This window comes from Dactylosporangium sp. NPDC049742 (genome assembly GCF_040674675.1).
GTDB classification, from domain to species: domain Bacteria; phylum Actinomycetota; class Actinomycetes; order Mycobacteriales; family Micromonosporaceae; genus Dactylosporangium; species Dactylosporangium maewongense.
Genome location: NZ_JBFANF010000004.1, coordinates 1 through 56347, shown reverse-complemented (window position 1 = coordinate 56347; position 56347 = coordinate 1). Strand labels below are relative to the sequence as shown.

Below are 56347 nucleotides of genomic sequence, written 5' to 3'. Positions count from 1 at the left end.
GACGCCACCGGCCCGGACGGCCCCACCCGGTACCTCATCCACCGCTCCCCACAGGGGGACGTCGACGGCGTCGCGAACTTCCGGCTGCCGTGGACGCCGCTCGCCGAGCACACCGGCACCCTCGTCGTCGACGCCCTGCAGGCGGCTTCCGCGGACGCGTACCGGGCGATGTGGATGCTGCTGACCGACTTCGACCTCACCCGGCGCGTCACCGCCCCGACCCGGCCCGCCGACGAGCCGCTGCGGTGGATGCTGCGCAACCCGCGCGCCCTACGGGTCACCCGCCAGTCCGACAACCTGTGGCTGCGCGTCCTCGACCTGCCGGCGGCGCTCACCGCACGGTCGTACGACGCCACCGCCGACCTGACGATCGCCGTCGACGCCGACCCGATGTGCCCCCGCAACACCGGCACGTGGCGGCTGTCGGCGACCCCCGACGGCGCGACCTGCACCCCCACCCGGACCCGGCCGGACCTGACCTTGACCCTCCAGGCGCTCGGTTCCCTGTACCTCGGCGGCATGTCCGCGGCGCTGCTGGCCGCCGCCGGCCACATCCGCCCGCACCACGACGCCGCCGTCCCCGCCCTCGGCCGCCTCTTCCGCACCGACCCGGAGCCGTTCAACTCCTTCGCCTTCTGCCCCCGCCCGCCCGGCTGCCCCCGCCTTACCGCCGGGTAGCAGCCGCCCGGCGCGTGCTGCACGACGCGGATGCCGGCGCCCCACGTGCTGCGGGCGTCGCTGGTGTGGGGCAGGGCGACTACCGCGTGCCGGGCCGCGGTAGCAGCCGCCCGGCACGCGGAAACGGGATTGCAGCCAACCCCCTGCCACTATCTCCAACACCGTTTCCTGACCGCGCTGCACGATTCCCCTGCGCCCCGCGCCTCTGCCGCTTTCCCGACTGCGCTGCACGACTCCCTGCGCCCCGCCTCCGCCGTTTCGCTGACCGCCCTGCCTGTCTCCCTCGCTGGCCGACGGCCGGGAAGTTGCCGGATTACTGGCAACGGCAATCCGGTAACTGCGCGTCCAGGTCAGGGCCGACGGGACGGCCGCCGGATCGCGGCCGTGGCCTGGCCGGCGCTGTCTTCCCCTCGCCCTCCCCCTCACCGTGCCAGAGAGCTGTGCGGCGCTCTCGCGCGCTGACCGGCCGTCCGGGCCGTAGCCGGATTGCCGGTAACGGTAATGCCAGCATGCGGATTAGGGTTGCCGGCATGGAGATGGCGGAGTTCGACGTCCTCGCCGCGCCGGTCCAGCGGGAGCTCGCACTGAACGACGCCGAGTGGGAGCTCGGCCTGGTGTTCGGGGTGACCGCGACCGCCGAGGAGTTGGCCGACGTCGAGCGCGCCATGGGTGTCGTTCTACCGGACAAGTACAAGGCGTTCATGATCCGCCACGGCGGCGGCATCCTCGGCGTCGCCGAGCTGTTCACGGTCGATGAGCTCCGCACGCTCAACGACAAGGAGTTCCCAGACCGCACTTTCGTCGCCGTTTCGGCGGTCGGCACCGGCGACCACTGGGGGTTTCCGGTGACCGGCGGCCGCTGCCACGACCAGGTCTGGTTCCACTTCCACGACGACGGCGACGACGAGGTGGTCGCGGAGGACTTCCTCGAGTTCGTCGCCCGTCAAGGGCTCCGGGTGTGACAGCGGCGTCGCGTCAGCCGAGGTCGGCGCCGTACACGTGGTCGACTGTCATCGACATCAGCACGCGGCGGTCGGAGACCATCACCGTGCGGTACTCGTCCCAGTCGGGGTGTTCGCCTGCGGCGCGGCGGTAGTAGTCGACGAGGGCCTCGACCTCGGGGCCGTGCGGGTCGGTGCCGGGGCCGGTGAGGGTGGCGATGCCCTCGGCGGTCGCCCACGACCTGCCGTCGGCGCCGGTGACCTCGAGCGTCGCCCGCGGGTCGCGGCGCAGGTTCGCGGTCTTCGCCCGGCCCTGCGTCATCGACACGAGGATGACCCCGGCGGCGCGGTCGTAGAACGGCATGACCGGGGACAGCTGCGGGCGGCCGTCGGCCTTGATGGTGGCCAGGACCCCGAGCCGGCTGGCGGCGAGCAGGTCGTGCGGGTCGAACGTCATGACACAATCGTGAACGTTCACACCGGTCGAAGGTCAAGCGGGGGCGCTCATGCTGATCGGGGAGCTGAGCCGGCGCACCGGCGTGCACGCGCACCAGCTGCGCTACTACGAGGCGCAGGGCCTGCTGGAGCCGGGCCGGGCCGCGAGCGGCTACCGCGACTACACCGACGACGCGGTGGTGACCGTCGCGCAGATCCGTCACCTGCTGGAGGCCGGGCTGTCGACGCAGGAGATCCGGGCGCTGCTGCCGTGCGCGTCCGGCGCCGTGCCCGAGCTCGAACCGTGCCCGGAGCTGCTGGACACGCTCCGCGCCAGGCTGCACGGGCTCGACGGGCACATCGACGCGCTGTCCCGGTCGCGGGACGCGCTGCGCGGCTACATCACCGCCACCGAGCGGCGGGCGGCGCGCATCCGTTGACCGGCGTGGGTTCCGCTCTGGCCGGGTTCGGTTTCTCGCTCGGGCTGATCGTCGCCATCGGCGCTCAGAACGCGTTCGTGCTGCGGCAGGGGCTGCGCCGCGAGCACGTCGGCCCGGTCGTGGCGATCTGCGCGGCCGCCGATGCGACCCTGATGAGCGCCGGGATCGCGGGTCTCGGCGTCGTCGTGGCCGGCGCGCCGGCGGTCCTGACTGTCGTGCGGTGGGCGGGTGCCGCGTTCCTGCTCGGTTACGCGGTCCTCGCCGCCCGCCGGGCGCTGCGGCCGGCCGCGCTGACCCCGCTGGACCATCCGCCGGCGGCGTTGCGGGCGACGCTGCTGGCGTGCCTGGCGTTCACGTTTCTCAATCCGCACGTGTACCTCGACACGGTGGTCCTGCTCGGCACCGTCGCGCACCAGCACGAGGACCGGTGGGCGTTCGGCGCTGGTGCGGCGGCCGCGAGCCTGCTGTGGTTCGCCGCCCTCGGTTTCGGTGCCCGCCGGTTGGCGCCGCTGCTGGCCCGCCCGGCGGCGTGGCGGGTCGTCGACGCCGCGATCGCCGTCGTCATGGCGGCGCTGGCCGTCTCGCTGGTGAGCGCCTGACCAGGAGCGCCGGCGGCCCCGACGTACACCGGCGGCACGAGACGACTGGACAAGCGGTGGCCAACACGTCGGCGGTGCCGTGGCGGGGACACGGGACAGTGGCTGGTGCCGATATGTTGCCGGGATGGACGTGCATGCGCGGTTCATCCGTGACCGGCGGGTTCCCGTCGGCATCGCGCGGCGGCTCGCCGGGCTCGGGCACGCCGGGATCCTCCGGGTGCGGGCCGCCGCAGGCGACGAGGGTTGCGCGCAGGTGCTCGCCGAGCACGACCCGGACGACGCCGCGCTGGACCGGTTCACCGACGCGGGATGGTTGCCGGTGCTGCGGGCCCGCGCCGGCGCCCTGCACGGGCGGGGACGGACCGGTGACGCGTTGGCGCTGCTCACCCCCTGGGTGGACGATCACCGGGTGGCGCGGGAGGTCGCGGCGCTGCTCGGCGCGCAGGGCCGCGTCGAGGAGGTGTTCGCGTTGTTGGTACCGCGGCTCGGCGAGGCGGGGGTGGCCGCGGCCCTGTTGGAGGTGGCGGCCGCGGCCGGTCGCGGCGACGAGGCGTTCACGGTCCTGGAGCCGCTGGCCGCCGGTTCGGCGCACGTGGCGGGGGTGGTCGCGGCGGAGCTGGAGCGGCGCGGCGCGGTGGACGAGGCGGTCGCGGTGCTGCGGCCGCACGCCCCGTACGTGCTGGATCAGGCGGGGCGGCTGCTGCACCGGCACGGCCGGGCCGGTGACCTGCGGGACTGGGCGGCCGACGGCGCCGGCCGCGGCTTCCGGGACGGCCGCCTCACGATGTGGCTGGCCGAGGTGCTGGAGCGGCAGGGTGACGTCGACGGGGCCGCCGACGTGCTCAAACCACTCGACGGGGTGCCGCTGGCTCAGATGTACAGCCGCAACGGCCGGATCGAGGAGGCGGTCGCGATCCTGACCGACCTCGCCACCTGCGGCGACGATCCCGAGTGCGCCCTCCACGCTCTTGGTGGGATCGCCCCGGACGCGGCGCTGGCGTTGCTGGAGGACACGCACGACGTGGACCTGCTCATGATCCGCGTGGAGCTGCTCGTCGAGCGCGGCCGGGTGCCCGAGGCGGTCGTCGCCCTGCGGGCCTGCCCCGATCATGACCTGCCGTCGGTGCGGGCGCGGCTCGGTGAGCTGCTCGCCGGGCAGGGCCGTGAGGACGAGGCGATCGCGGCGCTGTCGGACCCGTCCGGGCTGGCGCCGGCGACGCTGCTCGCGGAGCTGCTGCTGCGGCGCGGGCGGGTCCAGGACGCCCTCGACGTCCTGGACCACTACCACGACCGCAGGCGGTGACCGCGCACGTCTTTACGCTGTATTGCCGATATCGCGTTCTGAGGCGGTGAGCGCGTCAGGTGGTGAGTGCGGCCTTCGCCGCGCGGCTCGCGTCGTCCACCAGCACCTCGGTCCAGCCCTTGGCCACGCCGTCGAGGGCGGTCGCGGCGACGAACGCGGGGTCGAGCTTCGGCACGTCCCACCCGGCCATCATGTCGGTGTCGGCGGCGCCCAGGTGCACGCCGGTGACGTGGGTGCCCTGCTTCGCCAGCTCGATCCGCACCCCGTTGGTCAGGCTCCACTGGGCGGCCTTCGCGGCACTGTACGAATTCGCGCCGTCGTAATTCGCCCACGACAGCAGCGACAGGACGTTGAGGATCGCGCCGCCGCCGTTCGCCGCTAGGACCGGCGCGAACGCCCGGATCACCTGCAGCGTCCCGAAGTAGTGCGTCTCCATCTCCAGGCGGACGGCGTCGAGCGGGCTGCCGAGGAGGTTGGTGTACGTTGCGACGCCCGCGTTGTTCACCAGCAGCGTCACGTCCTTCGCCACGTCGGCGGCCTCCTCGATGCTGCCGGGGTCCGTGACGTCCAGCCGCAGCACCCGCACACCGGGAAGGTCGACGGTGCGCGGGTCGCGTGCGGTGGCGTACACGGTCGCGCCGCGGTTGAGCAGTTCCTGGGCGAAGTGCCGGCCGAGGCCGCGGTTGGCGCCGGTGACGAGCGCGACCGATCCGTTGATGTCCATGCCGGTTACGCTAAAACCTGACGTTGACGTCAGAGGCAAGTGTGCTGGACGTGAGGAGGGTCGCAGGTGCGGATCGGGGAGCTCGCGACGAAAGCGGGTGTCAGCGTGCGGGCGCTGCGCTACTACGAGGAGCAGGGCCTGCTGGGCGCGGACCGCAGCCCGTCCGGGCAGCGCCACTACCCGGACGGCGCCGTCGACCGGGTGATGCTGGTGCAGCAGCTGTACGCGGCGGGCCTGTCCAGCCGCCGCATCCTGGACCTGCTGCCGTGCGTGTACACCGGTCACGCGACCCCGGAAACCCTGCGGCTGCTGGCGGAGGAGCGGAGCCGGATCGACGCGCAGGTCGCCGGCCTCACCGCCACCCGGGATCGGCTCGACGCGGTGATCGCCGCCGCCGAGGCCAGCGTCACCGACGGCTGCGTGCATCCAGCGACCGCCTGACGCCCCCGCACCACAGACCCAACGACACCGCTCGATCCCCCGGCAGCGGCACGGCGACGTCACCGGCCCCCGCGGCGGCGCTACGCTGATGGATGCCGGCGGGCGAGCCCGTTTACCGGTTTTCGATTTCCGTATTGCCGTCAATTACCGTCGGTGGCATGCCGTCGCTCGTGACACCGGCGTTGCCGGTAGGGATCCTCGCCGCGTCCGTTCAGCCGGTGCTGGACGGAGACAGCCTGCGGTTGCGGCCGTGGCTGCCCGCCGATGTGGACGCCGTGGTCGAAGCCTACTCCGATCCCGACATCCAGCGCTGGCACTGCCGGTCGATGACCGCCGCGGAGGCCCGCGACTGGATCGCCCGCTGGCCGGCGCGCTGGCGGGCGGAGACCGGCGCCGGCTGGGCCGTCACCGACGGCGGCCGGGTCGCCGGGCAGATCAGTCTCCGCACGATCGACCTCGCCGAGGGGCTGGCGGAGGTGTCGTACTGGGTGCTGCCGTCCGCCCGTGGCCGGGGCGTCGCGGGGCGGGCCCTGGCGGCGCTGACCGGGTGGTCGTTCGGGACGCTCGGCCTGCACCGGGTCGAGGTCTGCCACTCGACGGCGAACGTGCCGTCGTGCCGGGTCGCGGGCCGCGCCGGGTACGCGCTGGAAGGCACGAAACGCGGCGAGGCCCGCCACACCGACGGCTGGCACGACATGCACCTACACGCGCGGGTCGCCGAGGTGCCGGGCGAAGAACCGCACTGAGCTGTCGTGCTCGAACGCCGGCACGTCCCCGTGTCCGCCGGGGTTCGCGTGCAGCGTCTTGTCCGCGGACCCGAGCGCGTCGAACAGCGCGAGCGCCTGCTCGCGGGGCACGAGCTCGTCGTGCCACTGCAGCAGGAACTGCACCGGCGCCGTCACCTCCGCGGCCGTGTCGAGCGGGCCGGCGGCGAGGCCGAGGACGGCGGCGCCGATGCGGGGTTCGGCCGCGACCAGGGGGATGCCGATCCCGGTGCCGAGGGACGTTCCCCAGTACCCGACGGGCCCGTCCGGCAGCGCGTCGACGACGGCCTGCCAGTCGGGCACGGCGACCGCCGCGAGCGCCGAGTTGAACGCGACGACCTCCGGCAGGCTCGGCCGGCGGCCGTGCCACGGTGGGGTGGTCGGGGGCCGGTCGCCGTGCCCGGGTGCGTCGATCGCGGCGACGGTCGCGCCGAGCCCGGTCACGAACCGGTGCGCGCCGGCGACGACGGCGGGTGCGGCCTTGTGCTGGCGTCCGCCGTGCCCGATGAGGATCAGCGGGCCGCCGGACCTGCCGGCCGGGGTCCACAGGTTGCCGGGGATGTCGCCGAGGACGAACTGTCTGGTGGAGACGCCGTCGACGGTCGTGCTGGAGATGTACCGCACAGGTGTGCTGCCTTCCGGGATGCCGTGTCGCGGGCGCCCCGGCCGGTCACCTGGGTCAGGTGAGCCGTTCGACCATCGGGGAAGGGAGCGCCCGTCCTGTCACCACGTTCACGGGTCTCACCTCCTCGGGTCGGGTCGGTCACCGGTGACCGTAGCAGCCCCGGTCATGAACTCGCCGGCCGGTCGCAGCCTGACCCGCAGCATCGACTCGGCGAGGGCGCTGGTGAGCCGCACGTCCAGCGGCCGGTTCGGGAACAGGTCCCGGCTGCGGGCGGCCGGTATCGCCGACGGGTCCAGGCCGTCGCGGGCGGCGACGAGCAGGCCGAGCTCATGCCGGCTGATCGGCTCCGGGCCGGCGATGTTGAGCACGCCGCGGTGGCTGCCGGCGGCGACCTCGAGCAGGGCGGCGGCGAGGTCGTCGACGTGGACCGGCATCCGGATCTCGTCGGTGAACAGCGCCCCCTGCACCCGTCCGGACGCCAGGTCGTGGGTGAGGACCTCGTGCGCGCCGCGGCCGTCGCCGAGGATCGTCGAGGTCCGGACCAGCACCGCGTTCGGGTGGATCGCGGCGACGGCGGTTTCGCCGGCAGCCTTCGCCGCGCCGTACCGGTATGTCGGGTCCGGTAATGCGGTTTCGTCGTAGTGGATCTCCCGGCCGGAGAACACGGCGTCGCTGGACATGTGCACGAGCCGGATGCCGGCGCCGGAAGCGGCGACCGCGACGTTGGCGGCGCCGTCGGCGATCGACGCCCAGTCGCCGCGGTCCCGTCCCGCAGCCGTGTGGATGATGACGTCGGGGCGGGTGTCGCGCAGCAGCGCGCCGATCGCCGCCCGGTCGCGGATGTCGAGGCGCGCGTCGCCACCGCGGGTGCGGTTCGCGAACCAGGTGCCGGTGACGGTCCATCCGCCGGCGGTGGCTTGCTCGTACACGCGCCGCCCGAGCGAACCGGTCGCGCCTGTCACCAGGAGTGTCCCCGTCATGGGCATGGATCTTATGCGGTGCCGCGCCGATCCTGGCCCGGTCCTGCACGGCAGCGTGGGTGGACGCCGAGGCGGCATCCTGCTGGTCAGGTGGCCGCCCCGAACCATGTCCCGAGGCGGGTGTCGAGGTCCGCCTGGTCGTCGCCGGCCCACGCGACGTACCCGTCGGGGCGCAGCAGCACCGCAGGCACGTCCAGTTCGTCGCTGACATCGACGACGTGGTCGACGCGGTCCGCCCAGCCTCCGGCCGACAGCCGGCCCGTCTGGTCGAGCAGCAGTCCCCTGCCGGCATGCATCAGCTGGTACAGGCGGCCGTGCTTGAGCGGGACGTCCCGCAGCCGCCGGCCGACGAGATCGTGGCCGCCGCCCAGGTCGTACCGGACGGAGATCGCGGTGATCTTCTCGATGAGGTGCCGGTTGACCTCCTCGAAGCTCATCAGCTCCGCCAGCAGCCGGCGCACCGCCTGCGGACCCGGCTCCGTGCGCAGCAGCTCCGTCTGCGCCCGCACGTTGTCCAGCACGTCCTCGGCGACCGGGTGCCGTTCCGCGTGGTACGTGTCGAGCAGCCCGTCCGGCGCCCACCCGCCGACGGTCGCGGCGAGTTTCCAGCCGAGGTTGACGGCGTCCTGGATGCCGAGGTTCAGTCCCTGCCCGCCGAGCGGCGGGTGGACGTGCGCGGCGTCGCCGGCGAGGAACACCCGTCCGGCCCGGTACTGTTCGGCGTGCCGGGTGCCGTCGCCGAACCGCGACAGCCACCGCGGCGAGTGCACCCCGAAGTCGGTGCCGGCGAATACCTGCAACTGTTTCCGGAAATCCTCCAATGTCGGCGGGACGCCGCGGTCCTCGGCGACCCCGTCCGCGGGCACCACGACCCGGTACGGGCCGCTGTCACCGGACCGTCCGAGCCCGAACCGCAGCTGCGTCTTACGGATCTCGGCGACGATGCCGGTCACCGTCTCCGGCGCCGCGGTCACCTCCATCTCGCCGAGCAGCGTGTCGGCGCGGCTCGGCTCGCCGGGGAACGCGATACCTGACAACCGGCGGACGGTGCTGCGCCCGCCGTCGCATCCGACCAGGAACCGTGCCCTGTGCCGGGTGCCGTCGGCGAGGTCGACGGTCACTCCATCCGGGTCCTGCGCGACCCCGACAACCTCGTGGCCGCGTCTGATGTCGGCGCCGAGGTCCGTGGCGTGCTCGGCGAGGAGCCGTTCGGTCACCGGTTGCGGGATGCCGAGGACGTACCCGTGGGCGCTGTCCAACGCCGGCGCCGGTTTCGTGATCCCGGCGAAGAACCCGCCGACCGGGGACCGCCGCCCGTTGTCGAGGAACCGTTCCAGCAATCCCCGCTGGTCCATGAGTTCGATGCTGCGCACGTGCAGCCCGAGCGCTTTCACGTACGCGGCCGGCTGCGGCTCCTTCTCCAGCACCATCACGTCGACGTCGTGCAGCCGCAGCTCGGCGGCGAGCATCAGCCCCGCCGGCCCGCCCCCGGCGATGATCACGTCACGCATGAAATCCCCCATTCACCACGAATGGAGCATTCTGCCGCACCCCTGTGGTCTTGCCGCAAGCCCCGGGGTGCGATATACGTTAGAAGTGGCAGGGAGCGTTTCTCCTTGCCTTTCTTTGTTTCCGCGCCCGGATCGTTGCCCGCCCGGCCCGCCCGCTGGTCAGGTCAGGTGCCGCTCGATCCCGTCGGTCATCCGCCCGAACTCGGCGACCAGGTCGACGCCGTACCGGTCGGCGAGCACGAGCACCGACCACAGACAGTCCGCCAGCTCATGGCCGAGCCGGTCCCGGGCGTCCGGGATCTCCCGCCGCCCGTCCACCGCCATGACCAGCTTGGCGAGGTCCCCGACGTCCCCGACGAACCCCAGCGCCAGGTCACCGGTCGTCCACGCCCCCCGCCCTGCGGCGGTGTTGTGCTCGTCGTACATGGCGGCGATCTCAGCGGCCCGTGCCTGCAATACCGAAAGGTCCATTGCCGGAAACTACCTTCGCGGCCGGCGCGTCGGCGTGCCCGGCGGCGGGGCGCGGTGTCGCGTCCCGCTCAGGCCAGGTCCGCGTAGCGGGCGGCGATGGCGGCGGCGCGGTCGCGCAGGGATGCGCGCAGCCATTGCGGGGTCAGGGCTTCGGCGTTCGTGGCGAGCTGCCACAGCGCCCATTCGGCGTGCCGGGCGTCCTGGAACGTGACCTCGATCCGCAGCCAGCCGTCCTGGTCGGTGGTTTCGGTGAGGACGGCCAGGGCGGTGCCGGCCAGGTCCTCCCGGCGGGCGGGGTGCAGCCGGACCAGGACGGTGACCTGGTCGCCGCCGGTCCGGAACCGGGTGCTGCGTTCCTGCCAGGCGCGGTCCAGGTCGATGCGGTCGGTTCGTTCGGCGGGTTCGTCGAGCTCCTCGGCGGCCGCGATCCGGGACAGCCGGTAGGTGCGGTCCGCGCCGGATCTCGTGGCCAGCAGGTAGCCCTGGTCGCGGACCGTGACGAGGCCGACCGGGTCGACGGTGCGCCACGTCGGGGTCTGGCGGGCCAGCGCGTAGTGGATGCGCAGCTTGTGGCCGGCGAGGACCGCGCGGCGCACCTCGGCCATGACCGCGTCGGGGACCTCCTCGGCGGCCTGCCGGCGGGCGAGCAGGTCGGTTTCCGGGTCGATCAGTAGCCGCTGGACCGCGCCGGCCGCGGTGGTCCGGTAGCTCTCCGGCAGCGCGTCGACGACCTTGCGCATCGCGGAGGCGAGCGCCGACCCGAGCCCGAACGCCTGCGCGCCGCTGCGGGAACCGGCGACCAGCAGGGCGAGCGCCTCGTCGTGGTTCAGGCCGGTGAGCTCCGTCTGGAAGCCGGGCAGCAGCAGGAACCCGCCGTGCCGGCCGCGTTCGGCGTACACGGGGACACCGGCCGCGGACAGCGCCTCGATGTCGCGCAGGACGGTGCGGGTCGACACCTCCAGCTCACGGGCGAGGGTGGCGGCGGACAGCCGTCCGCGCTGGCGGAGCAGCAGCACCAGCGAAACCAGCCGGTCGGCGCGCATCCGGGAACCTTACTGCAATACACGACACAGGATGTCGTGATTCGTTGGCAGGCTCATCAGCACGGACGGCCCGCCCGTCCACCCGATCCGAATGGAGCAGATGTGGCACTGCAACGAACGGCGGTCAACCCGGTCGCCTGGTCGCTCGACATGGGATTCAACCAGGGTGAGCTCGTCTCCGGGGAGACCCGCACCCTGTACTGCTCCGGGCAGACCGCGATGAGCGCCGACGGCCGCCCCATGCACGACGGTGACATGGCCGCGCAGCTGGCGTTGAGCCTCGACAACCTGGAGGCCGTCCTCGCCGAGGCCGGCATGTCCCTGGAGAACCTGGTCCGGCTCAACGTCTACACGACCGACGTCGACCTGCTGTTCCCGCACTACGGCGTCCTCGCGTCCCGGCTCGGCGCCGCGAAGGTCGCGCCTGCCACGACGATGCTCGGCGTGACCCGGCTCGCGATCCCGGGTCAGCTCGTCGAGCTGGAGGGGACCGCCGTCGCGTGACACGACCCGCTGTGCTCGTGCCGGCGGCCCGGCGCGAGCACAGCGGCAGGCATCCGGTGGGGCCGGCATTCGCGGAGCAGGTCGTGGAACCGGAACCGGCCACGCGCTACCCGCCGCTGATCACCTTGCCGCCGAGACCCGACCGGGACGTGGGCTGACCGACGAGCTCGACCAGCACCTCGTCGCGGCAGTCGGCGCCGAACACGGCGGTGACGGCATCGGTGAACGCCGAGACGAGCCGCGCGACGACACCGGCGGCGTCCGGCCGGGCGAACACCTCCTCACGCATGCCGAAGGTGACCGACGGCGCGGCGGTGGCGACCGGCGCTCCGCCGCGGGCCCACCGCCCGGCCGGGATGCCGATGAGCCTGACGTCGACCGACGGCCGGGCCCATTCGCCGTACACGGACACGACGGCGTCGGCGAGTTCCCTGATGAGGCCTGCTTCACGCCCGGCGAGGTCGGTTTCGAGAGCGTGGAGCGTCACGTGGGGCATCGGCGTCTCCTCGATGTCGGACAGCAGCGATGGACGAGCATAGGTCGCCCGGCCGGCCACCGGCACCACGTTTCCCGGCAGGTCACGGGTGTCGTTCACCGGGCCACGCCACGTCGGTGACGACGAACCCGGGCAGCGCCATGTTAGCGGCCGACGCGACCTGGAACGTGCCACCGCGGAATTGCGGTTTCCAGCCTGCACGTAATCCGTAATCGATGAGCGCCCGGACGTCCGCGGCCGCCGGGTACGGGTACGCGTCCTCCTCGGCGACGACCGGTTGACGTCGAACGGTCAGGTCGGCCTGCAGCGCGCAGCCGGTCCGGCCGGCGCCCCACACGCGGATGCGGATGCACCGGTGCCGGCGGCCGTCCGGGCCGGACGCGGCCCGGATCTGCGCCATCCACGTGTACTCCTGCTCGTCGATGTGCAGTTTCCGCAGCCTCGACCTCATCCGCGCATGATCCCACCGGCCGGCACAGACCGCCGCCGGTCATCCCCGTTGGCCGCGGTTTCGCCGGTGCGGCCTGTGGCAGGCTGTCCCGATGCAGGACGACGACCTGACCGCGTCGGGGTTGCATCCGCTGCTCGTCGCCCGGTGGAGCCCGACGGCGTTCGACCCGGTGCACGAGGTCGACCCGGCGCAGGTCGAGCTGCTTGTGGAGGCGGCACGGTGGGCGCCGTCTGCCGGGAACTCGCAGCCGTGGGCGTTCATCGTCGGCCGCCGCGGCGACGACACGCACCGGGGCCTGGTCCGGCACCTGGCCCGCAGCTCAGGCCGGTGGGCGCCGTCGGCGAGCGTGCTCGTGGCGAACCTCGCGCACCGGTACGTGGAGGGCACGGACTGGGAGTACTCGGAGTTCGCGCTGTACGACCTCGGGCAGGCGGTCGCGCACATGACGGTTCAGGCGCAATCGCTGGGGCTGTTCGTCCGGCAGTTCCGCGCGTTCGACCGTGACGCCGTGACCGCGGACTTCGACGTCCCCTCGCACTGGGAGGTCACCACCATGTCGGCGATCGGCCGGGTCCCCGCCGACCTGCACGCGCCCGCATCGCCGGCGCTCACAGTGCCCCGTGAACGGCGCGCCCTCGGTGACCTGCTCTGGCCGTCCGCCGCGCCACCGCGTGCGGTGTGACCGTCCGCCGCGGTGATTGCGTGATGGCAGAATCCCGCCGTGCTCTGTCATGCGTGTGATCGCGAGATGGTGCGGCAGGAGATTACGCCGCAGCGGTGGTATCGCTTGGTTTGGGTCTGCACGTGGTGCTACGCGTTCACCAACGTCGGGCACGTGGGCTCCGAGATGACGCAGTCCATGTACCAGCGGTGGGACCTGCGGTGGGAGGCGGCGTGCACGGACATGCTGCCGGACCCGCACCGGCATGCGTACGGGTTGTTCCGCGCCACGCTGTGCGGGATCGAGCGGCCGGACATGACGGGTTCCCCGTTCGGCATGTGGGGTGGCGGCCGCGACGAGTGCCCGGCGTGCACGGCGGCGGCTCGCGCCATCGACGCGCGGTGGCCGGTGGAGCGGCGCGACGTCGGTGACTTCATCGTCGACATCACTCCCCTGCCGCTCCCCCGGGACGTGCCGGGCCACGTCAGCCCGCCCGATGAGCTCGGCCTTGCGGACCTGCGGTTGCCGGAGCTGCCGCAGCGGACCGGGCGGGTCCTTGCCCGCGCCGCCGAACCCGTCGCGGCCGACGCCCACCACCCAGCCGTCGACGCGGGTGACCTGGACGACGGGTTCCGGCAGGTCGGCGCCGGACCCGCCGCGGTGCGCCTCGAGGCGTTCTGGCCCGGAATCGGTCTCGGCCCGTACCGGCCGTACGACAGGCAGCAGCGGATCTTCGCCCACTTCCAGGCGTACCCGCTGCTCACGCTGCCGCGGCTGGACGAGGCGTCGTTCACCGGCGACTTCTCCTGGGTCGGTGACGTCGGCGACCCACTGGACTACCGCACCGCGGTGACCGACCCGATCGCGGCGGACCTGGCCACGGACGGGCTGACGCTGCCGGCGGACTTCGTCGCGCTCATCACCCGCGCGAACCTGCACCGCCGCCTGGACCGCGAAGGGCACCACGCCTGCTGGACCGACGTGACCGGGCCGCTGCCAAGCCCCGTGCATCCGGATGACCGGATGGTCATGTTCTTCCGTGACCAGCAGAGCTGCATCGTGTGGTACCTGTACCTGCACCGCGACGGCAGCTGCTGCGTGGTGTGCTCCGCCAGCGACTTCACCTACGAACCAGGACTGCACTACCGACCCGACGGCACCCCCGTGGTGCCGCGCCGCGACACCGTGTACTGGTGCGCGCCGACCGTGGAGCTGTTCGCGTACCGGTTTCTCATCGAGGCGCGGCTCGCTACCGCGATCGACGAGCAGCGCCGCGCCGGTGACCTCGACCCGGAGCAGCTCGCGTACCTCGCCCACTACGTCCCCAGGACGGCCGCCGCGTGCTGATCATCACCCGGGGGCGAGGACGCAGAACTCGTTGCCTTCCGGGTCGGTGAGCACGACCCACGAGACATCGCCCTGCCCGACGTCCGCGGCAGAGGCGCCCAACGCCAGCAGGCGAGCCACCTCCGCTGCCTGGTCGTCGCCGCAGTACGGCACGACGTCGAGGTGCGCCCGGTGCCGTACGCCTGGCAGGTGGGGTGTGCGAGCGAACTCCAGGAACGGTCCGGTGCCCTTCGCCGATCGCAGCAGCGCACGGTCCCTGGTCGTCTCGTGCAACGTCCAGCCCAGCGTGTCGCCCCAGAAGCGGGCCGTGGCTGCCGGGTCGGCGCAGTCGACGACGACCGCGCCGATCGGCCCGGTGCCCCGGTACAGTTCCCGAGGCTCCAGGACGCAGAACAGGTTGCCTTCCGGGTCCGCCAGCACCGTCCGCCGGCCGTCCCCTTGCCCCACGTCGGCGGGCGTCGCACCGATTTCCTGCAGGCGTGCGACCAGTTGCAGGTAATGGGCACCGGAGGTGGTGGCGAGTTCGAGGTGCGCGCGGTAGTGCACCGTCGCCGGGTCGGGGACGGCGATGGCGTCGACGCAGACGGGCGCGTCGGGGTCGGTCCAGTCGAAGCCTTCGGGTGCGGCGCTGGTCGCGCCGTGCCCGCCGCGGGCGACCCAGCCGAGCGCCGCCGCCCAGAACCGGCCGAGCGCCGCGTCGTCGCGGGCTTTGAGGTTCACCTGGACCAGTCGCAGCGCCACGCCGCCCACCCTATGCCGATCTGCAAAGACGTCCTCAAGGAGGCAATGGCCGCCGCTTTGCCGCGCATCCCCGTGACGGCATTCGGTGCCGTCGCGAGCGAAGCCATGTGGGATCTCGCCGCGGCCACGCCGGGTCTCGTCATCCTCGAGTCCTGGTGGTTCAGACCGCGAGATCTCCGCTTCGTGCAGGACGGTGTTCGCCGATGCGCGAGTCCTGCGACGATCGAGATCTGGTGCGATGTCCCGGCCTCGCCGGCACGGGAACGCTTCAGGAACCGCCGCCGGGCGGCCCTTCACGACGACGATCGCCGGCTCGTGGAGTCCTGGCCTCGATGGGCTGCGGAGGCCGAACCGCTCGGCGTTGCCGCCAAGATCATGGTGAAGGCAGACCGGCCGGCCGCCGTCGCGAGCCTGGTCGGCGAGATAACGACCAGGCCGCCCGGTGCGACGTGGACCTGCCGTGTCGTGGCGGAGGCTCGCGAGCGCCACCGTCGGTCGTGGGTGACGGTGAGCACGGCGCCGGGGTAGTCACGTAACGCGTCCTCCAGCTGTTCGAGCAGTTCGGGGGCCAGGTGGTTGGTGGGCTCGTCGAGCAGCAGGACGTCGCTGGGGCGGGTGACGGCGAGCGCGACCTCGAGCCGCCGGCGCTGCCCGACCGACAGCTGCGCCACCTGCCGGTGCAGGTCGTCGGGGTGGAACAGGCCGAGCCGCAGCAGTGTGTCGGCGGCGTCGTCCCGGTAGGCGCCGGTGGCGGCGGCGAACGCGTCGAGGAGCGTCGCCCGTGTACCGGTCGTGACGTCCTGCCGCAGCCAGGCGACGCGGATGCCGGTCCGCCGCCAGACGGTCCCCCGCTGGGGTGTGAGCTCGCCCGCCAGGACGTTCAGCAGCGTGGTCTTCCCGGCGCCGTTGGGTCCGGAGATCAGCAGCCGGTCGCCGGGCCCCACCTCGAGCGCGTCCAGCCTCAGCCTCGGCCCGCCGCCGTCCAGACGGACACCATCCGCCCGGATCAGCACAGCCTGCTCCTCGGCGGGACCGGCGGACGCGGCGGCCGGTCCAGTGAAGGTCGAGGTCGAGGTGGAGGTGGACGTGAAGCCGGGTGTGAACCGGAGCTGGTCGGCGGGCGGCGGTGCGGGGTCGGCGCGCAGCCGCGCGAGCCGCTCCTTCGCCATCCGGATCCGCCCCATCGCTCCGTGGTCCCGGCCGCGGGCCCGGAACGCGCCGTGGCCGAAGACCGCACGTTCCGCCTTCCGCGGTATCGCGTCGAGCCGGAACGCGTTGGCGGCGACGATTTCCTGCTGACGGGCGAGGTCCTGCCGCCAATCCTCGTACTCGTCGAGGAGCCGGCGCCGTTCGCTCGCCCGTGCGGTGAGGTATCCGGCGTAGCCGTCGCCGTATCGGCGCAGCGTGCCGTCCTCGACGTGCACGATGCCGGTCGCGAGCCGGTCCAGCAGCGCACGGTCGTGGGTGACGACCACCAGTGCGCCGCGGTGCGCGGCGAGCCGGTCCTCCAGCCAGGCGATGCCGGCGTCGTCGAGGTCGTTGGTCGGCTCGTCGAGCAGCAGCAGCTCCGCCTCGGACGCCAGCGCGGCGGCGAGCGCGAGCCGGGCCCGTTCGCCGCCGGAGAGCGTGTGCACGGGCCGGGACCGGTCGAGGCCGCCGAGCCCCAGCCGTTCGAGGCCCGCGTCCACCCGCTGGTCGAGCTGGTATCCGTCGCGGGCCTCGAACCGGTCGACGGCGGCGCTGAGCTGCGCGAGCAGCCCGTCCCGCTCGCCGGGGCCGGCCGCTGCCAGCCGTTCGGCGGCCCGCTGCGTCTCGGCCTCGAGTGCACGGACGTCGGCGAGCAGATCGTCGAGCGCGTCCGCGACGGTCGCATCCGGACGGAACCGGGGTTGCTGTTCGGCGAACGCGACACCGCCGGGCAGTTCGACCGCCCGCTCACCGGCGGTCAGCCGCACCGTCCCGGCGAGCACACGCAGCAGCGTCGACTTGCCGGCGCCGTTGTCACCGATCACCGCGATCCGCTCGGCCGGGCCGACCACCAGGTCGATCCCGGCCAGGACGACCCGCTCGGCGAACCGGACGGTCCCGCCGCGGATCGCGCACACCCGGTGCGGCCGCGGCGCCGCCGGCGTCGGGGACAGGGAACTTGGGGAACGGGTCACGGGAACTCCTCCCCGCGACACGCAGGTGACCAGGACCTGCCGTCGCGGAACACGTGCCGCTGTCGGGCACATGGATGGCCGGGGACCTCGCGCGGCCGGCGCAGTGGCCGGCGAGCGCGCAAGGGACTCACCGCGGAGACAGCCTCAACGCGGTGTCCCGTACTAGAGGAACAGCGAACCCACGACGACGAGGCTACCCAGCGACCCCGAGCCACGCCCGCGAATTACGGACAGGCGCCGCAACCCAAACCGGCGCGGCAACCACCGCCGGTGTCCGCCCATCGACCGCCGTCGCGCACATAACGGTGATTATGGTGTACGCCTCCGACGGCTAATTATCGAATTATCGGTAACAACAATTCGGTAATCCGGCGTGTTGCGTGGCGGCGAAGTTCTGGACTACCCCTACGCTCATCGGTGTACGAACGCAGCGCGGTGAGACCGGGGAGGGTCGCGTGAGCAGAGCGGTGCAGGAACCAGCCGGCGACACGGCGAACGTAACGCTGGACGAGCAGGCGCTCGACGCCGAAGAACGACCCTGCGCGCACTGTCACCGGCCGGTGCCGCAACGCAACTCGGTCGGCCGGCCGTTCCGGTACTGCCGCGACAACGACAACGCGTGCCAGAAAGCGGCACGCAACGCCCGGCTGCGGCACCGGTCCTCCCCCGGCCTGAGCGGGCAGGTCGCGCGGGCGTTCGAGGTCGCCGAACGCCTCGACCAGGTCGTGGAGGCGCTCGTGGACGCCCTGCACGCCGAGGTGTCCCCGACCGGCGTGGAACGGCAGATCGCCCAGGCCAGAGCCGACGCCGCCGCGACGGTCCTGACCGCGCACGCCGAACGCGACGACGCCCGCGCCGCCGCCCAGCACGCCCAGGCGGCCGCCACGACCGCCGGACAGCACGCGAAAACGGTCCAGGACCAGGCCGACGCCGCCGTCAGCGCCGCGCACGCCGAGCGTGACGCCGCCCGTACCGACGCCGAAAACGCCAGACGGGAGACCGCCGCCGCCAGGAGCGACGCCGAACAGGCCGCGGCAGCGGCCCGGGACGCCACCGAGGAGGCCAGGGTGCAGGTCGCGGAGGCCAACGCCGCCGCGGCGCGGCAGGTCGAGGCCGCGGAACGGGCCGCCCGCGACGCCGACGCCGCATCCAGGGTCGCCGCCGTCGAACGCGACACCGCCCGCCGGGAAGCGGCGACCGAGGCGGCGCTGCGCGCGGAGGCGTACCGGGAACGGGACACGGCCCGGGACGCCGCCGCGACCGCCGTCCGGGACCGGGAGGCCCTTGAACGGACCCTCGACAGCCGCGCCGAGGAGACGACCCGGCTGCGGCGTCGCCTCGACTCCGCGCACGAACGCGCCGAGCGGCTGCAGGAGGAAACCACCGCCTCGCAGGGTGAGATCCGCCGGCTCGAGGGTGAACTGGACCGGGCGAGGGACCGTGCGGAAGACCTCCGCGGGCAGCTCACCCGGGCCGTGGAACGCGAGGTCACGGCGCAGAAGCAGCTGGAGGCGCAACTGGCGACGCTCAGCGGCGCGCTGGCGCAACTGACCGGTTCCCGTCAACCGGTGGCGTCAACTGCCGAAACTACGGGTGGTGAGACGCGCCACGGTGACGCCAAGCTGGTCGATCATTGAAACCCAACGTAAAATAACCGTACCGACCCGGCGACTGGACTACCGCCAGACCCGGAAGGTCGTGTAATCTGCCCGCCCGCAGTGGGAATCGTCAGACCACCTGGTGTCGTTGGTTACAACGAAGCGCAACACGATTCGAAGGGGAAGACCGACCATGGGCGAGCGCATGCTGCGCGGCAGCCGTCTCGGAGCCGTCAGCTACGAGTCCGACCGCAACACCGAGCTGGCTCCGCGTCAGACCCGAGAATACCTGTGCGCCAAGGGGCACCAGTTCGAGGTGCCGTTCGCCGTCGACGCTGAGGTCCCGATGACCTGGGAGTGCAAGTTCGACGGCAGCGTCGCCCGGCTCGTCGACGGCAACGAGCCGGAGGCGAAGAAGGCGAAGCCGCCGCGCACCCACTGGGACATGCTGCTGGAGCGGCGCTCGATCGCGGAGCTCGAGGACATCCTCAACGAGCGCCTCGAAGAGGTCCGCCACCGCCGCGGCCGTTCCGCGTAAGCGACAGCCGCATCAGCACATCGGACAGCACGCACGCCCCGGCGGTCGACGACCGCCGGGGCGCTCTGCGTGCGGACTGCGCGAACTGTTTCGGGCTGTGCTGCGTCGCGCCGGCGTTCGCCAGGTCCGCGGACTTCGCGATCGACAAGCCTGCCGGGCACGCCTGCCCCAACCTCGGTGCCACGTTCGGCTGCGGCATCCACACCGACCTGCGGCAGCGCGGGTTCGCCGGCTGCACCGTCTACGACTGCTTCGGCGCCGGGCAGAAGGTCGCGCAGGTGACGTTCGCCGGCCGTGACTGGCGGCAGGACCCGGGGTCCGCGCCGCTGATGTTCGACGTGTTCGCGACCATGCGCCATTTGCATGAGTTGCTGTGGTACCTGTCGGAGGCGCGGGACCTGCCCGCCGCGGCGCCCGTGCACGCGGACCTCGACGCCGCCCTCTCCACGATCCGCGGGCTCACGGATCTGCCGGCCGCCGACCTCGCCGCCGTCGACGTCGACGCGCACCGGACCCGGGTGGTGCCGTTGCTGCGCCGGGCCGGTGAGCTCGCCAGGGCGGAGCATCAGCGCGGGCGGCAGCCGTTCCAGGGCCGGCACCTCGTCGGCAAGGACCTGCGCCGCACCGACCTGCGCGGCGCTGACCTGCGCGGCGCTGTCGCCGTCGGCGCCGACCTCCGCGGGTCGGACCTGAGCGGCGCGGACGTGACCGGCGCGGACCTGCGGGGCGCCGACCTGCGCGGCGCGGACCTGCGGCGGACGCTGTTCCTGATCCAGTCGCAGCTGGACGCCGCCCGCGGCGACGCCACGACCCGGCTGCCGGCGGCCCTCACCCGTCCGGGCCACTGGACGGAGCCGCCCCCGCGTCCCCGGTCGGGCCGGCCGGCAGGTCCGCGGTCAGGGCGTCGCTGACCGTCTCGTGGACCGGGATCCGGCCGGTGAGCCCGACCGTGTCCAGCAACCTCGCCAGGAACGGTGACGGCGCCGCCAGCCGCAGGTGACCGCCCTCGGCGACGCACCGGTTGTGGCTGTACGCGAACGTGCCGAGCCCGACCGAGTCGCAGAAGTCGACGTCGCCGAGGTCCACCACGATCCGGAACCTGCCCCGGTCCAGCGCCCCGTGCATCGCCTCCCGCAGTTGCGGGGCGGAGTCGATGTCCAGGGCCCCGCGCAGCGTGACGAGCACGACACCACCGGCACAGTCCGTCACTGCAACATCCATGAATCGATCCTGCACCGGAACGCCCCGGCGCGCAGGACAGCGAGTGCGTCACCCGTCACACCCCGGCGGCGACCCGGTTGCTGTCCGGCCTGGTACTGCCGCGGCGGGCCCGGACGGGTACCGTCACCCGGTGCTCGCCCGGCTCCTCACCGCCGCGGTCCTGGCGCGGACCGCCGAGGCGGGCGCCACGGTCGTGCTGCTCCTCGCCTCCGTCCAGCACTTCGGCGGCCCGGCGACCGGCGCGTCGGTCCTCGCGGCGCTGCTGGTCCCGCACGTCGTCGCCGGCCCGGTCGTCGGTCTCGTCACCGACCGGGCCCGCCGCCCGCGGCTCGTGCACGCGGGGTTCGCGGCGGTGTTCGGCCTGGCCCTCGGCGGCGTGCTGCTGCTCACGGGCGTGGCGCCGCTGCCGGTCGTTCTCGCTCTGGCCGTCGTCGCCGGCACGTGCGGTCCGATGATCTTCGGCGGGCTGTCGAGTCGCGTCGATGATGTGGTACCGGCACCGCGCCGCTCGCACGCCCGTGGCCTGGACGCGGCGACGTACAACGTGGCGGAGATCGCGGGCCCGGCGGCGGGCGCGTTGCTGGTGGCGGCGTTCGGTGTCCCGGTCGCCGCGGTGACCCTGTCGGCGGCGTGCCTGCTCGCGGCGGGCGCCCTGCTGACCGTCACCCCAGCCACCGAGCCCGCGTCCACAGCGTCTGTGCTGACGGAGCCGGCGTCCACGGCGCACGCGGCACCGGCCAGTGCGGATGCGGACGGTCCTGACCGCGTGCCCTCCGGTGAGGGGAAGCCGGGGCTCCGGGACGGGTTGGCGGCGATGGTACGCAGCCGCCCGCTGCTCGCGGTGACGGCGGCGACCGCTGTCGCCTCCTACGCGGCGGGGATGATCACGCCGGTGGCGGTGGTCCTCGGGGTGGCGGCCGGACGCCCGGCCGGTGGTGGATTGCTGGTAACGGCATTAGGGGTCGGCGCGTTGTGCGGGTCGCTGCTGGTGGCCCGGTTCCCGGCGCGGGTCCCACCGCACCGGGTGGTGCTGGGGTGCCTCGTCGCGGTCGGGTTGGCGCTCGCCTGCGCGGCGGCCGGGGTGGCGGCGGGGGCGCCGTGGGCGGTGCTGGTCGGGGTGTTCGCGGTGACGGGCGTGCTCGACGGGCCGCTGCTGTCGTCGGTGCTGGAGGTCCGGTCGCGGGAGGCGCCGCCCGGGACCCGGACCCAGGTGTTCACGCTGGGGGCGGGAATCAAGCTGACGGCGGCGTCGGCGGGTGCGGCGACGTTCACGCTACTGGCGGATGCGCCGCCTGCCGCGCTGGTCGGGGTGCTGTCCGCGGGGCATGTGGCGGCCGCGGCGCTCGGCGTGGTGCTGCTGCGGACCCGTCGTGCCGCCGCCGTTGGACCGCGATAGCCCCTGAGACGCCGCCATGGCCCGCGATGGATCGGCTGTCAGCAGTCCGCCGGGCGGAACAGCGCTTCGATGGCCTGTGCCCAGTCCAGCAGCCGCTCGTCGCTTCCTGCGGGGCTGACACACTGCAACCCGAGCGGCAGGCCGTTCCCGGCCCGTCCGGCGGGGATGGAGAGGGAAGGCCAGCCGGCGTAGCTCCATGGCAGGCACATGACGGAGCTGCCCGTGCTGGCCAGACCGTGCGGTGCGGGGCCGGTGGCGGCGGGGCAGATCCACACGTCGACGTCTGCCTCGCCGGTCGCCCGTGACAGGCTGGTCCGGAAGGCTTCCCGTCGGCGCAGCCCGTGCTCGTACTGCTCCCGTGAGATCGCCTGTCCTTGACGGACCGTGGCTGCGGACTGCTGCCGGTAGAGGGCGCCGTACCGGGGGAACCACGCGGCGTGGCTCTGTGCGGCTTCGTAGCGGTTCACCGTGTGCAGGTCCGCGGCATCATGAGCGAGGTCCGCGAACATGGGGACGCGGTGCACGGGGAGCCCGGCGTTCGACAGGGCCGCCACCTCCGCTTCGAATGCCGCCCGTGCCTCCGGTTCGGCCTGCTCCAGGTAGGGCCCGTCGGGCACGCCGAGCACCGGGCGGTTCGGCTCGGCGTCCCGCACCGGTTGCCAGCCGTCGCACAGCACGGCTGCCGCGATCGCCGCTGCGGCGATCGTCGCGGCGAAGACCCCGATGGTGTCGAGGGTCGGCGCGTTGGCGATCACGCCGTCGGTCGGGATCCGGCGGGTGGTCGGCTTGAACCCCACGACGCCGCAGTACGCCGCGGGACGGATCATCGACCCGACCGTCTGGGTGCCGATCGCCAGCGGCGCCATGCCCGCTGCGACTGCCGCCGGCGGGCGGCGCCCCGGGTGATGGGGTGCCGCCCGCCGTGTTGTGCCGCCTGGGTCAGCGGTGGTGGTGCCGGCCGCCGTAGACGTGGGCGACGAGCAGGTACCGGCCGTTGGAGCCGACCCGGTAGCAGTCGCTGTCGTCCCAGCGGTCGCGGATCTCGCCGATCCAGCCCGCGAAGTTGCAGGCCTTCTTGTTCGGGTAGGTCTTCACGGCCCAGGAGCGGACCCACCGGTTGTCGCGGCGGTGGCCGTCCCAGTTGCCGTTCCAGCTGCCGTTGTTGTTGCCGTTGCCCCAGCCGCCGGGCCCGTGGTGGTTGCCGTTGTTGTTCCCGCCGGGACCGTTGTTGCCGCCCTGGTTGTTGTTCCCGCCGTTGTTGCCGCCGGGCCCACCGCCGGGGCCGCCCCCAGGGCCGCCGCCGGGGCCGGGCTGGACGGCGGTGGTGTTGCTGTCGGCGGACGGTGCGGCCGACGCGGCGGTGGCGCCCATGCCGAGGACCGCGCCGGCGGCCAACGTCATGCCCGTCAGGGCCAGGAACCGTTGTGTGGTGTTGCGCATCTCTGACTCCCCCTCATGTCGTGATGACGCGGTAACACTATGTAGTTGAAAGCCGCAAAATACGCAAAACGCGTCAGCCTTTCAGCCAAAGGCTGGACGACTTTAGGGCAGCCCGTGACGCCCGCCGGCGTGCCTCGTTAACCGGACGAACCAGTACAAGAGCGACACGCGGGAAGTGAGAGTCCTACGCGAGCGGGAGCTCCAGGACGGCCCCGCCGGCGGTGAACGGCTCCCGGCCGGTGACGGTGAACCCGGCCCGCGCATACGTGCGCAGCGCCGCGGTGTTCCCGCCGGCGACCTCCAGCTCGACCCGGAAGGTGCCCTGCCCGCGCGCCCATCCGGTGACGGCGGCGACGAGCCGCCCGGCGGCCCCGCACCCTCGCGCGGCGGGGCACACCCACATGCTGATCAGGTGCGTGACGTCCGGCGCGCCGGGGGTGATCCACCCGCACGCGATCCCGACGGGGTCGGGGCCGTCGAACGCCGCGAAGTAGCTGCCGTGCCGTGGCCAGTCCCGCCATTCGGCCTCGGACCGGGCCGCTTCCCGCAGGTGGCTGCTGGCGAACGCGTCCGGGCTGTCCAGCAGCGCCGCGAGCCGCAGCTGCCGTTTCAGCTGCCAGTCGTCGCCGGTGAGCTGCCGGGTGTCGAAGCGGCGGGGCACTCCTGGACCATGCCAATTCGCCCGCCGGGACACAACCGGGATTTTTTACCGTGCTGCGCGGTCGGTGTCGAGCTGCTCGACGACGGGCCGGACGACGTCGTCGAGGTGCCGGACGAGGACGGCGACGGCCCGTTCGGCGGCGGCGTCGATGTGCCGGTTCTCCGTCGGCACGGGCAGCCCGTCCAGTGGCAGCGGCGTCTCCAGCAGCAGGGTGCCGCGCAGGTGCGGGTGCCGGGACAGGTCCTGCGCGGACGGCTGCACGAACTGTCCGAACAGTTCCGGCCAGCCGCGCCATCCGCGGTCCCGCCACCAGGTCCGGGACACGGTCAGCGGCGCCGGCAGCGGCGACACCAGCTCGACCCGGGCGGTGAGCCCGCCGTCGAACGGGTTCCGCACGCACATCGCGGACAGGACCCGCCGGTGCCATCGCACGTACCCGGGGTCCAGCAGCGGCGGGGTGGCGACGGCCCAGGCGGCGCACGCGAACCCGACGGGGGCGATGTCGCCGATGGTGTCGGCGAAGTCGGCGGCCCGGTCCCGGACGGCGGTGAGGTACCGGTCCCGGTCGCGGTCGAGCCAGAACGTCTTCACGTAGCCGACGGTAGCCCGTCCGCGTCCGGCTCGTGCCCCGACCGGACGTTCAGCGGGACCCGAGGACGGCGGCGGCGACGGCCCGCCGCAGTGCCGGTGTGCACAGCAGGTCGGTGTTGTCGACGTACTGGTCGATCCCGCCGACGGGTGGCAGCTTCCGCAGTGCCGGGTCGCTGATCGCGTCGTGGAGCGCCGCCGCGTACCGTCCGGCGTCGATCACGTCGTACGGCCGGTCGTGGTACTTCCGGCGGGTCGCGTCGACCGCCGCGGACAGCCCGAGCGTGTTCTGGTTCCGGCCGCTCGTCTCGTACGCGTCGCAGAGGTCCTCGACGCTGTCGCCGGTGTGCCTCCTGTACGCGGTGCCGAGCCATTTGCTGTACGGCGGGTACCGGCGGCCCTGCAGGAGCCTCAGCCGCATCACCACCCGCCGCAACCGCGCCGCGACGACCCGCGCCCCGTCGGGGTCGCCCGCTTCAACAGCCCGCCCCGGGAACGCCTCCTCCTGCGCGATGTGCGTCCACTGCGCGGCGAGCACGTACCGCCACACGTCGTCCGGGTACCACGCCACCCGTTCCCGCAGCGCCGTGAGCGTGCCCTGGTCGTCGTGGTAGACGGCACCGCCGACGGTTTCGGCGAACACCTGGGTGGGGGTGGCGAGCCAGTCCAGCAGCGTCCCGGTGAACGGCGCCCCGAACTGCGCCACGGTCCAGTCCTCGACGGTGGTGACGTCGACGCGGTGGTCGACGGGCCCGTCGGTGGCGGTCATGACCCGCACCCGCGCGTCCGGTGGCGTGAAATGCGTCGACCAGCCCAGCACGTGCCGGGGCAGCCGCTGCCGGAGCATGCCGGTGATCCCGGGGCCGTGCCGGGCGGCGTCGGCGGGGTCGAGCAGCAGGGTGAGCCGCGGCCCCCAGTCGTGGTCGGTGGAGCGGGGCGTGTCGTAGCCGAGGACGTCGGAGCCGGGTCCGATCCGTGCCGCGGCGTGCGGCAGCCCCGGGTAGTGCGCGTCCAGCAGCGGCCGGACCGCGCCGGTGTAGAACACCTCGCACAGCCGCACCCCGGGCAGGAACTCGGGGGTCACAGGACGACGGCCGGGTGCCGGGGGTCGTCGGCGCGGACGACGACGTCGGCGTACTCGTGCGGCATCGCTTCGTCGTGGTACCGCTGGAACGCCGGCAACGTCCACTGCAGCTCCGGTGGGGTGCGGCGGGCGATCGCGGCCGCGGTCTGCGTGAGGTGGACGGTGACGTCGAAGTCGAGGCCGGCGCCGAGCAGCATCGTCCCGGACACGACGACGACCGTCCCGGCCGGCAGGTCCAGGTACGGGGCGCGGGTCGCCCGGTCCGTGACAGGATCCCACAGCGACGGCAGCACCCGCCCCGTCCCGCCGGGCGCGGCGGGGGTGAGGACTTCCCGGGTGATGGCCCGCAGGTCGAGCCAGTCCTCGTAGTACGCGTCCGGGTTCGTCCGCCCTCGTTCCAGGCGCAGCGACGCCTGCCGCAGGAACCCGCCGGCGGGGATGTGGACGGCGTGCCCGCCGTCGCCGTCGACGGCGTCGACGATCCGCCCGGCGAGAACCTCGGGGGCGGCGGTCGGCGCGCCGTCGACCGCGACCCGGGTCGCACCGGCGCGGACGATCCGCGCGGCGACGTCGGACGCGAGCCCTCCGAGGGTGACCGGCCGCGCCTTCACCGAACCGGCCCTGGGAACCAGCGGACGGCGGTCACGGCGTGTGGTGCCGGTGCTGCGGGTCGATCACGTCACCTTCGATGACCTCACCCTGCAGCACCTCCCCGCCACCCGGCTGGGTCGGGACGGGACCGTTGTCGGCGCGGGTCGCTTTCACGATCCTGGGCCCGAACAGGTCACCGGCCGCGGCGGCGGAGATCCGTGACTCGGTCGCCTGCCGGATCCGCCGGCCGGTGAACGTCCGTACCGGCGGGATCAGCAGCAGCAGCCCGACGGTGTCGGTGATGAACCCGGGGGCGAGCAGCAGCAGCGCCGCGGCGAGCCCGGCGACACCGGTCCCGGCGTCACCGCCGGGCGGCCGGCCTTCGCTCATCGCCGTCCGCAGCCGCTGCCACGCCCGGACCCCTTCCCGTTTCAGCAGCACCCCACCGAGGATCGTGGTCGCGACCCCGGCGAGGATCGCGACCCACCAGCCGATGGCGTGCGCGACCAGCACGAACACGACGATCTCGGCGATCACCAGCAGGAACGCTCCGGCGGCGGCGAACCCCAGCTTCCGCATGAACGCTCCTCAGCCGCCTTGCCGGGCGTCGGCGCGGGCGTCGCGGGGTCCACCGCCGGCGACGCCGCGGCGCAGCGCCTCCCACCGGTGCGACGCACCCCACACGGTGACCCGCCACAACGCTTCCCGGACGATGTTGGAGCTCATCTTCGAGTGCCCACGCTGCCGTTCCGCGAACGTGATCGGGACCTCCTGGACCCGGAACCCGTTGCGGTGGGACCGCCACGCGAGGTCGACCTGGAAGCAGTACCCCTGCGACGCGATCGACCCGATGTCGATCTTGTCGAGGACGGGGACGCGGTAGGCGCGGTACCCGCCGGTCGCGTCCCGCAACGCCATCCCCAACGCCATCCGCACGTACAGGTTGCCGCTGCGGGAGATCAGGTGCCGGTGCCACGGCCACCCGACCGTCTTGCCGCCTTTCACGTACCGGGACCCGAGGACCACGTCCGCGTCCTTCAACGCGTCCAGCAGCCGCGGCAGCTCCTCCGGCGCGTGGGAGCCGTCGGCGTCCATCTCCACGACGGCGTCGTACCCGTGGTCGGTGCCCCACGCGAACCCCGCCATGTACGCGGCGCCGAGCCCCTGCTTCCCGGGCCGGTGCAGCACGTGCACGCCCGGGTCGGCGGCGGCGAGCTCGTCGGCGATCCGGCCGGTCCCGTCGGGGCTGTTGTCGTCGGCGATCAGCACGTCGACGGTGGGGGTGGCGGCCCGGACCCGCTCCACGATCGGCCGGATGTTGTCGGCCTCGTTGTAGGTGGGGATGATGACGAGGACCCTACCGACCCCAGGGTATTCGTTCACGCGTCCTCCTCGGTCGGTGCTGCCGGGTGCTGACGGGTGCGTCTGCGGACGGCGGCGGCGGCCACCAACGCCCCGATACCCAGCATCACGATCACATATTCGGGTCCGGCGCCGACCGTGGTCGCGACCGTCCGCCCGGACCCCAGGCGCAGCTCCCGCAGGATCACCGCACCCTCGTTGAACCGGGTCTCGTCGCTGGTCCCGCCGGACGGGTCCGCGAACGCGGAGATCCCGACGGTCGACGCCATCAACGCGTCCCGGCCGTGCTCCACCGCCCGCAACCGGACCATGGCAAGCTGCTGCCGGGCCTCGGCCTCGTCGAACGTCGCGTTGTTCGTCTGCACGGCGAGCAGCTGCGCGCCGCCGGTGACGGTGTCACGGACGAGCCCGTCGTAGGCGACCTCGAAGCAGATGACGTCACCGACGACGGCGGGCCCGACCCGCAGGACCCCTGGCGTGTGGCCGGGGGTCATGTCGGAGACCCGGTCGACCTCCTTGCTCACCATCCGGGCGATGTCCCGCAGCGGCATCGTCTCCGCGAACGGCACCGGGTGCCGTTTCGTGTACCGGGCCGACACCCCGCCCTGCCGCGCGTTCCCGGCCGCGTCGACGTCCGGCTCCCACACGAGCCCCGCGTTCTCGACCCCGACCGCGGGGTCGGTGAGGACAGCGCCGACGAGGATCGGGACACCGACGGCCCGCGCGGCGGTCGCGATCGCCGCGGCGGCGTCGGCGTTGCGCAGCGGGTCGATGTCCGACGAGTTCTCCGGCCACACGACCAGGTCCGGTCGCCGCGCCCCACCCTCGGTCACCTTCCGGCCGAGCTCGACGGTGGCCCGGACGTGGTTGTCGAGCACGGCGCGGCGTTGCTCGTTGAAGTCGAGACCGAGCCGCGGCACGTTGCCCTGCACCACCGCCACGTACACGCCGGCACCCTCGGCCCGGTGGACCGGCACGAGCAGCGCCCCGGCGACGACGACTGCGGCGGCGACCGGCCCCGCGAATGGTTTCACCCGCCCGAACCACCCACGGGTGACAGTGTCCTCACCGGCGGCACCAGATGTACTGACGGTCTTGACGAACGGGACGGCGAGGAGGGCTCCGGTGACCGCGACCGCGAACGTGACCAGCGGCGCCCCGCCGACCGCGGCGAGCCGCAGCAGCGGCGACGTGTCCTGCGAGAACGCGAGCCGCCCCCACGGGAACCCACCGAACGGCGCCCGGTCCCGCAACGCTTCCTGCGCCGTCCACAGCGCCGCGACCGCGGCCGCCCACACCCACGGCCGGGCCCGCAGCCCGCTGACCCATGCGGTCGCCGCGCCGAGCAGCCCGATGAACAGCGCCTGCAGCGTCGACAGCAGCAGCCACGGGACCATCCCGGTGTGCAGGTTCGTCCATTCCAGCAGCGGCGTGAAGAACAACGCGCCGGTGAGGGTCCCGAGCCCGAACCCGGCCCGCAGCCGCCGGCCGTGCACGGACACGGCGGCGAGCGCGACCGCGACCGGCGCCGCCCACCACCACCCGTACGGCGGGAACGCGACGAGCATCACAGGCCCGGCGACCGCGGCGAGGAGCACCGCCGCCCACAACGGCAACGTCCGGGCGGCGCGGGCGGGTTCCGGGTCTGCGGCGACACGCGCGGCGGGCGCCTCGTCGGAACCGTCCGCTGCGCTGCTGGTGCTGACCAACGTCACCTGCGCCAACTCTCCTGGCCGTCGTCACCCGCGCCCGCCGCCGGTGCGCGGGCGTGCAGGGCCGTCACGGCCTGCGGCGCCAATTATGCGGCCACCCGGCCCCGGACACGGCATCGCAGCGGCGCGGGCGGCTGTGAATGTGCTGGGATGTGGCTGGACTGTGTCCGGACCGCAACCGAACCGGCCGTCACCACACCCTCGCGACCGTCGCCGGTGACCGTCGGCCCGGACCGCCCCGTACGGGGGCACTGCCGGCGCCCTGACGGGCGTCGTGCCGGGCTGCGCGGCAGGGGCTGAATCGGGGCGCGACCGGAGTCGCGCCCCGCACTCCCAGGCCCTTTGTCCGGCCGGTGGGCAGGTCGGGTGCAGGCGCGGCCTTCGTTCCGGCGCGGCACGGGCTGGCTGCCCGGGCCGTGTCGTTGTCTACTGGTCGCGTGACCCCCCTGCCCTGACACCGGTGGATGCCCGGTCCGCGGCCCCCGCCGACCCCCGCCCGCTGGATCAGGTGGCGTCCCGCCGGTTGGCGGGGACGTCCGATCAGTGGGCGTTGGGGAGTAGCGAACCGTGGTCACCCGCGCCGAAGTAGGACGCAAAGACGTTACGCGCTGTCCCGGGGGGACTGTCAACCGTCGCACGCGATGTAATTCACCGCGGTCGGCGTGTCGGGTGTGTCGGCGGCGGTGTGTCGGACGGCGTGCACCGAAGTTCACCCGCCGCGGATGAAGGACCGCCGACCGGCTCTTCGTCACCCATTGTGTATGTGCGCGCGGAGCAGCCCGGCCGCCGCCGCGGGGTGGTCGGCGGCGAGGAGCCCGGCTGCGGCGAGGACGTACCGGTCGTCGACGGTGACCGTCGGGTGCCGTGGCAGCGCCCACCCGCCGGCGTGGTCGGTCAGCACCGGCCGCAGCGCCGCGACCGCCGCCGCCCGGTCCGCGTGCCGGAACACGCCGCCGGACGCGACGACCGACACGACGTCACGCAGGTCCCGGCCGCTGCGCGCGTGCCGCCGCACCGCGATCACGGTCGCGGCGGCGGCGACGCCGAGCGGCCCGTCACCGACGGCGACGTGTTCCCGGGCGGCGGCGGTGTGGACACCGTCGACGTTCCACCGCACCCCCAGGTCCCCCTCGACGGTCCTGGCCCGCCACAGCGTCCCGGCGACCGCGGTCCCGGCACCGTCGGGGACGAGCGCCGAGTACACGTCCGTCGTCGCCCCGCCGACGTCGACGACGAGCAGGTCCCCGCCGGCGGTGTCGGCGTGCAGCGACACCCCGGTGAGGACCGCGTCCGGGGTCGCCATCCGCACCAGCCGCCCGAACCGGGGACCGCGGGACAGGTGTTTGCCGCCGATGACGTGCCGCAGGAACACGTCCCGGATCGCGGCGCGGGCCGGGCCCGGGTCGACGACACCGATACGCGGCAGCACGTTCCCGGTGCCGACCGCCGGCACCCGCCGCGCCGTGAGCAGCTCGACGGCGGTGTCGCGGACGTCGCTGTTCCCGGCGACGACGACCGGCACCCGCCACCTGGCCGCGGCGAGCCGCCGCGTGTTGTGCAGCAGCACGTCGCTGTCGCCGCCGTCGGTGCCGCCGACGACCAGCACCACGTCCGGTGCCGCCGCCCGCACCTGCCGGATCCCGGCCGGGGTCTGCGGCCCGGCGGCGACGTGCACGACCCGCGCCCCGGCGGACAACGCGACCCGGTGCGCGGCGTCGGCGGACACGAGGTGCTCGTAGCCGACGACGGCGAGCCGCAGCCCACCACCCGCCGACGAGCAGCAGTACACGTCGTCGACCGGGCCGGCGCCGGCGAGGAGCGCGTCGACGCCGTCGAGGACGTCACCGCGGGTCGTCGGGTGCGTCCCGGTCCGCACCAGGGTCCCGTCGGTGACGTCGACGACGGCGAGTTTCGTGTCCGTCGACCCCACGTCCACGCACGCGACGAGCGTCATGCCGAGCTCACCATCAGGGGGTCTTCAGCTGCCGGGGACGACCACGGTGCCGGTCGCCGACACCGCCAGCAGCGGCGGGTCGACCACCGCGGCTGCCGACGCGCCGGCTTCCGGGGTACCGCGGCAGACGACGTGACACGTGAACTCCGCCGTCCGGGACCGGGTCCCGACCCTGACGATCGTCGCCGTCACCTCCAGGACGTCACCGGCCCGGACCGGCGCGTGGAACGCGACCGTGCTGTACCCGGCGAACAACCCCTCGTCACCGTCGGTGCGGATGCACAGTTCGGTGGCGACGTCACCGAACAACGCGAGGCTGTACGCGCCGTCGACGAGGTTCCCCGCATAGTGGGCGTGCGAGTACGGCACATACCGGCGGTGCTGCACCGTCACCCCGACGGCCGCGCCCGTCACCGGGCCGGTCACCGGGCACCGACCGCGTGCACGAGATACGACGCGACCTCCCGCGGGGTCGTGCCCCGCCCGAAGATCCGGTCGACGCCGAGGTCCGCGGTCTGCAGCTCGTCGAACCTGGGCCCGCCGACGACCAGCAGCGGCCGCCGCGCCGCCGGGAACGCCTCCCGGAACGCCGCCGACATCTCCCGCGTGTTGTGCAGGTGCGCGTCGCGTTGCGTGACGACCTGACTGACGAGGACCGCGTCCGCCTTCTCCGCCCGCGCCTGCTCCACCAGGGCGGGGACGGCGACCTGCGCGCCGAGGTTCACCACCCGGCACTCCCGGTAGTACTCGAGGCCCTTCTCACCGGCGATCCCTTTCACGTTGAGGATGGCGTCGATCCCGACGGTGTGCGCGTCCGTGCCGATGCACGCACCGACAACGACGAGTTTCCGGCGCAGCTTCGCCCGGATCCCGGCGTTGACCTCCTTCGCCGACAGCAGCGGATAGTCCCGTTCGGCGACGACGACCTTCCCCGGTTCGACGAGATGGTTGACCCGCCCGTACACGACGAAGAACGTGTGCCCGTCACCGATCTGCTTCGCGTGCACGACCATCGCCGGGTCGATCCCCATCTTCCCCGCCAGCTGCAGCGCCGCGCCCTCGCCGCGCTTGTCCGCGATCAGCGGCAACGTGAAACTGACCTGCACCATCCCGTCGCCGGTCGTGTCGCCGTACGGGCGGATCACCGCACTCATCACACGCCCCCGTCCAGCAGGTCGATCGCCGGGTTCCAGTACCCGGCCTCCCGCGCCGCGACCCCGTCGAGACCTTTCCCGCGGTCGGCGGGCCGCCGCATGATCCCGAACGTGCCGGCACCGATCGCGTCCAGCAGCCCCTGCTCCCCGATCTGCCGCAGCAACGTCACCGCCTCACCGAGGACCGTGTCCGCGCGGCCACGGATGAACGCGCCCGGCGTGAAGTCCTCGTGCAGGTTCCCGGCGGCGTTCAGCACGTACCGCACGTTCTGCAACGCGATGTCCCGGTCCGACAGCCACGGCGTCACCACCGCCTCCGTCATCATCCCCACGAGGAGGATCCCCTGCCCGGTGAGCGCACCGGCGAGGTTGAAGAACCCGTCGAGGAGGTTCCCGCGGAACACGTCCCCGGTCATGTGTTTCGTCGGCGGCATCCACTTCAGCGGCGCGTCCGGGAACAGCTCCCGCGCCAGCAGCGCGTGTGCGAGCTCCAGCCGGAACGACTCCGGCACCTCCGGGTTGATCTCGAACGCGTGTCCGAGCCCCAGCTGCCAGTCCTGCAGCCCCGCCTCGTGCGCGAAGTACTCGTTCAGCAGCTGCGACACCGTCACCGTGTGCGCGGCGTCGACCGCGTCCGCGGTCGTCAGGTAGTTGTCCTCACCGGTGTTGATGATGATCCCCGCCCGGGCGTGGATCTGCCGGGAGAACCGCTGGTCGACGAACGTCCGGATCGGGTTGATGTCCCGGAACAGGATCCCGTACATGGAGTCGTTCAGCATCATGTCGAGCCGTTCGAGGCCGGCGAGCGCCGCGATCTCCGGCATGCACAGCCCGGACGCGTAGTTCGTCAACCGCACGTACCGCCCGACCTGCTTCGACGTCTCGTCCAGCGCGGCCCGCATCAGCTTGAAGTTCTCCTGCGTCGCGTACGTCCCGGCGAACCCTTCCCGGGTCGCGCCTTCCGGCACGTAGTCCAGCAGCGACTGCCCCGTGGACCGGATCACGGCGATGACGTCCGCGCCGGCCCGCGCCGCCGCCTGCGCCTGCGGGATGTCCTCGTAGATGTCGCCGGTCGCGACGATCAGGTAGATCCACGGCCGCTGCCGCGGGTCCCCGTGCCGCCGGATGAGCCGTTCCCGTTCCGCGCGCCGCCGGTCGATCCGCGCCAGCCCGGTCTTCACCGCTTTCACCGCTGCCCGTTTCGCCACCGTACCGGCGGCCCCGGCGCGGAACGTGACACTGCCGGCGGCGGCCTTCTGCGCGAGCAGCGTCAGGTCCTGGTGCCCGTCGTCGGTCAACGCCTGGAACACCGGGCCCGTCACCCCACCGCCGAGCCCGACCTGGTCCCGGACGACGTCGACGAGCCGGTTCACCCACGGGATCCCGTCCGGGTCCGCGCCGGTGATCCCCGCCAACCTGAGCGTCGCCCGTTCCACGGACACGGTCGTGTGGCTGCGCGCCAGGTCCACGACCGGCCGGCCCGCCGCCGCCGCCAACCGGCGCGCCGTCTTCACGGTCCGCTGGTCGAGCTTCAGTTTCCCGCCGCTCATCGCTGCCCGCTCACCTTCCTGCTGCTCATCGTGGCTCCTGCCGGGAGTGGATCGGCCGGCCCCGCAGCACCGTCACCCGCGCCTGCGGGTTGCTGTCGGTGTGCAGGACCTCGCTGATGTCGTCGGCCGTGTCCCACACCGCGAACGTCGCCGACCACCCCGGGTTCAGGACCCCTTCGTCGTCGATGCCGACGGCCCGCCACCCGCCGCGGGTGTGCGCCGCGAACGCCGCCTTCGCCCCGATCCGCTGCACCGGGTTGTGGTGCCGCATCGCCGCCCGGCACGACCCCCACGGGTCCAGGTCCGTCACCGGCGAGTCCGACCCGAACGCCAGCAGCACCCCAACCCCGGCCAGCGCACCGATCGGGTTCGACGCGAGCGACCTCGCCTTCCCGAGCCGCTGCGCGTACATGCCGCGTTCCCCACCCCACAACCGGTCGAACGCCGGCTGGACACTCGCCACGATCCCGAAGTCCACCAGCCGCGCGATCGCCTGCTTATCGAGGAGCTCCACGTGCTCGATCCGGTGCCGGCCGGCCCGGATCCGCTCCACCCCGACCTGCTTCGCCGCACCCGCGAACCCGTCCAGGACCGTCACGATCGCCTGGTCCCCGATCGCGTGGAACCCGCCCTGCATCCCGTGCCGCACACAGTCCACGACGTGCTCCGTCACCTGCCCCGCCGTCAGGTACCCGTGCCCGTGCTCGTCCACCCGCTGCCCACGCTCGTCCCGACCGTCCAGGTACGCGCTGCTCAGATGCGCCGTCCGGGCGCCGAGCGCACCGTCGGCGTACAGGTCACCGGCGGCGCCGACCGCACCCAGCTCCTTCGCCTTCGCCGCCGCGTTCGGCTCACCCCACAGCCCGTACACCTCCGGCAGCCACAACCCGTGCGACATCGCGGCGACGAAGTCGTCCTCACCGGACGTCCCGGGCCCGCCGCACTCGTGCACCGACGCGATCCCCAGCGACGCCGCGTGCGTGAGCGCCGCCCGCTGCGCGTCCACGATCTGCGCCCGGCTCACCGACCCGTACGCGACCTCCCGCACCAGGTGGTGGGCGTCGCGGCGCAGCCACCCGGAACTGTCGTACCCCGCTGTTACCTTCACGGCGTCGGTGAGCAGCTTCGACGAGACGAGGGCAGCGTGCACACACGTCCTGGACAGGTAGACGGCCCGGCCACCGCCGGCACGGTCGAGCTCCACCGCCGACGGCGTCGTCTGGTCCGCCCACCCTGACTCGTCCCACCCGTGCCCGATCACGATCGCGTCCGGGGGGAGGGTCGCGGCATGCGCGGCGACCGCGTCGAGGACCTGCTGCCTGGACCTGGTCCCGGCGAGGTTCAGGCCGCGCAGCGTGAGCCCGGTCGCGGTGGTGTGCACGTGCGCGTCGACGAACGCCGGGGTGACGAGCGCACCGTCGAGGTCCACGACCCGGTCCACGCCACCCCCGGCCCGGGTCGGCGCGTCCGCGTCGGGGCCGAGCCAGGCGATCGTGTCGCCGTCGACGAGCAACGCGGTCGCGGACGGGTCGGCGGGGGTGTGGACCCGGCCGCCACGGAAGAGGGTTCGCATGCGGCTCAGTCTGCCAACCCGGGCGGCGCTTCGGCCCGCAACCGCGCCTGGAACAGGTTCCGGACACCGGTGTCGGACCGCAGCAGCCGCAGTGCGTAGTCGGCATGTCCCGGCACGTAACCGTTGCCGATGAGCATCGTCACGTCCGCGGCGAGACCTTCCGCGCCGAGCGCCGCCGCCGGGAACGACGTCGCCATGGAGAAGAACACGACGGTGCCGCCGGCCGCGGTGGCGAGGACCGCGGCGTGCTCACACCCGGGGACGTCGACACACACGACGGTGACGTCCGCCGCCCCGGCGCCGGTCTCGGCCCGCCCGGCCGTGCCGTCAACGGCCGCGGCGAGCCCGGCCGTGGTGGCGTCTGCGCGGCTGCCCGCGCCGGTTCCGTTGGCGTCGGTCCCGCTGAAAGCGCCGTCGAGGGCCGCGGCGAGCCCGACGGCGTCGCGGGCGTCGGCGATGACGATGGCGTCGGCGAGCCCGGTGCCGGCGAGCCGGTCCCGTTCCGCCGCGTCCCGGACCACCCCGACGGTCCGCACCAGCGCTGCGGGTTGTCCGCCGCCGCCGGTGTACGACCTGCCGCCGCCGCTGCCGTCCACCGTGGTGTGACCGCCCGCCGGGGAGTGTGCGCCGGTTCCGCCCGCCACAACGTCGACAGCGCCGGGGGTTGCGGCGACGGCCGTCGTGCCGAGGATGCCCATCGGGTCGGCGGGGGACTCGGTGGCGGCCACGCCCGCGGTGGCCGGGGCGGCGGCGTCCCCTGGCCCGTTCGTGCCCGTGGGTGCCGGCAGGCCTGTGGTGGTCGCCGCGGTCCCGGGTGCGGCGACGGCGTCCGCGGGGCCGGTGGTGCCCGCCGCGCTCGTGGCGTCGGACAGGCCGGTGGGGTCGGCTCCGCCGGCCTGACGGCTCGTGTTCGTCGCGGCGGCGGTGAGGTTGTGGGTGAAGGTGCGGGCGGCGTCGTGGGCGGCGGCGAGGGACAGGGAGCCGCTCTTGCCGGCGGCGCCGAGGACCGCGACCGTCAACGGCCGCCCGCCGGGGGACAGCGCGGGGGAGCCGGTGCGGGTGCGCAGGGCCTGGGTGACGACGCGGGCGACGAGGGCTGGGGCGCCGCACACGTCGAGGACGGCGAGGGACAGCTGCGGGTCCAGGTCGGCGGGCAGGACGGCGGCGATCGAACGGGCGAACAGGATGGCGTGGCCGTCGCAGGGGACCTGCTCCGACAGGCCGTCCCACCGGGTGAGGTCGTCGGCGATGTGCAGCGGGGTCAGGGTCAGCGACACCAGCGTCGCGACCCGGTCACCCGGCCGCAGCCCGAGCGGTGAGGCGGGGCCGGCGGCGTCGACGGTGCCGATGAGCATGCCGCCGGAGCCGGTGACCGGGTTGTGCATCTTGCCGCGGCTGCGGACGATGTCGAGGACCGCGGCGCGGACCTTGCCGCCGTCGCCGCCGTGCTCGGAGCGCAGCTGGTGGAACGAGGCGGCGTCGAGGTTGAGCCGTTCGACGCGGATGCGGACCTCGTCGGCGCCGATGACCGGGTCCGGGTCGAGACGGTCGGCGGCCTGGGGCAGCACCCCGGCCGGTGCCAGGACCCGGTGCAACCCGATAGGCGAAGTCATTTCCCGCACTGCCACAAGTTAGCCGAAGATTTTCCGGCACACCAGCCTCAGTGCGGGAAATACTACCGTGAACGGGCGGCGGACAGGGTCAGGACATGCTCCACCAGACCGATCAGGACCGCCTTGCTCGACTCCCGGTCCCGCGCATCACACAACAGCAACGGCACATGCCCGTCCAGATCCAGAGCCTCCCGCACCTCCGCCTCCGTGTACGACGACGCATCCTCGAAACAGTTCACCGCCACCACGAACGGCGTCCCCCGCCGCTCGAAGTAGTCGATCGACGGGAAGCAGTCCGCCAACCGGCGCGTGTCCGCCAGCACCACCGCACCCAACGCACCCAACGCCAGCTCGTCCCACAGGAACCAGAACCGGTCCTGACCCGGCGTCCCGAACAGGTACAGCACCACGTCCTGCCCGATCGTGATCCGCCCGAAGTCCATCGCGACCGTCGTCGTCGACTTACGTTCCACCCCGGTCAGATCGTCGGTGCCGACCCCGGCCGCCGTCAGCGACTCCTCCGTCTGCAACGGCCGGATCTCGCTCACCGCACCCACGAGGGTCGTCTTCCCGGCCCCGAACCCACCCGCGACCAGAATCTTGATCGCCGTCGGAACCGGCCGGCTAGAGCGCCCGTAGTCCATTGATCACCGCCTTGAGGATGCTCTCGCTCGGCAGCTCGCCCGCCACCGGAGGGTGGTACATCTCGATCAGCCCCTGCCCCAGCAGGTCACCCAGCAGCACCCGCACCACACCCAACGCCAGGTCCAGGTGCGACGCCAGCTCCGCCACCGCCAGAGGGTCCCGCGCGTAGGCGAGGATCGCCCGGTGCTCCGGCTGCAGCCCGTACCCGACGTCGGCGAGCGCGGCACGGTTCGCCACGACCATCGCGACCACGTCGAACTGCCCCGACACCGGCGTCACCCGCCCACCGGTCATCGCGTACGGGCGGACCACCGGACCCGCGTCCCGGTCCACCCACGTGTGGTCCGTCCACGGCTCCGCCGACAGGTCACCGCGCCGCCGCTCCGGCCACGCGTGCTCCCCCGACCCGCCGCCGTGCTCGAACTGCCCGTCCGGCGCACCCTGCCCGCCCTGCCCGCTCTGCCCGCTCTGTGCGGACCAGGTCGCCCGGTACTGGTCGGCGCGCTGCTGCTCCGCCCACTGCTGATCGACCCACTGCTGCTCGGCCCGCCCCGGCACCTCAAGACCAGGGTCACGACCCGGGTCGCCGCGGTCCGGCTGACCGGCCGCGTGCCGGCCCGGTGTCGTCATCCGCCGGCCGCCGGACGCACCGACGTCGACAGGTTCTGCCCCACCCGCTGCACCAGCATCGCCATCTCATACGCGATCAGACCGATGTCCGCGTCCGCCTCCGCGAGCACCGCCAGACACGCCCCACGACCCGCCGCCGTCACGAACAGGAACGCCGACTCCATCTCGATGATCGTCTGCCGGACCGGGCCACCACCGAAATGCCGCCCCGCACCCCGCGCCAGACTCTGGAACCCCGCCGCGACCGCCGACAGATGCTCCGCGTCCTCCTGCGACAGGCCCTTCGACGCGCCCATCATCAACCCGTCCACCGACAGCACCACCGACCGCTGCACCGACGGCACCCGATCCACCAGGTCGTCAAGAAGCCAGTTCAAGCCGATGTTGCTTCCCTGCGCCGCCGTCATCCCGCCACCCCGTCACGGCCCGTGCTGCTCTGGTCATCGCTGTCACCGTCACCGGCACTCGCATGCCGGCCCCGCGCCGTCCCCGCCTGGAACGACGACATCATCCGCCGCAACTGCTCCGGCGACCGGCCCACCTCCGGCACCTCCACGTCGTCGACGTCAGCCGCCGCCGTCGAGTCCTGCTGCAACTGCGGCGCCAGGCTCTGCTGCCGCACCCGCTTCGGCAACCCCCGCGGACCCGCCGGCCGCGGCCCGTCACCCGCCTCCGCGGCGACCGCCGCCGTCGCCCGCGGACCAGGCGCAGCCGCACCGGCGTCCCGGGCAGCCGGCCGCTGCCGCGGCAACGGCCCCGGACCAGACCGCCGCCCATCCGGTACACCACCCGCCGCCGCCCGATCGTCCCGCCCCGCCGGCTGCACGACCGACAACGCCGGCCGCTGCCCGATCGACGACGCCGGCAGCACCTGCGTGTGCTCCCCACCCTCACCGGCACCGTCCTGCGGCAACCACGAGAACGGCTCCCGCGCCACCACCCGCATCTCATGCGTGTTCGACAGGTCCGCCGGCGCACCCGGCGGCAACGGCGACGGCACCTTCGACGGCTGCGCCACCACGAGCTCCGTCGGCAGCAACGCCACCGCCGTCACCCCACCGAACGGCGAGGACCGCAGCACCACCCGCACCCCGTGCCGCACCGCCAGCTGCGCCACCACGAACAACCCCAGCCGGGCACTGTTCGCCGGGTCGAACTCCGGCGGCTCCACCAGACGCCGGTTCGCCTCCGCGATCGCCTCCACCGACATCCCCAGCCCACGATCCTCGATCTCGATCACGAAACCGTTCGGGACCAGCTGACCCGTCACGTTCACCCGCGTGTGCGGCGGCGAATACGCCGTCGCGTTCTCGATCAACTCAGCCAGCAGATGGATCACGTCACCGACCGCCCGGCCCACAACCGCACCCTCACCGATCTGCTGCACCTGCACCCGCGCGTAGTCCTCGACCTCCGACACCGCGCCACGCACCACGTCGATCACCGACACCGGGTTCCGCCAACCCCGGCCGGGCGCCGCACCCGCCAGGATCACCAGGTCCTCCGCATGCCGCCGCATACGCGTCGCCAGATGGTCGACCCGGAACAGGTCCGCCAGGTCATCCGGCTCCGACGTCCGCCGCTCCATCCCGTCCAGCAACGACAACTGCCGATGCAGCAGCGTCTGCGACCTGCGGGCGATGTTCAGGAACACCTCGTTCATCCCCTGCCGCACCGACGACTCCTCGACCGCCGACGCGACCGCCGTGCGCTGCACCGAGTTGAACGCCTCACCCACCTGACCGATCTCGTCCGTGCCCAGCCGCAACGGCGGCGCCTCCACCGCCACATCCACCTGCACACCCCGCCGCAACCGCGACACCACCGACGGCAGCCGCTCGTCCGCCAGCTCCAGCGCCGCGACCCGCAGCCCGTCCAGACGCCGCGCCAGGGACCGGCCGATCCGCACCGACAGCACCAGCGACAGCACCACCGCCAGCAGACCCAGCACACCGGCGACACCGAGCCGCCAGAAGATCGCGTCGGCCGCGTCCTGCGCCGCCTGCACGTTGTGCCGCTGCACCTGCGCCCGGAAGTTCTTCAACTCCGTGTTCACCGGGTCGAACGCCGACCGCCACGCCTGCAGGTCGATCCCCGCCGACTCCGCCGACCCCGGCGCCGTCCCCAGCAACTGGTTCTCCAACTGGGTCAGCTTCGACATCCCCTGACCACCGGAGATCGCCCCGAACCGCTCCTGCGTCTCCGCCGGCAGCAGCGTCACACCGTACGGCAGGATCAGCCGCTTCTGACCGACCAACGCCACCAGCTCCGTGTGCGCCTGCGCCGTGTACGCGCCGCTCACCGCCGCCTCCGTGACCAGCGCGTCCTCCTGCGAGAACAGGTCACGGGACAGGCCGAGCACGAACACACCCGTCGCCTCCTCCGTCACCTCGGAGTCCTGGTGGTTCGTCACCGACTCCGCGATGCCGTACGTGCCGGTGATGATCTGCGAATACGCCTGCCGCACCTGACTCGACTGCCCGGAACTGTCCGCGAGCTGCCGCAGCGCCGCCAGGCCGTCCACGGCCTTCACCGACGTCGCGATCGCCTCCTTCGCCTCCTCGCTCGCCACCGCCAGGAAGTCCTTGTCGGCGCTCAGGTCACGGAACTCCGCGACCTCCACGTCCGTCTTCGCCCGCTGCTCCCGCAGCGCCGTGCCGTTCTTGCGGCCACCGGCGATGAACACCGTCGTCAGCTGCCGCTCGACCTGCAGCTCCTCGACCATCGCCTCGGCCGGCTCCGTGACCTTGTCACTGACCAGCTTCGAGTTCCGCAGGTCGAGCGCCGGCTGGAGGGTGAAACTCACCGCGAACAACCAGATCGCGATGAGCATGACGATCGGGATCGCCAGCATCGCCGTGATCTTCGCGCGGATGGACCAACGGTTAATCATCAAGGACCTCGGGTGCGGTTCGGTTGCGGACCGCCACCGTAGGCGGGTCGCGGCGTGACCGACCGTCATGTCCGCGGGTCCGGTTTTCCGACCAGCCGGATGACAGACAGAAGATCCTCCCGCCCAAACTCGAAGAACCGGAGAATTTTCGCTACTGTGACAGTTCTAGCGCAGGATTTCTGGAGGTGTGCCGTGCAGCCGTACGCGTATCAACGCCACGAGCTCGTCGAGCCGGACTGGCGACGCCTCCCCGGCTGGCGAGACGTCACCCGCGACGAATGGGAATCCGCCCAATGGCAGCGGGCCCACTGCGTCAAGAACATCAACCAGCTCCGCACCGTCTACGGCGACCTCATCACCGCCGACTTCTACGACGACCTCGCCCTCGACCAGGCCACCCAGGCCACCATGTCGATGCTCGTCCCACCCCACATGATCAACACCATGGTCCCCACCGGCGAGATCACCGACAAAACCCTGCGCGCCGACCCGGTCCGCCGCTACATGCTCCCCGTCGCCTCCGACCGGCTCACCGACTTCCCCTCCCACCCCCACGCCACCCGCGACTCACTCCACGAACACGACATGTGGGTCGCCGAAGGCCTCACCCACCGCTACCCCACCAAGGTCCTCGCCGAACTGCTGTCCACCTGCCCCCAGTACTGCGGCCACTGCACCCGCATGGACCTCGTCGGCAACAACACCCCCACGGTCGCGAAACTCAAGCTCACCCTCAAACCCGTCGACCGCTACGACGCGATGATCAACTACCTCAAGGGACAACCCGGCGTCCGCGACGTCGTCGTCTCCGGCGGCGACGTCGCCAACGTCCCCTGGCCCCAGCTCGAAACCTTCCTCATGCGGCTGCTCAACATCGACACCATCCGCGACATCCGCCTCGCCACCAAAGCCCTCGCCGGACTCCCCCAGCACTGGCTGCAACCCACCGTCGTCGAAGGCCTCGAACGCGTCGCCCGCACCGCCGCCCGCCGCGGCGTCAACCTCGCCATCCACACCCACGTCAACCACGCCCAATCCCTCACCCCACTCGTCGCCCGCGCCGCCCACACCGCCCTCGAGGTCGGCGTCCGCGACGTCCGCAACCAGGGCGTCCTCATGCGCGGCGTCAACGCCACCGCCGCCGACCTGCTCGACCTCTGCTTCGCACTCCAAGGCGAAGCCGGCATCCTGCCCTACTACTTCTACATGTGCGACATGATCCCCAACGCCGAACACTGGCGCGTCGCCGTCTGGCAGGCCCAGCAACTCCAGCACGACATCATGGGCTACCTCCCCGGATACGCCACCCCCCGCATCGTCTGCGACGTCCCCTTCGTCGGCAAACGCTGGGTCCACATGGTCACCGACTACGACCGCGAACGCGGCATCACCTACTGGACCAAGAACTACCGCACCAGCATCGAGGACTCCTCCATGGACCTCGACCGCACCTACCCGTACTACGACCCCATCGACACCCTCCCCGCCTCCGGCATCGCCAAATGGCGAGCCGAAGCACAACTCCCCCTCGTCGCCTACGCTGGGTGAGTGCGCCGTAACCTCCTGCGCCTGCTCGGAGTGAGCCTCGCCGCGGCCGCCGTCATCCTGTACATCAACTCGATCGACGGCGGCTCCGGCGACACCGGCCCCGACCCCGCAAGCCGCCTCCAATGCGCATCCGGCACCCACGTCGCCGCCGCCTACGCGACCGCCGCCCCCACCAGCCGCGAAACCCGCACCCCCGAACAGCTCGCGACCGCCTGGGCCACCGTCCGCTCCAAGGCCCTCCTCGCCGGCCTGCACACGGTGTACGAACAACCCGACCGCATCGACATCGCGTTCGACGCCAAGGCCCACACCGTCGCCGTGCTCACCTTCCGCTCCCACGAGCCCCTCGGCTGGCACCTCGAAGCGGTCGTCGCCTGCCAGTCCCCGCTCACACAACGCTCCGGCCCCCAGAACCCACAGACGGTGCCGAGCAGCGGTCCCTGAGCAAGGAAAAACGGAAGTCCGCCGCGCAGCGGCATGTTTTTGTTCTGGCGTGGCGACAGCCACGTCGCCTAAGGCATCCTAGGATGCTAGGAATTGAGTGTCGAGCTGGGTGTACCCGGTAAGACGACGGTGGTCCGGCCAGGCGCGCAACCCGACCGGACCACGATCGCCGGCCGTGACGGGCGCGCACCCGACCCGGCCAGGTCGCCGCGGCGCGATCCCAGCGCCGCGGCGACCAGTCAGCGGGGCGCCATCCGCAGCGCGCCGTCCAGGCGGATGACCTCACCGTTGAGGTAGTCGTTGGCGACGATGGACAGGGCCAGCGCCGCGTACTCGGCCGGGGTGCCGAGCCGGCCCGGGAAGGGCACCCCGGCGGCGAGGCCCGCCCGGTACTCCTCCGACACGGTCTCCAGCATCGGGGTGAACATGATCCCCGGCGCGATCGTCATGACCCGGATGCCGTGCTGGGCGAGGTCACGGGCCGCGGGCAGGGTCAGACCGACGATGCCGCCCTTCGAGGAGGAGTACGCCGCCTGCCCGACCTGCCCCTCGTACGCGGCCACCGACGCCGTGTTGACGATGACACCCCGCTGGCCGTGCGCGTCCGGCTCGGTCGCCGCGATCCGCTCCGCCGCGAGGGCCATGACGTTGAACGTGCCGATCAGGTTGACCTGCACCACCTTGGCGTACATCGCGAGGTCGTGCACCCCGCCGCGGCCGAGGATCCGGGCCGACGGGGCGATCCCGGCGCAGTTGACGACGACCCGCAGCGGTTCGGGGCCGCCCGCGGCGACCGCGACCGCCTCCCGGACCGCCTCAGGGTCCGTCACGTCGACCTGGATGCCGTCGAAGTCGGCCAGGTCGAAGCCGTGCACGGTCGCGCCCGCCGCGGTCAGCGCGGCGGCGGTGGCCGCGCCGAGGCCGGACGCTGCGCCGGTGACGATGGCGGCGGTGTTGGTGAGATCCACCCGGGCTCCTGTCGTGAGTTCAGATGTCGGTGATACGCAGGCCCGCACGGGCCTGGACCCGCGGTCGGCCGGGATGAGGTCGGCGGGCCCGCCCCACCCCGGTCCGGTCATGCCAGCTTCTCGTACAGCACGACCGGGTTACCGCCCGGATCCGTGACCAGCACCCGCCGCTCATGCGGCCCGGTCACCACGTCGTCGCCGGAGTAGCCCAGCGCGGCGAGGTCGTCGACCTGGATGCTCAGCACCGTCCGGCCGGGCACCGGCTGCTGCGACGCGTCGGCGAGGCCGATGGTGACGGAGCCGTCGGTGACCGCGGCGTACCGGTCGCCGTCGCGGAACCGGGTCGTCAGCCCGAGCGCGGTGTAGAACGCCAGCTGCGCGTCGAGCGCGTCGGCGGGGACGATGACGTGACCGATCTTCATGGGCGGAACCTCGGCATGACCTCGCGGGCGAAGCGTTCGACGATCTCGATCGAGCGGGCGATCGGCAGCCCGAGCCACTGGGCCCGGAACACGAAGTGGTTGAAGCCGGCGTCGGCGAAGTCCCGCACCTTCGCGGCGATGTCGTCGGGCGAGCCGAAGAACAGCGCCTTCTCCTTGATCCCCTCCCACTGGGTCTCGAAGTAGTCCATGCCGTACTGGACGTACTCGCCGTAGGAGCGGCGCACGGCGGTGCCGGCGATGTCGTAGGCGGCGTCGAAGGAGTCCGCGACGCACAGGTCGCGGTGGATCGGGAACACCGCGCCCTCGTCGGAGAACCCGGCCTCCGCGCGGGCGGCGCGGTAGTCGGCGAGGTTGCCGACGGCCCAGTTGCGGCGCACGTTGGACGGGGCCAGCCACGGCAGGCCCTGCTTCGCGATCCGGGCGATGCCGATCGGGCCGTTGGCGCCGACCCACACCGGCGGGTGCGGCCGCCGCACCGGCAGCACGCTGCACCGCACCCCGTCGAGCTCGAAGTGCTGGCCCTTGTGGGTGACGGGCTCACCGGTCCACAGCTGCCGCATCACGTCGAGCGCCTCGTTCATCCGGGACACCCGGGTGCGGCGTTCGATGCCGAACGAGGCGAACTCGTCGTCGCGGTAGCCGGAGCCGATGCCGAGGACGAACCGGCCGCCGGACATCTGGTCGATGGTGGCGATCTCCTCGGCCCAGTGCACCGGGTGCCCGAGCGGCAGGATGAGGATGCCGGTGCCGAGCTCCATCGTCCCGGAGTGGTCGATGAGCCGGGACAGCAGCGGCAGCGGCTGCGGCGTCGACAGCGACGACAGGTAGTGGTGGATGCCGAAGACCGAGTCGTAGCCGAGGTCGCGGACGTGCTGGACGTACTCGACGATCTCGCCGGTCCGCCGGTGCAGGTCGTCGCCGGGCTCGTACTGGTGGTCGAGCAGGATGCCGAACTTCACGCGGGATCCTCTTGCGAACGGGACTCGCTGAGCCGGAAGTACGGCGCGACCATCCGGTCCCGGTCCTCCAGGGCCTGCCGGATGCCCTTCTCCCGGCGCTCCTTGAGGAAGTTCCAGTCGCCGTCGTCGAAGCTGACGTTGGTGGCCCAGCCGTGCCCGACCCAGCCGGTCATCGCGCCGAGACCCTTGCCGCGGGCCTCCATCACGACCTGCATCATCGACTTGCCCATCATCAGCGAGTCCAGCGGCATCACGGCGATCGCGTCGGCGTAGTCGTCGGTCCAGCGCTGCAGGTCCTCCAGCGGCACGACCTTCGTGACGAGGCCCTTGCGCTCGCCCTCCTCGGCGCCGATGGCGCGCATGGTGAGCATGACGTCCTTCATCGTCGTCAGGCCGACCTTCTCGATCCAGTGGTACATGTCCTGCGGGGCCGGGCCGAGGTAGCGGAACGCCGGGTGGGTGAAGCGGGCGTTGGGGGCGGCGATGACGATGTCGGCGGACAGCGCGATCTGGAAGTGCCCGCCGTAGCAGTACCCCTGGACCTGGCAGATGGTGGCCTTCAGCGACTCGATGATGGGCCGGGTGAAGCCGGAGCTGAGCACGTTGCGGTCCGGCAGGATCCGCTGCCGCTGCGCCGGGCGGCGCCGCGACGCCTTGTCGGTGCCGGACTTGTAGCCGATGTAGTGGCCGAGCTCGGCCGCGTCGGCGCCGGTGCCGAAGTGCTCACCCTCGCCCTTGAACACGATCACCTTGACCCGGTCGTCGGCCTCGGCCTCCCGGACCAGGTCGCCGACCCGTTCGAACGCGGCGACCGGGATCGCGTTGAGCCGGTCCGGGCGGTCGAAGGTGATGGTGGCGACGGAACGCGCCTCGTCGACGTCGTAGCGGACGTACTTGGCGAGGACCTCCGGGTCGACCTCCATGTTCTCGACGTCCCACTGGTTTTCCAGCAGCTCGGCTTCGGTCTTCTTCACGGCGGATTCCTTACTGACGGAAGGCGGGGAACACTTCGGAGGCGAACAGGCGCAGGGAGGCACGGACCTGCTCGGTGGGCATGCCGAGCCAGCCGGGCCGGAAGATGAGATGGTCGAAGCCCAGGTCGCGCAGCGCGCTGATGCGTTCGATGAGGAACTCGGGCGAGCCGAGCAGCAGGGTGTTGCGGACCAGCTCGTCGAAGCGGTCGCGCTGCCAGCGCAGCGCCGGGTACTCCGCGTAGGTGGAGTACTCGACCCGGGCGTGCGGCAGCGCCTCCTCGACGGCCCGTTCGGTGGTCGGGGCGCAGTACAGCTCGACGCCGACGGGCCGGGAGATCCGGGACGGGTCGCGGCCGTACTCGGTGAGGGCGTCGTTGTAGACGGCGAGGTGCTCGGGCAGGAACCGGCGGCTCGGCGAGTTGCCGGGCGCGTACCAGGCGTCGCCGAGCCGGGCGGCCCGCCGGACCGCCTTCTTGCCGCCGGCGCCGATCCAGATCGGCGGCCCGCCCGGGGTCAGCGGCCGGATGCCGATGGTCGCGTCCTTCTGCGGGTAGAACTCGCCGTCGGTGGTGACCGGTTCGCCGCCCCACAGCGCCCGGATGAGCCGCAGGCTCTCGTCGAGGCGGCGGAAGCGGGTCTCGGGGTCGATGCCGAACGCGGCGAACTCGTTCTCGCGGTAGCCGGCGCCGACGCCGAGGATCACCCGGCCGCCGGACAGGTGGTCGAGGGTGGCGAACTCCTCGGCGATGTGCACCGGGTGGAACATCGGCAGCAGCAGGATGCCGGTGCCGATGAGCATGTTCCCGGAGCGCGGGATGAGGCTCGCCGTCATCGAGATCGGCTGCGGGGTGTTGAGGTTGGACTGGAAGTGGTTGATCGTCCAGACCGAGTCGTAGCCGAGCTCGGCGGCCAGTTCGACGGTGCCGAACAGGTCGCTGAGGTGTCTGCCGAGGTCGTCGCCGTGCGGGTACTGGTGCGACGCCATGATCCCGAACTTCATCGGTGCCCCTCTCCGGCGGCCCGGCTGATCTTGCCGGTGCTGCTGCGTTCCAGCTCGGGCACGAACTCGATCCGCCGCGGTGTCTTGAAGTGCGCGAGCCGGTCCCGGGCGAACGCGACGATCCGGTCGGCGAGCTCGCCGTCGGCGACGGTGTCGTCGGCGGCGCGCACGACGAGCGCCACCGGGATCTCGCCGAGCCGGTCGTCGGGCCGGCCGAGCACCCGCACGTCGCGGACGAGCGGGTGCTCGCGCAGCTCGTCCTCGATCTCCTCGGGCCACACCTGGAACCCGCCGCACTTGATCATGTCGCGCTTGCGTCCGACGAGGAACAGCACGCCGTCCGCGTCGACGTACCCCATGTCGCCGGTGTGGACCCAGCCGTCCTGGACCAGTTCGCGGGACGCCTCGGCGTCGTCGACGTAGCCCTTGGTCAGCTCGGACCGCACGACGACCTCGCCCTCGGCGCCGGTCGGCAGGGCCGTGCCGTCGCCGTCGCGGATCTCCAGCTCCACGCCGGGGTAGACCCGGCCGGCGGAGCCGGGCTTCCACCGGCCGGCCTTCATGTCGCGGCCGTTCCAGCCGGCGATGTGGCCGGCCTCGGTCGAGCCGTAGTTGACCAGGATCGGCACGTGGTAGCGCTCCTCGAAGGCGCGCCGGACCGGCCACGAGATCGCCTGCCCGGCGACCAGGACGGACTTGACCCCTGCGAAGGGCAGGTCCCGGTCCGAGTGCACGATGTCGAAGACCATGGTGGGCAGGAAGAAGAAGTTGTCGAACGCGAACCGGTCCATCAGCTCGGCGAGCCGGTCGACGCCGAAGCGCTCCCAGACGACCGCGGGCCGGCCGACGAAGAACGCGAAGAGCAGCGAGTGCTGGCCCCCGCTGTGGAACAGCGGCAGGGCGATGAGGTTGGCCTTGGCGTCGGCGGCGGCGGTGCCTTCGGCGTCGCTGCCGGTGGAGACCCGGGCGAGGCGTTCGAGGGAGGCGCGGGTGCCGCCGTGGGTGACGCTGACCGACTTCGGCCGGCCGGTGGTGCCGCCGGTGGACAGGATGCAGGCCTCGGCGTCGCCGGCGACGTCCACGGCGGGCACGGTGACCTGCTGCCGCCAGTCCAGGTCGGGCACCCCGGCGACCGTCCCGACGGCGGACCGGACCTCGACGTCCGGGCCATTGGCGAGCAACCCCGCGACGACGTCCGGGCGCCGGTCGTCCACGACCAACAGCCTGGGCGCGGTCTTGGTGAGGGACTCGGCGAGCTCGGCGGCGTTGTACAGGCTGCTGACGGTGACCGGGACGGCGCCGATCTTCCAGGCGCCGAACAGGAAGAACACGATCTCGGGTCCGTTGGTGAGGTAGCAGGCGACCCGGTCGCCCGCGCCGATCCCCTCGGCGCGCAGGGCCGCGGCGACGCCCCCGGCGAGCCGGTCGACCTCCTCGAACGTCCAGGACCGGCCGTCGTCGCCGTACAGTGCGGGCACCCGCGGCCGGTCGGCGGCGCGGTGCTCCAGGATGCGGGCAAGGCTGCTCACGTCGTCACCTCAGCAGGGGTGGTGACCCGCGGGATGATCTCGGCGCCGAAGCGGGCGAGCTGCTCCATGGCCTCGTCCTGGCCGGCGCCGACGAACTGGTGCCGCAGCGACACCTCGGTGATGCCGAGCTCGGTCTCCCAGCGGCGCAGCTTCGCCACGATCTCGTCCGCGGACCCGACCAGGCAGTCCTCGGCGAGGTACCGGTCGACGTCGATGGCCTGGGCGTCGTCCCACGACTTGTAGCCGGCGTACTGGCGCTGCAGGTGCGGCCGGACGGCGGCGACGGCCGTCGCGTAGGTGTCGCCGACGCACGCCTCACGGCTCATCGGGTACTCCCGGTCCAGGCTGTGGCCGTGCTCGGCGAGGACGTCGCGGTAGACGCCGAGCAGCCGGGCGAGCTCGGCGTCGTCGCCCTTCGGGCCGATCAGCCACGGGGCGTCGAGGCGGGCGGCGCGGCGCACGGCGGCCTCGGCGAACGCGCCGATCCACAGCGGCGGCCCGCCGGCCTGCACGGGCCGCAGCGCCAGGGAGGCGCCGGGGACCTCGCCCCAGCTGCCGTGCGCGTCGACGGTGGCGCCGCTCCACAGGGCCCGCAGCAGCGGGACGTAGTCGCTGAGCCGGCGCAGCCGGTCGTCCCACGCGACACCGAAGGCGGCGGTCTCGCGCTTGCGGTAGCCGGCGCCGAGGCCGACGGTGAGCCGGCCGCGGGACAGCACGTCCAGCGACGCGAGGTCCTCGGCCAGCGCGATCGGGTTGAGCAGCGGGGCGAGCAGGACGCCGAAGCCGATCCGGACCCGGCTGGTGGCGGCGGCGAGGTAGCCCGCCAGGGGGACCGGCTGGACGAACGCCGACTTGGCCAGGTAGTGGTGGCCGAGGTAGACGGCGTGGAACCCGGCCGCCTCGGCGGCGGCGGCCTGGGCGAGCACGTCGTCGAGGCCGGCGGTGGCGGACGCGGACGGGTCGAACTGGGCGCTCAGGAAACAGCTGATCCTCACCCGACGACCGCCGCGGTCTTGGTGCGTGCCTGGGCGCGGAAGTGCGGGATCACCTTGGCGGCGAACTCCTCCATGGAGCGCAGCGCGGCGGCGCGGTCCAGCGTCGGGATGCGCAGCCAGCCGATGTAGTGGTTGATGCCAAGCTGTTCGCGCAGCATCTCGATGGTGTCGATGACCTGCTGGGCGGAGCCGAAGTTGCCGCCGTGGGTGAGGGTCTGCTCCAGGGTGAGCAGCTCGATGTTCTTGGCGACCGCCGCGTAGTAGGCGCGTTCCTTCTCGATCGCCTCCTCCGAGCCGGGGATGACCTTGCCGACCGACTTGTAGTACTGCATCGCGGCATGCGCGGCCTGGCGCAGCCCGGCCTCGCCGTCGCCGCACCAGACCTGCTGCATGAACGGCAGGTCGTAGGTGGTGATGTCGAAGCCATTGTCGCGCATGGCCTGCTGGTACAGGCTGAAGTTCTTCTGCATGATGCCCAGCGGCGTGAAGTTGGGCGAGGTGATGATCGACTCGCCGACGGCGCCGCGCTCGCGGAAGCTGTCCGGGGAGACGGTGCCCTGCAGGATCGGCGGCCCGCCCGGGGTGAACGGCCGCGGGTAGGTGGTGACGTTGTCGTAGTGGAAGATCTCGCCGTGGTAGGAGAAGTTCTCCTGCGACAGGGCGAGCCGCAGGATCTCCAGGGTCTCCTGGTAGCGCTGCTTCGACTCCTCCAGCGGCACCCCGAACCCGGCGAACTCCGACGGCTGGTAGCCGCGGCCGACGCCGATCGACACCCGTCCGCCGCTGAGCACGTCGAGGGCGGCGATGTCCTCGGCCAGCCGCAGCGGGTGGTGCAGCGGCAGGACGAGGACGGCGGTGCCGATGGTGATGCGCTTGGTCCGCTCCGCGACGGCCATGCCGAAGTTGATCGGGCTGCCGAGGATGCCGTACTTGGAGAAGTGATGCTCGGCCAGCCAGATCGAGTCGAAGCCGAGCTCGTCGGCCAGCTGGATCTCGTCGAGCGTCTCCCGCAGCACCTGGTGGTCCGATGTGCCTTCGTTCACCGGGAACAGGTTCATGATGCCGAACTTCACGATCTCTCCTCGTTTATTCCGACCAGCCGGTATGTTACTGGTACCGCGCCGGCATTCGCAAGATGTTCGCAGGCCAGCGCCTATGTCAGGGCTTTGCCTGACGGGCCTGCACCCGCAGGGTTCCGACGCGGCGGCGGTGCCAGGAGCCGGCGCCGAGCACCGCGTCGAGCACGAGCGCGCGGCGCAGGAACAGGTGCGGATCGGCCTCCATGGTGATGCCCATGCCGCCGTGCACCTGGATGCAGCGTTCGGCGGCGAAGACCGCGGCCCGGCCCGCCGCGGCCTTGGCGGCGTGCACCTGGATCTCCGCGTCGGGCCGGCCGTTGTCGACCGCCCACGCGGCGTACAGCGTGAGGTCCCAGGCGGCCTTGCGGACCGTCGCGGCGTCGGCGAGCTGGAACGCGACCCCCTGGTAGGAGCCGATCACCCGGCCGAACTGCTCGCGGGTGCGGGCCTGCTCGGCGGCGAGGTCGATGGCGCCCTGCGCGACCCCGCACAGCTCGGCGGCGACGACCAGGGTGGCCCGCCACGGCCCGGTGCCGGCCGGGGCGACCCGCACCGGTTCGGTGAGGGTGACGTCGGACAGCGGCACCGACGGGTCGAGGGACTGCCGTGCGACGACCCCCTCGACCGGGGAGATCCCGACCCGGCCCGGCAACAGCACAGCGAGGCCGTCGGCCTGGGCCGCGTACCGTACGAGACCCGCACCGTCCATCGCCGGCGTGAGCACCCGCTCCCCCGCGAGGACATCCTCGGGCAGCGCGCCACCTGCGCCGCTGAGCAGCTGCACCGCGGCGGCGTGCGCCGGGAACCGGCTCGGCACCAGGTGCTCGCCGAGGACCTCGACGGCGACGAGCAGATCGACGAGGTCCGAGCCGATGCCGCCGGCCGGCTCCGGCACCCCGAGCAGACCGAAGTCGCGCAGCAGCGGGCCGTCGCACGCCGGGGCCTGCCAGCCGCGCTCGAGGGCGCCCCTGGCGGTGGCCCCCTCCCCCTCCGCGAGGGACCGGACGGTCTTGGCGATCTCCAGTTGCTCCTGGGTGAATGTCGCGCGCATGCCGGGCTCCGCTCAGCGTGAACGGGGCAGGTGCAGGACCCGCTCCGCGAGGATCGACTTCTGGACTTCTTCGGTGCCGCCCTCGATGGTGTGCGCGCGGGCGCGCAGGTAGCGGCGCATCCGGGCGGCGGCGCCCGCACCGTCCAGCAGCACCCCGCCGCCGTCGTCGAGCTGCACCGCGAGCCGGTTGGCGGTCTGCACGACCCCGGCCCACAGGCTCTTGAGCGCCGAGGTCTCGGGTCCGGGCACCCCACCGGCCTGGGTCTCGCCGAGCATCCGCATCGAGCCGATCCGGACCGCCTCGGCGTCGCACTGCAGCTGGCCGACCGCGTCGAGGAACGCGCTGTCGCCGGCGACGCCGCGCTCGACGGCGACGTCGATCACCCGGTCGACGGCCTGCCGGGCCCACACCCACAGGTTCAGCGCCATGCTGCCGCGTTCGAACGCGAGCGTGGTGAGGGCGACCTTCCACCCGTTGCCCACCCCGCCGAGCACGTCCTCGTCGGGCACGAACACGTCGTCGAGGAACATCTCGTTGAACTCGGTGTCCCCGTTGATCATCACCAGGGACCGGACCGTGAACCGGTCCATCGGGGCCAGCAGGTAGCTGATGCCCTGATGTTTCGGTGCGGCGGCGTCGGTACGGGCGAGCAGCAGGCACTTGGAGGCGTTGTGCGCGTTGGACGTCCAGATCTTCGACCCGTTGACCAGCCAGCCGCCGTCCACCTTCGTCGCGGCGGTGCGCAGGCTGGCCAGGTCCGAGCCGGAGCCGGGCTCGCTGAAGCCCTGGCACCAGTACTCGTCGCCGCGCAGGATGCCAGGCAGGTGCCGGGCCTGCTGCTCGCGGGTGCCGTGGGCGATGATCGTCGGCCCGGCCAGCATCATGCCGACGCCGTTGAGCGGGTAGGGGGCGCCGCGGACGGCCGCCTCCTCGTTGAAGATCGCCTGGGCGAGGGAGTCCAGGCCGCGGCCGCCGTGCTCGGCCGGCCACGACAGCCCGGCCCAGTTGCCGGCGCACAGCCGGTCCTGCCAGACCCGGGACCAGTGCTCGCGCTGCTCCTGGGTCAGCTCCTCCTGGTCGGGCACGTCCCGCAGCGCCTCGTCGAGCCAGGCGCCGGCCTCCCGGCGGAACGCCAGGTCGGTGTCGCTGTCATCGAAGTCCATGGGCGGTGACCTCCCCTACCGGCCTGAGCCGCTGCTTGTACAACTTCCCGTTCGGGTCCCGCGGCAGCGCGTCGTGCACGACGTGGTCGCGCGGGCGTTTCGGCTTCGCCAGCAGGGTCTCCAGGTGCGCCCGCAGCGCCGCGACGACCGTGTCCCGGTCGGGGGCGCCGTCGCGCAGGACGAGGTGCGCCTGCGGGACCTCGCCGAACTCGGGGTCGGGCGCGCCGATGACGGCGGCGTCGGCGACCCACTCGTGGGTGAGCAGCGCCGCCTCGATCTCGGCCGGGTAGACGTTGACCCCGCCGACCAGGATCAGCTCGGCGGCCCGGCCGGTGATGTACAGGAAACCGTCCTCGTCGACGTGCCCGACGTCCCAGACCGTCATGAGGCCGTCGCGGCGGGCACCGTCGGTCTTGCCCGGGTCGTTGTGGTACTCGACCTTGTCGTTGCCCTGGCGCATGTACACGATGCCGGTCTGCCCGGCGGGGACCTCGGCGCCCTGCTCGTCGAGGATCTTCAGGGTGGAGATCGAGGCGGGCCGGCCGACGGTGCCGGGGTGGGCGAGCCACTCGTGCGGCCGGGCGACGGTGGTGCCGACCTCCGTCGAGCCGTAGTACTCGTACACCACCGGGCCGAACCAGTCGAGGATCCGCTGCTTCACGTCCCGCGGGCACGGGGCCGCGCCGTGCAGCACGTAGGCGAGGGAGGAGACGTCGTAGCCGTCGCGCACCTCGCGGGGCAGCTGCAGCAGCCGGTAGAAGTGCGTCGGCACCATGCTGGTGCCGGTGACCCGCTGGTCCTGGACCCGGCGCAGGAACCCTTCCGGGGTCCAGCCGTCCATCAGGACCAGGGAGCCGCCGGCGTGCAGCGCGCCCATCGCCGGGGTGATGTTGGCGGAGTGGTAGAGCGGCGCCGACACCAGCCACGACCCGAACGCGGAGCGCTGCATCCCGAACTCGTTGAACAGCCACACGTAGGTGCGCGCGCCGGTGTCCGCGTCGATGCCGCTGAGCGGGCGCTTCACCCCCTTGGAGCGGCCGGTGGTGCCGGAGGTGTACATCATCAGCGAGCCGGCCGGGGTGTCCTGCGGGCTGGTGGCCGGCATCCCGTCGGTGAGCCCGCCGGTGGGCCCGGTGAGGCCGTCGGGCCCGTCGATGTAGAGCAGCGTCCCGGGCGGCGCGGCGGCGGTGACGACGTCCCTGACCCGCTCGGAGCCGACGACGACCTTGGCCCCGCTGTCGGCGAGGATGTAGGCGACCTCGGGCTCGGTCAGGTGGTAGTTGAGGGTCACCAGGTACAGCCCGGACTGCATCGCCGCGAGGTACAGCGCGACCATGCCGGGGCTGTTGGTCATCACCGCCGCGACGGTGTCACCGACCCGCAGCCCCGCGCGGGTGCGCAGCCCGTGCGAGATCCGGTTGACCTCGGCGAACAGCGCACCGTAGGAGATCCGCCGGTCGTCGGCGGTCACGATCGCGCACAAGTCCGGTTCGGCGGCTGCCCACAGCCGGAAACCGGTCCGGTCCTCGGTCATCGGACTCCTTGAACTAAATTCCGACCATCCGGTATGTTCTTGCCAACAGTAAGGGAGGGCCCCCCGCGATGTCCATACCCGTGAGCGAGGCGCACGCCGCCAGCTACCGCGCCCGGGAGGTCCCCACTCCCGCCCAGGTCATCGACGGTGTGTGGGCCGTCCCGGTGCCCCTGCACGGCAGCGCGCTGCGGGCCGTCACCGTGTTCCTCATCGAGACCCGGGCGGGGCTGGTCCTCGTCGACGCCGGCTACGACCACCCGTCCTGCTGGGCGTCGTTCCGGCGGTCCCTGACCGCGATCGGGCACTCCGTCGAGGCGATCTCCACCGTCCTCATCACCCACAACCACCCCGACCACGTCGGCTTCGCCGACCAGGTCCGCGCCGTGTCCGGCGCCCGGGTGCTGATGGGCGCCGCCGACGACTTCGCCGCGATGCACCGCGTCCGCGGCGGCTTCCTCGAGCAGCTGCGCACCGCCCTGGAGCTGACCGGCGCGCCGCGCGACGTCGTCGACGGCATGTACGCCGACGCGGTGAAGGTCGCCGAGCACCACGAGTCGCTGCGCCTGGACACCGCGCTGACCGGCGACACCGAGCTCGGCTTCGGCGACGTGACGATCCGCGCCCTGCACTCCCCCGGCCACACGTACGGGCACACCGTGTACTACGACACCCGCGGGCTGGTCTTCACCGGCGACACGATGATGGCCGAGGGCCCGACCCAGCTCGCCATCGTCAGCCGCCCCGGCGACGACCCCGCCGGGGACCTGTTCCGCTCCCTGGACCGCATCCGGGACCTCGGCGCCGCGATCGCCTGCCCGGCCCACCAGTTCCCGTACCGTGACGTCGCCGCCCGCGCCGAGCAGCTCAAGGCCTTCCACCAGGCCGAGGTCGACCAGGCCCGGACCCTTGCCGGCCCCGGCGACACCGCCTGGGACGTGGCCCGGCGCATGCCGTGGAAGAAGCCGTGGGACGAGCTCGGCGGCGGCACCCGCCGCTTCTCCCTCGTGCACACCCTGGCCCTGCTCCGCAACACCCGCTGACCGCCGGGGGGCCCCGGGGGCCCGGGGGGGCCCGCGGGGGGGCGTAGGGGCAGTCCGACCACGACTAGGTCGCCCGCCCGGGGGGGGCCGGCGCCGGGG

57 protein-coding genes and 3 pseudogenes (1 of these 60 cut by a window edge) are annotated in these 56347 nt (G+C 72.7%); 17 read left to right on the top strand and 43 right to left on the bottom strand.

All coding sequences use genetic code 11. From position 1 onward, the window contains the following. Positions 1-678: the 3' portion of a GNAT family N-acetyltransferase gene (locus AB0J72_RS07200; protein ID WP_363395483.1), read on the top strand. Its footprint begins 657 nt before the window's first position; only the last 678 of its 1335 coding nucleotides appear in the window; its start codon lies beyond the left edge, outside the window; the stop codon is at positions 676-678. A gap of 530 nt (positions 679-1208) precedes the next feature. Beyond that, positions 1209-1640 carry an SMI1/KNR4 family protein gene (locus AB0J72_RS07195; RefSeq protein WP_363395480.1) on the top strand — a complete coding sequence of 144 codons (432 nt, stop codon included), beginning with the start codon at positions 1209-1211 and terminating at the stop codon, positions 1638-1640. Between the two features lie 13 nt (positions 1641-1653). Here the strand turns inward: AB0J72_RS07195 and AB0J72_RS07190 are convergent, their stop codons facing one another. Beyond that, complete coding sequence (locus AB0J72_RS07190) at positions 1654-2076, bottom strand: PPOX class F420-dependent oxidoreductase (protein ID WP_363395477.1); 423 nt, start codon at positions 2074-2076, stop codon at positions 1654-1656. Positions 2077-2125: 49 nt separating this feature from the next. On the opposite strand from AB0J72_RS07190, the gene AB0J72_RS07185 reads away from it, so the two are divergent. The 3 genes from AB0J72_RS07185 (at position 2126) to AB0J72_RS07175 (ending at position 4396) form a co-directional block, all read left to right on the top strand. Beyond that, on the top strand, positions 2126-2494 hold the full coding sequence (locus AB0J72_RS07185) for a MerR family transcriptional regulator (RefSeq protein ID WP_363395474.1): 369 nt from the start codon (positions 2126-2128) through the stop codon (positions 2492-2494). Positions 2495-2499: 5 nt separating this feature from the next. Beyond that, the gene (locus tag AB0J72_RS07180; RefSeq protein ID WP_363395471.1) at positions 2500-3093 is read left to right on the top strand and encodes a LysE/ArgO family amino acid transporter; all 594 of its coding nucleotides are present in this window, start codon (positions 2500-2502) and stop codon (positions 3091-3093) included. A gap of 124 nt (positions 3094-3217) precedes the next feature. Beyond that, on the top strand, positions 3218-4396 hold the full coding sequence (locus AB0J72_RS07175) for a hypothetical protein (RefSeq protein ID WP_363395468.1): 1179 nt from the start codon (positions 3218-3220) through the stop codon (positions 4394-4396). Between the two features lie 55 nt (positions 4397-4451). Here AB0J72_RS07175 and AB0J72_RS07170 read toward each other — a convergent pair whose 3' ends face one another. Next, positions 4452-5120: an SDR family oxidoreductase gene (locus tag AB0J72_RS07170; RefSeq protein WP_363395465.1), complete on the bottom strand. Its 669-nt coding sequence runs from the start codon at positions 5118-5120 to the stop codon at positions 4452-4454. A 66-nt stretch (positions 5121-5186) separates the two neighbouring features. Between AB0J72_RS07170 and AB0J72_RS07165 the strand changes: the two genes are divergently transcribed. Both AB0J72_RS07165 and AB0J72_RS07160 read left to right on the top strand, forming a co-directional pair. Then, positions 5187-5561: a MerR family transcriptional regulator gene (locus AB0J72_RS07165; protein WP_363395462.1), complete on the top strand. Its 375-nt coding sequence runs from the start codon at positions 5187-5189 to the stop codon at positions 5559-5561. Positions 5562-5719: 158 nt separating this feature from the next. Further along, positions 5720-6307, top strand: coding sequence for a GNAT family N-acetyltransferase (locus AB0J72_RS07160; RefSeq protein ID WP_363395459.1), 588 nt, complete (start codon positions 5720-5722; stop codon positions 6305-6307). On the opposite strand, the gene AB0J72_RS07155 is transcribed toward AB0J72_RS07160, so the two are convergent. The 5 genes from AB0J72_RS07155 to AB0J72_RS07135 all read right to left on the bottom strand — a co-directional run bounded on the left by AB0J72_RS07155 (position 6263) and on the right by AB0J72_RS07135 (position 10955). Further along, positions 6263-6949, bottom strand: a complete 687-nt coding sequence (locus tag AB0J72_RS07155) for an alpha/beta hydrolase (protein WP_363395456.1) — start codon at positions 6947-6949, stop codon at positions 6263-6265. The genes AB0J72_RS07160 and AB0J72_RS07155 overlap by 45 nt on opposite strands. 117 nt (positions 6950-7066) lie before the next feature. Beyond that, positions 7067-7930, bottom strand: a complete 864-nt coding sequence (locus AB0J72_RS07150) for a sugar nucleotide-binding protein (protein WP_363395453.1) — start codon at positions 7928-7930, stop codon at positions 7067-7069. An 86-nt stretch (positions 7931-8016) separates the two neighbouring features. Beyond that, positions 8017-9441, bottom strand: coding sequence for a rifampin monooxygenase (gene rox, locus AB0J72_RS07145; RefSeq protein ID WP_363395450.1), 1425 nt, complete (start codon positions 9439-9441; stop codon positions 8017-8019). A gap of 159 nt (positions 9442-9600) precedes the next feature. Further along, the gene (locus tag AB0J72_RS07140; RefSeq protein WP_363395447.1) at positions 9601-9912 is read right to left on the bottom strand and encodes a nucleotide pyrophosphohydrolase; all 312 of its coding nucleotides are present in this window, start codon (positions 9910-9912) and stop codon (positions 9601-9603) included. Between the two features lie 68 nt (positions 9913-9980). Next, positions 9981-10955: a WYL domain-containing protein gene (locus tag AB0J72_RS07135; protein WP_363395444.1), complete on the bottom strand. Its 975-nt coding sequence runs from the start codon at positions 10953-10955 to the stop codon at positions 9981-9983. Between the two features lie 108 nt (positions 10956-11063). Between AB0J72_RS07135 and AB0J72_RS07130 the strand changes: the two genes are divergently transcribed. Then, positions 11064-11459 carry a RidA family protein gene (locus AB0J72_RS07130; protein ID WP_354890795.1) on the top strand — a complete coding sequence of 132 codons (396 nt, stop codon included), beginning with the start codon at positions 11064-11066 and terminating at the stop codon, positions 11457-11459. A gap of 106 nt (positions 11460-11565) precedes the next feature. Here AB0J72_RS07130 and AB0J72_RS07125 read toward each other — a convergent pair whose 3' ends face one another. Together AB0J72_RS07125 and AB0J72_RS07120 are read right to left on the bottom strand one after the other, a co-directional pair. Next, entirely contained in the window at positions 11566-12054 is a 489-nt protein-coding gene (locus AB0J72_RS07125; RefSeq protein ID WP_363395441.1) for a hypothetical protein, read from the bottom strand. Then, positions 12038-12406 (bottom strand): integrase, encoded by a 369-nt coding sequence (locus tag AB0J72_RS07120; RefSeq protein WP_363395438.1) that lies wholly within the window; start codon positions 12404-12406, stop codon positions 12038-12040. The genes AB0J72_RS07125 and AB0J72_RS07120 overlap by 17 nt, the downstream gene beginning before the upstream one ends. 91 nt (positions 12407-12497) lie before the next feature. Between AB0J72_RS07120 and AB0J72_RS07115 the strand changes: the two genes are divergently transcribed. Both AB0J72_RS07115 and AB0J72_RS07110 read left to right on the top strand, forming a co-directional pair. Further along, the gene (locus tag AB0J72_RS07115) at positions 12498-13088 is read left to right on the top strand and encodes a nitroreductase family protein (protein WP_363395435.1); all 591 of its coding nucleotides are present in this window, start codon (positions 12498-12500) and stop codon (positions 13086-13088) included. A 105-nt stretch (positions 13089-13193) separates the two neighbouring features. After that, complete coding sequence (locus tag AB0J72_RS07110) at positions 13194-14414, top strand: hypothetical protein (protein ID WP_363395432.1); 1221 nt, start codon at positions 13194-13196, stop codon at positions 14412-14414. Between the two features lie 3 nt (positions 14415-14417). Here the strand turns inward: AB0J72_RS07110 and AB0J72_RS07105 are convergent, their stop codons facing one another. Together AB0J72_RS07105 and AB0J72_RS07100 are read right to left on the bottom strand one after the other, a co-directional pair. Beyond that, the gene (locus AB0J72_RS07105) at positions 14418-15155 is read right to left on the bottom strand and encodes a VOC family protein (protein WP_363395429.1); all 738 of its coding nucleotides are present in this window, start codon (positions 15153-15155) and stop codon (positions 14418-14420) included. A 293-nt stretch (positions 15156-15448) separates the two neighbouring features. After that, positions 15449-17317 (bottom strand): ATP-binding cassette domain-containing protein, encoded by a 1869-nt coding sequence (locus AB0J72_RS07100; protein ID WP_363395426.1) that lies wholly within the window; start codon positions 17315-17317, stop codon positions 15449-15451. A 455-nt stretch (positions 17318-17772) separates the two neighbouring features. Here AB0J72_RS07100 and AB0J72_RS07095 point away from each other — a divergent pair, with 455 nt between their 5' ends. The 3 genes from AB0J72_RS07095 to AB0J72_RS07085 all read left to right on the top strand — a co-directional run bounded on the left by AB0J72_RS07095 (position 17773) and on the right by AB0J72_RS07085 (position 20364). Beyond that, a complete protein-coding gene (locus AB0J72_RS07095; RefSeq protein WP_363395423.1) occupies positions 17773-18954 on the top strand; it encodes a hypothetical protein in 1182 nt (393 codons plus the stop codon). A gap of 154 nt (positions 18955-19108) precedes the next feature. Further along, the gene (locus tag AB0J72_RS07090; RefSeq protein ID WP_033364323.1) at positions 19109-19453 is read left to right on the top strand and encodes an RNA polymerase-binding protein RbpA; all 345 of its coding nucleotides are present in this window, start codon (positions 19109-19111) and stop codon (positions 19451-19453) included. Positions 19454-19518: 65 nt separating this feature from the next. After that, a complete protein-coding gene (locus AB0J72_RS07085; protein WP_363396283.1) occupies positions 19519-20364 on the top strand; it encodes a pentapeptide repeat-containing protein in 846 nt (281 codons plus the stop codon). On the opposite strand, the gene AB0J72_RS07080 is transcribed toward AB0J72_RS07085, so the two are convergent. Continuing rightward, positions 20282-20674 (bottom strand): STAS domain-containing protein, encoded by a 393-nt coding sequence (locus AB0J72_RS07080; protein ID WP_363395419.1) that lies wholly within the window; start codon positions 20672-20674, stop codon positions 20282-20284. The two genes, AB0J72_RS07085 and AB0J72_RS07080, sit on opposite strands and share 83 nt — an antisense overlap. Positions 20675-20804: 130 nt before the next feature. On the opposite strand from AB0J72_RS07080, the gene AB0J72_RS07075 reads away from it, so the two are divergent. Further along, on the top strand, positions 20805-22070 hold the full coding sequence (locus AB0J72_RS07075; protein WP_363395416.1) for an MFS transporter: 1266 nt from the start codon (positions 20805-20807) through the stop codon (positions 22068-22070). Between the two features lie 38 nt (positions 22071-22108). Here the strand turns inward: AB0J72_RS07075 and AB0J72_RS07070 are convergent. The 20 genes and pseudogenes from AB0J72_RS07070 to AB0J72_RS06975 all read right to left on the bottom strand — a co-directional run. Then, positions 22109-22942, bottom strand: a pseudogene (locus AB0J72_RS07070) (amidase); the annotation flags it as partial. 67 nt (positions 22943-23009) lie between these two features. Next, positions 23010-23510: a hypothetical protein gene (locus AB0J72_RS07065; RefSeq protein ID WP_363395413.1), complete on the bottom strand. Its 501-nt coding sequence runs from the start codon at positions 23508-23510 to the stop codon at positions 23010-23012. Between the two features lie 184 nt (positions 23511-23694). After that, complete coding sequence (locus tag AB0J72_RS07060; protein ID WP_363395410.1) at positions 23695-24171, bottom strand: GNAT family N-acetyltransferase; 477 nt, start codon at positions 24169-24171, stop codon at positions 23695-23697. A gap of 45 nt (positions 24172-24216) precedes the next feature. Further along, on the bottom strand, positions 24217-24762 hold the full coding sequence (locus AB0J72_RS07055; protein WP_354890730.1) for a hypothetical protein: 546 nt from the start codon (positions 24760-24762) through the stop codon (positions 24217-24219). A gap of 49 nt (positions 24763-24811) precedes the next feature. Next, the gene (locus AB0J72_RS07050; protein ID WP_363395407.1) at positions 24812-25843 is read right to left on the bottom strand and encodes a DUF4037 domain-containing protein; all 1032 of its coding nucleotides are present in this window, start codon (positions 25841-25843) and stop codon (positions 24812-24814) included. Then, entirely contained in the window at positions 25840-26454 is a 615-nt protein-coding gene (locus AB0J72_RS07045; RefSeq protein WP_363395404.1) for a uridine kinase, read from the bottom strand. The genes AB0J72_RS07050 and AB0J72_RS07045 overlap by 4 nt, the downstream gene beginning before the upstream one ends. Before the next feature lie 31 nt (positions 26455-26485). Further along, on the bottom strand, positions 26486-27013 hold the full coding sequence (locus tag AB0J72_RS07040; RefSeq protein WP_363395401.1) for an FxsA family protein: 528 nt from the start codon (positions 27011-27013) through the stop codon (positions 26486-26488). 9 nt (positions 27014-27022) lie between these two features. Beyond that, positions 27023-27817 (bottom strand): polyprenol monophosphomannose synthase, encoded by a 795-nt coding sequence (locus tag AB0J72_RS07035; protein ID WP_363395398.1) that lies wholly within the window; start codon positions 27815-27817, stop codon positions 27023-27025. Beyond that, positions 27814-29412: an apolipoprotein N-acyltransferase gene (lnt, locus tag AB0J72_RS07030; protein ID WP_363396280.1), complete on the bottom strand. Its 1599-nt coding sequence runs from the start codon at positions 29410-29412 to the stop codon at positions 27814-27816. The genes AB0J72_RS07035 and lnt overlap by 4 nt, the downstream gene beginning before the upstream one ends. Before the next feature lie 844 nt (positions 29413-30256). Further along, complete coding sequence (locus AB0J72_RS07025) at positions 30257-31462, bottom strand: glutamate mutase L (protein WP_363395395.1); 1206 nt, start codon at positions 31460-31462, stop codon at positions 30257-30259. 24 nt (positions 31463-31486) lie between these two features. Next, positions 31487-31876 (bottom strand): hotdog domain-containing protein, encoded by a 390-nt coding sequence (locus AB0J72_RS07020; protein WP_363396277.1) that lies wholly within the window; start codon positions 31874-31876, stop codon positions 31487-31489. 8 nt (positions 31877-31884) lie between these two features. Beyond that, a complete protein-coding gene (locus tag AB0J72_RS07015; protein ID WP_354890735.1) occupies positions 31885-32616 on the bottom strand; it encodes an OAM dimerization domain-containing protein in 732 nt (243 codons plus the stop codon). Continuing rightward, the gene (locus AB0J72_RS07010) at positions 32616-34166 is read right to left on the bottom strand and encodes a lysine 5,6-aminomutase subunit alpha (protein WP_363395392.1); all 1551 of its coding nucleotides are present in this window, start codon (positions 34164-34166) and stop codon (positions 32616-32618) included. Before AB0J72_RS07010 ends, AB0J72_RS07015 begins: the two co-directional genes overlap by 1 nt. Before the next feature lie 25 nt (positions 34167-34191). Beyond that, the gene (locus AB0J72_RS07005) at positions 34192-35748 is read right to left on the bottom strand and encodes an amidohydrolase family protein (RefSeq protein WP_363396274.1); all 1557 of its coding nucleotides are present in this window, start codon (positions 35746-35748) and stop codon (positions 34192-34194) included. Next, positions 35745-36272 (bottom strand): annotated as a pseudogene (locus tag AB0J72_RS07000) (hypothetical protein); the annotation flags it as partial. The pseudogene AB0J72_RS07000 and the gene AB0J72_RS07005, both read right to left, overlap by 4 nt. A gap of 426 nt (positions 36273-36698) precedes the next feature. Continuing rightward, positions 36699-37352, bottom strand: a pseudogene (locus tag AB0J72_RS06995) (zinc-binding alcohol dehydrogenase); the annotation flags it as partial. A gap of 62 nt (positions 37353-37414) precedes the next feature. Then, the gene (locus AB0J72_RS06990) at positions 37415-37996 is read right to left on the bottom strand and encodes an ATP/GTP-binding protein (protein ID WP_363395389.1); all 582 of its coding nucleotides are present in this window, start codon (positions 37994-37996) and stop codon (positions 37415-37417) included. Next, on the bottom strand, positions 37977-38291 hold the full coding sequence (locus tag AB0J72_RS06985) for a DUF742 domain-containing protein (RefSeq protein WP_363396271.1): 315 nt from the start codon (positions 38289-38291) through the stop codon (positions 37977-37979). The genes AB0J72_RS06990 and AB0J72_RS06985 overlap by 20 nt, the downstream gene beginning before the upstream one ends. 332 nt (positions 38292-38623) lie before the next feature. Continuing rightward, entirely contained in the window at positions 38624-39034 is a 411-nt protein-coding gene (locus AB0J72_RS06980) for a roadblock/LC7 domain-containing protein (protein ID WP_344504941.1), read from the bottom strand. Continuing rightward, on the bottom strand, positions 39031-41520 hold the full coding sequence (locus AB0J72_RS06975) for a nitrate- and nitrite sensing domain-containing protein (protein WP_363395385.1): 2490 nt from the start codon (positions 41518-41520) through the stop codon (positions 39031-39033). Before AB0J72_RS06975 ends, AB0J72_RS06980 begins: the two co-directional genes overlap by 4 nt. Positions 41521-41664: 144 nt before the next feature. Between AB0J72_RS06975 and AB0J72_RS06970 the strand changes: the two genes are divergently transcribed. Then, positions 41665-43068: a lysine 2,3-aminomutase gene (locus AB0J72_RS06970; protein ID WP_363396268.1), complete on the top strand. Its 1404-nt coding sequence runs from the start codon at positions 41665-41667 to the stop codon at positions 43066-43068. Then, entirely contained in the window at positions 43069-43512 is a 444-nt protein-coding gene (locus AB0J72_RS06965) for a hypothetical protein (protein ID WP_363395382.1), read from the top strand. Between the two features lie 239 nt (positions 43513-43751). Here the strand turns inward: AB0J72_RS06965 and AB0J72_RS06960 are convergent, their stop codons facing one another. The 11 genes from AB0J72_RS06960 to AB0J72_RS06910 form a co-directional block, all read right to left on the bottom strand. After that, positions 43752-44480 (bottom strand): SDR family NAD(P)-dependent oxidoreductase, encoded by a 729-nt coding sequence (locus AB0J72_RS06960; RefSeq protein WP_363395379.1) that lies wholly within the window; start codon positions 44478-44480, stop codon positions 43752-43754. A gap of 107 nt (positions 44481-44587) precedes the next feature. Beyond that, entirely contained in the window at positions 44588-44902 is a 315-nt protein-coding gene (locus AB0J72_RS06955) for a hypothetical protein (protein ID WP_363395376.1), read from the bottom strand. Then, positions 44899-45882, bottom strand: coding sequence for an LLM class flavin-dependent oxidoreductase (locus AB0J72_RS06950; RefSeq protein ID WP_363395373.1), 984 nt, complete (start codon positions 45880-45882; stop codon positions 44899-44901). Before AB0J72_RS06950 ends, AB0J72_RS06955 begins: the two co-directional genes overlap by 4 nt. Beyond that, positions 45879-46856, bottom strand: a complete 978-nt coding sequence (locus tag AB0J72_RS06945) for an enoyl-CoA hydratase/isomerase family protein (protein ID WP_363395370.1) — start codon at positions 46854-46856, stop codon at positions 45879-45881. The genes AB0J72_RS06950 and AB0J72_RS06945 overlap by 4 nt, the downstream gene beginning before the upstream one ends. 10 nt (positions 46857-46866) lie before the next feature. Further along, positions 46867-47856: an LLM class flavin-dependent oxidoreductase gene (locus tag AB0J72_RS06940; RefSeq protein ID WP_363395367.1), complete on the bottom strand. Its 990-nt coding sequence runs from the start codon at positions 47854-47856 to the stop codon at positions 46867-46869. Then, a complete protein-coding gene (locus AB0J72_RS06935; protein ID WP_363395364.1) occupies positions 47853-49385 on the bottom strand; it encodes a class I adenylate-forming enzyme family protein in 1533 nt (510 codons plus the stop codon). Before AB0J72_RS06935 ends, AB0J72_RS06940 begins: the two co-directional genes overlap by 4 nt. Continuing rightward, on the bottom strand, positions 49382-50380 hold the full coding sequence (locus AB0J72_RS06930) for an LLM class flavin-dependent oxidoreductase (RefSeq protein ID WP_363395361.1): 999 nt from the start codon (positions 50378-50380) through the stop codon (positions 49382-49384). Before AB0J72_RS06930 ends, AB0J72_RS06935 begins: the two co-directional genes overlap by 4 nt. Next, positions 50377-51453: an LLM class flavin-dependent oxidoreductase gene (locus tag AB0J72_RS06925; protein ID WP_363395358.1), complete on the bottom strand. Its 1077-nt coding sequence runs from the start codon at positions 51451-51453 to the stop codon at positions 50377-50379. The genes AB0J72_RS06930 and AB0J72_RS06925 overlap by 4 nt, the downstream gene beginning before the upstream one ends. Before the next feature lie 85 nt (positions 51454-51538). After that, entirely contained in the window at positions 51539-52510 is a 972-nt protein-coding gene (locus AB0J72_RS06920; RefSeq protein WP_363395356.1) for an acyl-CoA dehydrogenase, read from the bottom strand. Between the two features lie 12 nt (positions 52511-52522). After that, positions 52523-53674 (bottom strand): acyl-CoA dehydrogenase family protein, encoded by a 1152-nt coding sequence (locus tag AB0J72_RS06915; protein WP_344504959.1) that lies wholly within the window; start codon positions 53672-53674, stop codon positions 52523-52525. Further along, a complete protein-coding gene (locus AB0J72_RS06910) occupies positions 53661-55208 on the bottom strand; it encodes an AMP-binding protein (protein WP_363395353.1) in 1548 nt (515 codons plus the stop codon). Before AB0J72_RS06910 ends, AB0J72_RS06915 begins: the two co-directional genes overlap by 14 nt. Before the next feature lie 68 nt (positions 55209-55276). Here AB0J72_RS06910 and AB0J72_RS06905 point away from each other — a divergent pair, with 68 nt between their 5' ends. Beyond that, positions 55277-56248: an MBL fold metallo-hydrolase gene (locus tag AB0J72_RS06905; protein WP_363395350.1), complete on the top strand. Its 972-nt coding sequence runs from the start codon at positions 55277-55279 to the stop codon at positions 56246-56248. Positions 56249-56347 lie beyond the last annotated feature (99 nt).

Bases quoted from the DNA above. Each gene is read 5' to 3' on its own strand.
- AB0J72_RS07065 (WP_363395413.1), bottom strand. From the start codon at position 23,510: ATGCGCAACACCACACAACGGTTCCTGGCCCTGACGGGCATGACGTTG.
- AB0J72_RS07195 (WP_363395480.1), top strand. From the start codon at position 1,209: ATGGAGATGGCGGAGTTCGACGTCCTCGCCGCGCCGGTCCAGCGGGAG.
- AB0J72_RS06990 (WP_363395389.1), bottom strand. From the start codon at position 37,996: ATGGACTACGGGCGCTCTAGCCGGCCGGTTCCGACGGCGATCAAGATT.
- AB0J72_RS07140 (WP_363395447.1), bottom strand. From the start codon at position 9,912: ATGGACCTTTCGGTATTGCAGGCACGGGCCGCTGAGATCGCCGCCATG.
- AB0J72_RS06920 (WP_363395356.1), bottom strand. From the start codon at position 52,510: ATGCGCGCGACATTCACCCAGGAGCAACTGGAGATCGCCAAGACCGTC.
- AB0J72_RS06980 (WP_344504941.1), bottom strand. From the start codon at position 39,034: ATGACGGCGGCGCAGGGAAGCAACATCGGCTTGAACTGGCTTCTTGAC.
- AB0J72_RS06910 (WP_363395353.1), bottom strand. From the start codon at position 55,208: ATGACCGAGGACCGGACCGGTTTCCGGCTGTGGGCAGCCGCCGAACCG.
- AB0J72_RS06975 (WP_363395385.1), bottom strand. From the start codon at position 41,520: ATGATTAACCGTTGGTCCATCCGCGCGAAGATCACGGCGATGCTGGCG.
- AB0J72_RS07120 (WP_363395438.1), bottom strand. From the start codon at position 12,406: ATGAGGTCGAGGCTGCGGAAACTGCACATCGACGAGCAGGAGTACACG.
- AB0J72_RS06940 (WP_363395367.1), bottom strand. From the start codon at position 47,856: ATGAAGTTCGGGATCATGGCGTCGCACCAGTACCCGCACGGCGACGAC.
- AB0J72_RS07185 (WP_363395474.1), top strand. From the start codon at position 2,126: ATGCTGATCGGGGAGCTGAGCCGGCGCACCGGCGTGCACGCGCACCAG.
- AB0J72_RS07190 (WP_363395477.1), bottom strand. From the start codon at position 2,076: ATGACGTTCGACCCGCACGACCTGCTCGCCGCCAGCCGGCTCGGGGTC.
- AB0J72_RS06905 (WP_363395350.1), top strand. From the start codon at position 55,277: ATGTCCATACCCGTGAGCGAGGCGCACGCCGCCAGCTACCGCGCCCGG.
- AB0J72_RS06985 (WP_363396271.1), bottom strand. From the start codon at position 38,291: ATGACCGGTGGGCGGGTGACGCCGGTGTCGGGGCAGTTCGACGTGGTC.
- AB0J72_RS07150 (WP_363395453.1), bottom strand. From the start codon at position 7,930: ATGACGGGGACACTCCTGGTGACAGGCGCGACCGGTTCGCTCGGGCGG.
- AB0J72_RS07040 (WP_363395401.1), bottom strand. From the start codon at position 27,013: ATGCGGAAGCTGGGGTTCGCCGCCGCCGGAGCGTTCCTGCTGGTGATC.
- AB0J72_RS07160 (WP_363395459.1), top strand. From the start codon at position 5,720: ATGCCGTCGCTCGTGACACCGGCGTTGCCGGTAGGGATCCTCGCCGCG.
- AB0J72_RS06915 (WP_344504959.1), bottom strand. From the start codon at position 53,674: ATGGACTTCGATGACAGCGACACCGACCTGGCGTTCCGCCGGGAGGCC.
- AB0J72_RS07010 (WP_363395392.1), bottom strand. From the start codon at position 34,166: ATGAGCGGCGGGAAACTGAAGCTCGACCAGCGGACCGTGAAGACGGCG.
- AB0J72_RS07080 (WP_363395419.1), bottom strand. From the start codon at position 20,674: ATGGATGTTGCAGTGACGGACTGTGCCGGTGGTGTCGTGCTCGTCACG.
- rox (WP_363395450.1), bottom strand. From the start codon at position 9,441: ATGCGTGACGTGATCATCGCCGGGGGCGGGCCGGCGGGGCTGATGCTC.
- AB0J72_RS07175 (WP_363395468.1), top strand. From the start codon at position 3,218: ATGGACGTGCATGCGCGGTTCATCCGTGACCGGCGGGTTCCCGTCGGC.
- AB0J72_RS07170 (WP_363395465.1), bottom strand. From the start codon at position 5,120: ATGGACATCAACGGATCGGTCGCGCTCGTCACCGGCGCCAACCGCGGC.
- AB0J72_RS07090 (WP_033364323.1), top strand. From the start codon at position 19,109: ATGGGCGAGCGCATGCTGCGCGGCAGCCGTCTCGGAGCCGTCAGCTAC.
- AB0J72_RS06955 (WP_363395376.1), bottom strand. From the start codon at position 44,902: ATGAAGATCGGTCACGTCATCGTCCCCGCCGACGCGCTCGACGCGCAG.
- AB0J72_RS07115 (WP_363395435.1), top strand. From the start codon at position 12,498: ATGCAGGACGACGACCTGACCGCGTCGGGGTTGCATCCGCTGCTCGTC.
- AB0J72_RS07025 (WP_363395395.1), bottom strand. From the start codon at position 31,462: ATGACGCTCGTCGCGTGCGTGGACGTGGGGTCGACGGACACGAAACTC.
- AB0J72_RS07135 (WP_363395444.1), bottom strand. From the start codon at position 10,955: ATGCGCGCCGACCGGCTGGTTTCGCTGGTGCTGCTGCTCCGCCAGCGC.
- AB0J72_RS07015 (WP_354890735.1), bottom strand. From the start codon at position 32,616: ATGAGTGCGGTGATCCGCCCGTACGGCGACACGACCGGCGACGGGATG.